The sequence below is a fragment of the Streptomyces shenzhenensis genome, assembly GCF_003688995.1.
Taxonomy (GTDB): domain Bacteria; phylum Actinomycetota; class Actinomycetes; order Streptomycetales; family Streptomycetaceae; genus Streptomyces; species Streptomyces shenzhenensis_A.
In genome coordinates this window covers 55,102-112,772 of record NZ_PENI01000026.1, presented here as the reverse complement: position 1 = coordinate 112,772, position 57,671 = coordinate 55,102, and the positions used below count along the sequence as shown (strand labels likewise).

49 protein-coding genes, 2 pseudogenes and 1 riboswitch (2 of these 52 only partly in view) are annotated in these 57,671 nt (G+C 73.5%); of the genes and pseudogenes, 25 read left to right on the top strand and 26 right to left on the bottom strand.

Annotated elements, in window-relative coordinates; genetic code table 11:
- Positions 1-93: the 5' portion of an NAD-dependent epimerase/dehydratase family protein gene (locus tag CTZ28_RS32415; protein ID WP_121893284.1), read on the bottom strand. The gene continues 717 nt to the left of window position 1, outside the view; 93 of the gene's 810 nt are visible here — the first part of the coding sequence; its start codon is at positions 91-93; its stop codon lies beyond the left edge, outside the window.
- Between the two features lie 231 nt (positions 94-324).
- Here CTZ28_RS32415 and CTZ28_RS32410 point away from each other — a divergent pair, with 231 nt between their 5' ends.
- The 12 genes from CTZ28_RS32410 to CTZ28_RS32355 all read left to right on the top strand — a co-directional run bounded on the left by CTZ28_RS32410 (position 325) and on the right by CTZ28_RS32355 (position 15,258).
- Entirely contained in the window at positions 325-1,266 is a 942-nt protein-coding gene (locus CTZ28_RS32410; protein WP_121893283.1) for a 5-dehydro-4-deoxyglucarate dehydratase, read from the top strand.
- On the top strand, positions 1,263-2,426 hold the full coding sequence (locus CTZ28_RS32405) for a hypothetical protein (RefSeq protein WP_121893282.1): 1,164 nt from the start codon (positions 1,263-1,265) through the stop codon (positions 2,424-2,426). The genes CTZ28_RS32410 and CTZ28_RS32405 overlap by 4 nt, the downstream gene beginning before the upstream one ends.
- 971 nt (positions 2,427-3,397) lie before the next feature.
- Entirely contained in the window at positions 3,398-4,105 is a 708-nt protein-coding gene (locus CTZ28_RS32400; RefSeq protein ID WP_121893281.1) for a GntR family transcriptional regulator, read from the top strand.
- Positions 4,102-5,010, top strand: coding sequence for a dihydrodipicolinate synthase family protein (locus CTZ28_RS32395; protein ID WP_121893280.1), 909 nt, complete (start codon positions 4,102-4,104; stop codon positions 5,008-5,010). Before CTZ28_RS32400 ends, CTZ28_RS32395 begins: the two co-directional genes overlap by 4 nt.
- On the top strand, positions 5,007-6,743 hold the full coding sequence (gene araD / locus CTZ28_RS32390; protein WP_121893279.1) for an L-arabinonate dehydratase: 1,737 nt from the start codon (positions 5,007-5,009) through the stop codon (positions 6,741-6,743). Before CTZ28_RS32395 ends, araD begins: the two co-directional genes overlap by 4 nt.
- Before the next feature lie 108 nt (positions 6,744-6,851).
- Complete coding sequence (locus CTZ28_RS32385) at positions 6,852-7,787, top strand: carbohydrate ABC transporter permease (RefSeq protein ID WP_121893278.1); 936 nt, start codon at positions 6,852-6,854, stop codon at positions 7,785-7,787.
- Positions 7,784-8,668, top strand: a complete 885-nt coding sequence (locus tag CTZ28_RS32380; protein ID WP_121893277.1) for a carbohydrate ABC transporter permease — start codon at positions 7,784-7,786, stop codon at positions 8,666-8,668. Before CTZ28_RS32385 ends, CTZ28_RS32380 begins: the two co-directional genes overlap by 4 nt.
- Complete coding sequence (locus CTZ28_RS32375) at positions 8,665-9,810, top strand: Gfo/Idh/MocA family protein (RefSeq protein ID WP_121893276.1); 1,146 nt, start codon at positions 8,665-8,667, stop codon at positions 9,808-9,810. The genes CTZ28_RS32380 and CTZ28_RS32375 overlap by 4 nt, the downstream gene beginning before the upstream one ends.
- Positions 9,810-10,655 (top strand): DUF6807 domain-containing protein, encoded by an 846-nt coding sequence (locus tag CTZ28_RS32370; RefSeq protein ID WP_121893275.1) that lies wholly within the window; start codon positions 9,810-9,812, stop codon positions 10,653-10,655. Before CTZ28_RS32375 ends, CTZ28_RS32370 begins: the two co-directional genes overlap by 1 nt.
- A complete protein-coding gene (locus CTZ28_RS32365) occupies positions 10,652-12,217 on the top strand; it encodes a glycoside hydrolase family 43 protein (RefSeq protein WP_121893274.1) in 1,566 nt (521 codons plus the stop codon). Before CTZ28_RS32370 ends, CTZ28_RS32365 begins: the two co-directional genes overlap by 4 nt.
- A gap of 117 nt (positions 12,218-12,334) precedes the next feature.
- Entirely contained in the window at positions 12,335-13,672 is a 1,338-nt protein-coding gene (locus CTZ28_RS32360; protein ID WP_121893273.1) for an ABC transporter substrate-binding protein, read from the top strand.
- 248 nt (positions 13,673-13,920) lie between these two features.
- Positions 13,921-15,258 (top strand): pectate lyase family protein, encoded by a 1,338-nt coding sequence (locus CTZ28_RS32355; protein WP_472926674.1) that lies wholly within the window; start codon positions 13,921-13,923, stop codon positions 15,256-15,258.
- Between the two features lie 254 nt (positions 15,259-15,512).
- On the opposite strand, the gene CTZ28_RS32350 is transcribed toward CTZ28_RS32355, so the two are convergent.
- The 5 genes and pseudogenes from CTZ28_RS32350 to CTZ28_RS32330 form a co-directional block, all read right to left on the bottom strand.
- Positions 15,513-15,935, bottom strand: a complete 423-nt coding sequence (locus CTZ28_RS32350; protein ID WP_121893272.1) for a hypothetical protein — start codon at positions 15,933-15,935, stop codon at positions 15,513-15,515.
- A 157-nt stretch (positions 15,936-16,092) separates the two neighbouring features.
- Positions 16,093-16,637, bottom strand: a pseudogene (locus CTZ28_RS50010) (hypothetical protein).
- Positions 16,638-16,717: 80 nt separating this feature from the next.
- Positions 16,718-17,131, bottom strand: a pseudogene (locus CTZ28_RS32340) (sigma factor-like helix-turn-helix DNA-binding protein); the annotation flags it as partial.
- 91 nt (positions 17,132-17,222) lie between these two features.
- Positions 17,223-18,680, bottom strand: a complete 1,458-nt coding sequence (locus CTZ28_RS32335; protein ID WP_121893271.1) for a peptidoglycan D,D-transpeptidase FtsI family protein — start codon at positions 18,678-18,680, stop codon at positions 17,223-17,225.
- Between the two features lie 138 nt (positions 18,681-18,818).
- Entirely contained in the window at positions 18,819-19,592 is a 774-nt protein-coding gene (locus CTZ28_RS32330; protein ID WP_121893270.1) for an IclR family transcriptional regulator, read from the bottom strand.
- A 121-nt stretch (positions 19,593-19,713) separates the two neighbouring features.
- Between CTZ28_RS32330 and CTZ28_RS32325 the strand changes: the two genes are divergently transcribed.
- The 4 genes from CTZ28_RS32325 (at position 19,714) to CTZ28_RS32310 (ending at position 24,468) form a co-directional block, all read left to right on the top strand.
- A complete protein-coding gene (locus tag CTZ28_RS32325) occupies positions 19,714-21,243 on the top strand; it encodes an aldehyde dehydrogenase (NADP(+)) (protein WP_121893325.1) in 1,530 nt (509 codons plus the stop codon).
- Between the two features lie 613 nt (positions 21,244-21,856).
- On the top strand, positions 21,857-22,465 hold the full coding sequence (locus CTZ28_RS32320; RefSeq protein ID WP_121893269.1) for a DUF1349 domain-containing protein: 609 nt from the start codon (positions 21,857-21,859) through the stop codon (positions 22,463-22,465).
- A gap of 136 nt (positions 22,466-22,601) precedes the next feature.
- Positions 22,602-23,318, top strand: a complete 717-nt coding sequence (locus tag CTZ28_RS32315) for a DsbA family oxidoreductase (RefSeq protein ID WP_121893268.1) — start codon at positions 22,602-22,604, stop codon at positions 23,316-23,318.
- 97 nt (positions 23,319-23,415) lie between these two features.
- Positions 23,416-24,468: an aminotransferase class V-fold PLP-dependent enzyme gene (locus CTZ28_RS32310; RefSeq protein WP_121893267.1), complete on the top strand. Its 1,053-nt coding sequence runs from the start codon at positions 23,416-23,418 to the stop codon at positions 24,466-24,468.
- 25 nt (positions 24,469-24,493) lie between these two features.
- Here the strand turns inward: CTZ28_RS32310 and thpD are convergent, their stop codons facing one another.
- From thpD to CTZ28_RS32285, 5 genes are all read right to left on the bottom strand, one after another.
- Positions 24,494-25,378 (bottom strand): ectoine hydroxylase, encoded by an 885-nt coding sequence (gene thpD, locus CTZ28_RS32305; protein ID WP_121893266.1) that lies wholly within the window; start codon positions 25,376-25,378, stop codon positions 24,494-24,496.
- A gap of 4 nt (positions 25,379-25,382) precedes the next feature.
- Complete coding sequence (locus CTZ28_RS32300) at positions 25,383-25,787, bottom strand: ectoine synthase (RefSeq protein ID WP_121893265.1); 405 nt, start codon at positions 25,785-25,787, stop codon at positions 25,383-25,385.
- Positions 25,788-25,858: 71 nt separating this feature from the next.
- The gene (gene ectB, locus CTZ28_RS32295) at positions 25,859-27,130 is read right to left on the bottom strand and encodes a diaminobutyrate--2-oxoglutarate transaminase (RefSeq protein WP_121893264.1); all 1,272 of its coding nucleotides are present in this window, start codon (positions 27,128-27,130) and stop codon (positions 25,859-25,861) included.
- Between the two features lie 12 nt (positions 27,131-27,142).
- Positions 27,143-27,661: a diaminobutyrate acetyltransferase gene (ectA, locus tag CTZ28_RS32290; RefSeq protein WP_121893263.1), complete on the bottom strand. Its 519-nt coding sequence runs from the start codon at positions 27,659-27,661 to the stop codon at positions 27,143-27,145.
- Positions 27,662-27,931: 270 nt separating this feature from the next.
- Positions 27,932-29,041 carry a pyridoxal-phosphate-dependent aminotransferase family protein gene (locus CTZ28_RS32285; protein WP_121893324.1) on the bottom strand — a complete coding sequence of 370 codons (1,110 nt, stop codon included), beginning with the start codon at positions 29,039-29,041 and terminating at the stop codon, positions 27,932-27,934.
- A 187-nt stretch (positions 29,042-29,228) separates the two neighbouring features.
- Here CTZ28_RS32285 and CTZ28_RS32280 point away from each other — a divergent pair, with 187 nt between their 5' ends.
- The 5 genes from CTZ28_RS32280 (at position 29,229) to CTZ28_RS32255 (ending at position 34,205) form a co-directional block, all read left to right on the top strand.
- Positions 29,229-30,080, top strand: a complete 852-nt coding sequence (locus CTZ28_RS32280) for an ABC transporter substrate-binding protein (RefSeq protein WP_121893262.1) — start codon at positions 29,229-29,231, stop codon at positions 30,078-30,080.
- Positions 30,077-30,913, top strand: a complete 837-nt coding sequence (locus tag CTZ28_RS32275) for an amino acid ABC transporter permease (RefSeq protein ID WP_121893261.1) — start codon at positions 30,077-30,079, stop codon at positions 30,911-30,913. The genes CTZ28_RS32280 and CTZ28_RS32275 overlap by 4 nt, the downstream gene beginning before the upstream one ends.
- A complete protein-coding gene (locus CTZ28_RS32270) occupies positions 30,910-31,701 on the top strand; it encodes an amino acid ABC transporter ATP-binding protein (RefSeq protein WP_121893260.1) in 792 nt (263 codons plus the stop codon). The genes CTZ28_RS32275 and CTZ28_RS32270 overlap by 4 nt, the downstream gene beginning before the upstream one ends.
- Before the next feature lie 287 nt (positions 31,702-31,988).
- On the top strand, positions 31,989-33,080 hold the full coding sequence (locus CTZ28_RS32260) for an amidohydrolase family protein (protein ID WP_121893258.1): 1,092 nt from the start codon (positions 31,989-31,991) through the stop codon (positions 33,078-33,080).
- A gap of 195 nt (positions 33,081-33,275) precedes the next feature.
- A complete protein-coding gene (locus CTZ28_RS32255) occupies positions 33,276-34,205 on the top strand; it encodes an SCO1860 family LAETG-anchored protein (RefSeq protein ID WP_183154694.1) in 930 nt (309 codons plus the stop codon).
- A 51-nt stretch (positions 34,206-34,256) separates the two neighbouring features.
- On the opposite strand, the gene cobC is transcribed toward CTZ28_RS32255, so the two are convergent.
- From cobC to cobM, 6 genes are read right to left on the bottom strand one after another with little or no spacing between them, the layout of a single operon-like run.
- A complete protein-coding gene (gene cobC / locus CTZ28_RS32250) occupies positions 34,257-35,351 on the bottom strand; it encodes an Rv2231c family histidinol phosphate aminotransferase CobC (protein ID WP_121893256.1) in 1,095 nt (364 codons plus the stop codon).
- Entirely contained in the window at positions 35,341-36,273 is a 933-nt protein-coding gene (locus CTZ28_RS32245) for a sirohydrochlorin chelatase (RefSeq protein ID WP_121893255.1), read from the bottom strand. The genes cobC and CTZ28_RS32245 overlap by 11 nt, the downstream gene beginning before the upstream one ends.
- Positions 36,270-36,860, bottom strand: coding sequence for a precorrin-8X methylmutase (locus tag CTZ28_RS32240; RefSeq protein ID WP_121893254.1), 591 nt, complete (start codon positions 36,858-36,860; stop codon positions 36,270-36,272). Before CTZ28_RS32240 ends, CTZ28_RS32245 begins: the two co-directional genes overlap by 4 nt.
- Entirely contained in the window at positions 36,857-38,551 is a 1,695-nt protein-coding gene (gene cobJ, locus CTZ28_RS32235) for a precorrin-3B C(17)-methyltransferase (protein ID WP_121893253.1), read from the bottom strand. The genes CTZ28_RS32240 and cobJ overlap by 4 nt, the downstream gene beginning before the upstream one ends.
- Entirely contained in the window at positions 38,548-39,780 is a 1,233-nt protein-coding gene (gene cbiE / locus CTZ28_RS32230) for a precorrin-6y C5,15-methyltransferase (decarboxylating) subunit CbiE (RefSeq protein ID WP_121893252.1), read from the bottom strand. The genes cobJ and cbiE overlap by 4 nt, the downstream gene beginning before the upstream one ends.
- A 5-nt stretch (positions 39,781-39,785) precedes the next feature.
- The gene (gene cobM, locus CTZ28_RS32225; protein WP_121893251.1) at positions 39,786-40,604 is read right to left on the bottom strand and encodes a precorrin-4 C(11)-methyltransferase; all 819 of its coding nucleotides are present in this window, start codon (positions 40,602-40,604) and stop codon (positions 39,786-39,788) included.
- 95 nt (positions 40,605-40,699) lie between these two features.
- On the opposite strand from cobM, the gene CTZ28_RS48820 reads away from it, so the two are divergent.
- Positions 40,700-41,569 carry a ZIP family metal transporter gene (locus CTZ28_RS48820; RefSeq protein WP_259471917.1) on the top strand — a complete coding sequence of 290 codons (870 nt, stop codon included), beginning with the start codon at positions 40,700-40,702 and terminating at the stop codon, positions 41,567-41,569.
- Positions 41,570-41,585: 16 nt separating this feature from the next.
- On the opposite strand, the gene cobI is transcribed toward CTZ28_RS48820, so the two are convergent.
- From cobI to CTZ28_RS32170, 9 genes are all read right to left on the bottom strand, one after another.
- On the bottom strand, positions 41,586-42,317 hold the full coding sequence (cobI, locus tag CTZ28_RS32210; protein ID WP_121893323.1) for a precorrin-2 C(20)-methyltransferase: 732 nt from the start codon (positions 42,315-42,317) through the stop codon (positions 41,586-41,588).
- A complete protein-coding gene (locus CTZ28_RS32205; protein ID WP_121893250.1) occupies positions 42,314-43,690 on the bottom strand; it encodes a cobyrinic acid a,c-diamide synthase CobB in 1,377 nt (458 codons plus the stop codon). The genes cobI and CTZ28_RS32205 overlap by 4 nt, the downstream gene beginning before the upstream one ends.
- The gene (gene cobO, locus CTZ28_RS32200; RefSeq protein ID WP_121893249.1) at positions 43,684-44,283 is read right to left on the bottom strand and encodes a cob(I)yrinic acid a,c-diamide adenosyltransferase; all 600 of its coding nucleotides are present in this window, start codon (positions 44,281-44,283) and stop codon (positions 43,684-43,686) included. Before cobO ends, CTZ28_RS32205 begins: the two co-directional genes overlap by 7 nt.
- A complete protein-coding gene (locus CTZ28_RS32195; protein WP_121893248.1) occupies positions 44,283-46,280 on the bottom strand; it encodes a putative cobaltochelatase in 1,998 nt (665 codons plus the stop codon). Before CTZ28_RS32195 ends, cobO begins: the two co-directional genes overlap by 1 nt.
- 169 nt (positions 46,281-46,449) lie before the next feature.
- Positions 46,450-50,100, bottom strand: coding sequence for a cobaltochelatase subunit CobN (gene cobN, locus CTZ28_RS32190; RefSeq protein WP_121893247.1), 3,651 nt, complete (start codon positions 50,098-50,100; stop codon positions 46,450-46,452).
- Complete coding sequence (locus tag CTZ28_RS32185) at positions 50,097-51,608, bottom strand: cobyric acid synthase (RefSeq protein WP_121893246.1); 1,512 nt, start codon at positions 51,606-51,608, stop codon at positions 50,097-50,099. The genes cobN and CTZ28_RS32185 overlap by 4 nt, the downstream gene beginning before the upstream one ends.
- Positions 51,605-52,546, bottom strand: a complete 942-nt coding sequence (locus tag CTZ28_RS32180) for a cobalamin biosynthesis protein (RefSeq protein WP_121893245.1) — start codon at positions 52,544-52,546, stop codon at positions 51,605-51,607. The genes CTZ28_RS32185 and CTZ28_RS32180 overlap by 4 nt, the downstream gene beginning before the upstream one ends.
- 101 nt (positions 52,547-52,647) lie before the next feature.
- Positions 52,648-52,786, bottom strand: a riboswitch (cobalamin riboswitch).
- 68 nt (positions 52,787-52,854) lie between these two features.
- On the bottom strand, positions 52,855-53,076 hold the full coding sequence (locus CTZ28_RS32175; RefSeq protein ID WP_121893244.1) for a hypothetical protein: 222 nt from the start codon (positions 53,074-53,076) through the stop codon (positions 52,855-52,857).
- A 42-nt stretch (positions 53,077-53,118) separates the two neighbouring features.
- Positions 53,119-54,372 (bottom strand): inorganic phosphate transporter, encoded by a 1,254-nt coding sequence (locus CTZ28_RS32170; RefSeq protein WP_121893243.1) that lies wholly within the window; start codon positions 54,370-54,372, stop codon positions 53,119-53,121.
- A gap of 171 nt (positions 54,373-54,543) precedes the next feature.
- Between CTZ28_RS32170 and CTZ28_RS32165 the strand changes: the two genes are divergently transcribed.
- The 3 genes from CTZ28_RS32165 to CTZ28_RS32155 all read left to right on the top strand — a co-directional run.
- The gene (locus CTZ28_RS32165; protein WP_121893242.1) at positions 54,544-55,233 is read left to right on the top strand and encodes a class II aldolase/adducin family protein; all 690 of its coding nucleotides are present in this window, start codon (positions 54,544-54,546) and stop codon (positions 55,231-55,233) included.
- An 89-nt stretch (positions 55,234-55,322) separates the two neighbouring features.
- Positions 55,323-56,441, top strand: coding sequence for an alpha/beta hydrolase family protein (locus CTZ28_RS32160; RefSeq protein ID WP_121893241.1), 1,119 nt, complete (start codon positions 55,323-55,325; stop codon positions 56,439-56,441).
- A gap of 137 nt (positions 56,442-56,578) precedes the next feature.
- Positions 56,579-57,671: the 5' portion of a hypothetical protein gene (locus tag CTZ28_RS32155; protein ID WP_183154693.1), read on the top strand. The gene runs 347 nt beyond the window's last position; only the first 1,093 of its 1,440 coding nucleotides appear in the window; its start codon is at positions 56,579-56,581; the stop codon falls past the right edge of the window.

The following is a 57,671-nucleotide window of genomic DNA, read 5'->3' as shown; positions in this document are numbered from 1 at the left end:
CAACTCGTAGCCGTGGTCCGGGAGCAGCTTCCGCATCAGGGTGCCGAGTCCGCCGGCGGCGCCGGTGAGCAGAACGGTGCGGGGAGCGGGCATGCTCGGTCTCCTTGGGTCACCATGAGTCAAGGGCCGCATTCGTGGCCGGCATTCACATGCGTGGACACGCTAGGGAGTGGCGGTCCGGCCCGTCAAGTGTCGCGTGGAGTGCGGAAATCCGCCCTCGTGTTGCGGGTTTGCCCGCTTGACCGGCCGCGAGCGCGGCCCGTAGCGTGGTCGGGTTCAGAAATATAGACGCTGATCATAAGCATGCACCCACAGGGAGTGCCCGTGACGTCAGCCCCTCTCGCCGCTCGACTCCGCAACCCCAGCGGGCCGCTGTTCTTCCCTGTCACCGCGTACGGCCGCGACGGCTCCGTGGATCTCGACGTCTACCGCGCGCATGTGCGCAGGGGCGTCGAGGCCGGGGCCGCCGCCGTGTTCGCCTGCTGCGGCACCGGGGAGTTCCACGCGCTCCTGCCCGAGGAGTTCGAGGCGTGCGTACGCGCCGCCGCCGAGGCGGCCGGCGGACGGGTGCCGGTGGTCGCGGGCGCCGGCTACGGCACCGCGCTCGCCGCGCGCTACGCGGGGCTCGCCCGGGACGCCGGCGCCGACGGGCTGCTCGCCCTGCCGCCGTACCTCGTCGCCGCCGGCCAGCAGGGCCTGCTGCGGCACTACCGGGAGGTCGCCGCCGCGACCGAGCTGCCCGTGATCGTCTACCAGCGCGACAACGCGGTGTTCACCCCGCCCACGGTGGTCGGACTCGCCCGCACGGACGGGATCATCGGCTTCAAGGACGGCCTCGGCGACCTCGACCTGATGCAGCGCGTCGTCAGCGCCGTACGCACCGAGGCCCCCGGCGACTTCCTGTACTTCAACGGCCTGCCGACCGCCGAGCAGACCCAACTCGCCTACCGTGCCCTCGGTATCACCCTGTACTCCTCGGCCGTCTTCTGTTTCGTGCCCGAGATCGCCCTCGCCTTCCACCGGGCCCTGCGGGACGGCGACGAGACCACCGCGCACCGGCTCCTGGACGGCTTCTACCGCCCCTTCGCCGAACTGCGCGCCCAGGGCCGCGGCTACGCCGTCGCCCTCGTCAAGGCGGGCGTGCGGCTGCGCGGCTTCGACGTCGGCGAGGTCCGGCCCCCGCTGCACGAGCCGAGCGAGGAGCACGTCGAACAGCTCGCCCGGGTCATCGAGCGCGGGTACGCACTGCTGGCGGAGGGCGCGTGAAGACCTCGGCGTTCGTCTACCCCTGGGACGTCAACGGCGACCCGGAGGCGCCCGCGCGGCTCGCCCGGCTCGGCGCGGCCCAGGTCACCCTCGCCGCCGCCTACCACTCCACGCGCGCGCTGACCCCCCGCCACCCGCGCCACCGCGTCGTCACCGCCGAACACGCCGCCGTGCTCTACCCCCTCGGCGACCGCTGGGCGGGCCGCGCCCCGCGCCCCTGCCCGGCCGGCGACTGGGCGTCCGGCGATGCCTACGGAGAGGCCGCCGCGGCGCTCGCCGCGGCCGGCCTTGAGGTGCACACCTGGGTCGTCCTCGCGCACAACTCCCGCCTGGGCGCCGAATATCCGGACACCTCGGTCGTCAACGCCTACGGTGACCGCTATCCGTGGGCGCCCTGCATCGCCCAGCCCGCCACGCGCGCGTACCTCGTCGACCTGGCGGCCGAGGCCGCCGTGCGTCCCGGCGCGCGCGGCACCGAACTGGAGTCCCTCGGCTGGTACGGCCTCGCCCATCTGCACGCCCACGACAAGATCGGCGGGGTCGGGCTCGGCGCGGCCGGGCAGTACCTGATGTCGCTGTGCTTCTGTCCCGACTGCCGCGCGGGGTACGCGGAACGGGGCCTGGACCCCGGCCGTGTCGCCGCCGCCGTGCGGACGGCGCTGGAGCCGCTGTGGCGGGGCGCGCCCGACGACGGGGGCTGGGCGGGTGTCGTAAAGCTCCTCGGCGAGCCGCTCGCCACCGCCACGCGCGCGTGGCGCGACGAGACCGCCCGCACGCTCCAGGAGGCGGCCGTCGCCGCGGTGCGCGCCGCCGCGCCCGGGGGCTTCCAGGTGCTGCTGCACGCGGACCCGGTGTCGTACCACTGCGGCGCCAACGCGGGCGTGGACCCCGCGCACATCCTGACCGTCGCGGACGGGGTCGTCGTGCCCTGCACGGGCGGCACGGGGCCGCTCGCGCCCTTCGCGGACCAGCGGCGCGCGGGCGCCGTGCTCGCGGCCAACTTCACCGTGGTGTCCGGCATGGGCGGCAGCCCCGGCACCCTGGCGGCGGACGCGGCCCGGGCCCGCGCCGCGGGCGCCACCGAACTGCGGCTGTATCACGCCGGATTGGCGTCGGACGCAGACCTGGCGGCGGTACGGGAGGCCCTCACCGGGCGCTGAGCCAGCGGCAGCCGTCAGCGGCAGCGGGCCGGGCGTCTCGGCCCGTACGGCGGCGAGCGCGGCGACCAGCACACCCGGCAGCCAGCGCTCGCCGGGCCGGTGCCTCCGGCCGGCGCCCGGTGTCGCGGCGGTGTCAGGCCGTCCCGCCGGTCCGGGTTCGGCGGCCGGTGTTCGTGGCAGTCCGGTGCGGGCCCGGGCCGGTTCCGTCTCCGCCCTGGTGAGCGCCGACGGCACCAGTGCCGCGACACTGGGCGGCGACCAGCACACCCGGCAGCCAGTGCTCACCGGGTCGGCACCCCGCGCGGCGCCTGTCGCCTTCGGGGGGACCGCCGGGGTGGGACGGTCATGCGAGGGGTGAGTGCCCGGGTCGGTGTCTCCGGTCGGCCGCCCGGTGTCGCGGCGGTGTCAGGCCGTCCCGCCGGTCCGGGTTCGGCGGCCGGTGTTCGTGGCAGTCCGGCGCGGGCCCGGGCCGGTTCCGTCTCCGCTCCGGTGAGCGCCGAGGGCACCAGTGCCGTGGCCTCGGCCGGCTCCCGGGCCGGCCGTTCGACGCCGGTCACGAAGACGTCCGCCCAGGGCGACGGCGCCCTTGGCCGCCCGCAGCCGGCGGACCGCCCGTTCGGCGTCGTCGGAATCGGCCGCCCGGCGGGCCTGGTCGAGTGCGGCGGAAATGGCAGACACCCGGCCATGCCGCACACCGCGGGCTGGGGCGCGGGGCGCGAGAGCCGGCCGATCGGCCGCCGGAGCGCCGCGGCACGGGGACGGCTTCGCGGCCCGGAGGCATGGCCTCTCAACCCCTCCGGTGGGTGGCCCTCCAGTCGTCGAAAGTTTCGGAAAGTCTTCGGTGGTGGGCTTCTTCTGTGTGAAGCATTGACGAAACATGCGGCCCCTCTTACCTTCATCGCGTCGTACTTCGTACGTCATATATGAGACGCGATATGCGAGATGACATACGCGAGATCCGAGAGGCGCGCATGACCTCTGTGCCCATGCCGATCCCGTCCCGTACGCAGTTCGTGCTGGACGCGATCAAACACCGCATCCTCACCGGGCAGTTGACACCCGGTCAGGCCCTGGTCGAGACCGAGTTGGCCGCGCAGTTCGGGGTGTCCAAGACCCCGGTGCGCGAGGCGCTCAAGACCCTGGCCGGGACCGGACTGGTCGTGATGAGCCAGTACAAGGGCGTCACGGTGCGCATGGTGGACGCGGACATGGCGCGCGAGGTCTACGACGTACGGCTGCTCCTCGAACCCGAGGCGCTGCGCCGGGCGGTGCGTCGCGGCGCCTCCCTGGACGAGGCGCGGGACGCGCTCACCCGGGCCGACCGCGCCACCGACACCGCCGAACGCTCCCTGGCCAACCGGGAGTTCCACCGCGCCCTGTATCTGCCGTGCGGCAACCCGCTGCTCGGCCGGATGCTCGACGAGGTCCGTGACCAGGCCGCCCTGGTCTCCGCGGTCGCCTGGGCCGCCGACCCCTCCTGGGAGCGGGAGGCGGGCGAGCACCGGGAGATCCTGCGGCTCGCCCTGACCGGCGACGCGGACGCCGCGGCGGACGCCCTGCGCGCCCACATCGCGTCGTTCGTGCGGCGCGCGTTCCCCGGGGCGGAGCAGGAACAGCCGGCGCAACAGCACCAGCAGGCACGGCACCAGCAGGCACGGCAGGAGGAAGGGCAGGAATGAGCGCGAGGTTCGAGGCCCAGCGGACCGCCCTGGCCGACGTGGTGGCCATCCCGGTGACCCCGTTCGCCGAGGACGGCACCGTCGAGCAGGACACCCACCGGGCCCTGCTGCGGCGGCTGCTCGACGGCGGCGTCGTCACTCTGACCCCCAACGGCAACACCGGCGAGTTCTACGCCCTCACCCCCGAAGAGCGCCGGCTGGTCACCCAGTTGACCGTCGACGAGGTCGGCGACCGGGCCGAGATCCTGGTCGGCGTCGGCCACGACGTGCCCTCTGCCGTCGCCTCCGCCCGCGAGGCCCGTGTGCTCGGCGCCTCGATGGTGATGGTCCACCAGCCCGTCCACCCCTATGTCTCGCAGCGCGGCTGGATCGACTACCACCGCGCCATCGCCGAGGCCGTCCCCGAACTGGGCGTCGTCCCCTACATCCGCAACGCCCAGCTGACCGGCGCCCGCCTCGCCGAACTCGCCGACGCCTGCCCGAACGTGATCGGCGTCAAGTACGCCGTCCCGGACGCCGCCCGCTTCGCCGCCTTCGCCCGGGACGCGGGCCTCGACCGCTTCGTGTGGGTGGCCGGACTCGCCGAGCCCTACGCACCGTCCTACTTCTCCGCGGGCGCCACCGGCTTCACCTCCGGCCTGGTGAACGTCGCCCCGGCCGTGTCGCGGCACATGATCGAGGCGCTGCGCGCGGGGGACTACCCGACCGCGATGAAGGTGTGGGAGCAGATCCGCCGGTTCGAGGAGCTGCGCGCGGCGAACGGCTCCGCCAACAACGTCACCGTCGTCAAGGAGGCCCTCGCCTCGCTCGGCCTGTGCCGCCGCGAGGTCCGCCCGCCGAGCAGGCCGCTGCCCGAGGGCGAGCGGGCCGAGGTCGCCGAGATCGCCGCCGGATGGTCGATATGACCGGCATCCCGAGAAAGGCTCCGGAGGAGCTGCGCAGCCACCAGTGGTACGGCACCGAAGGACTGCGCTCCTTCAGCCACCGCGCCCGCACCCGCCAGCTCGGCTACCTGCCCGAGGAGCACCTCGGCAAGCCGGTCATCGCGATCCTCAACACCTGGTCCGACATCAACCCCTGCCATGTCCATCTGCGCGACCGCGCGCAGGCCGTCAAGCGCGGGGTGTGGCAGGCGGGCGGCTTCCCGCTGGAGTTCCCGGTCGCCACCCTGAGCGAGACCTTCCAGAAGCCGACCCCGATGCTGTACCGCAACCTGCTGGCCATGGAGACCGAGGAGCTGCTGCGCTCCTACCCGGTCGACGGCGCGGTCCTGCTGGGCGGCTGCGACAAGTCCACGCCTGCGCTGCTCATGGGCGCCGCGAGTGTCGACCTGCCGACGGTCTTCGTGCCCGCCGGGCCGATGCTGCCCGGTCACTGGCGGGGCGAGGTGCTGGGCTCCGGCACCGACATGTGGAAGTACTGGGACGACAAGCGGGCCGGACTGATCGGCGACTGCGAGATGTCCGAGCTGGAGAGCGGTCTCGCCCGCTCGCCCGGCCACTGCATGACCATGGGCACGGCGTCCACGCTGACCGCGGCAGCCGAGGCGCTCGGGGTGACCTTGCCGGGCGCGTCCAGCATCCCGGCCGTGGACTCCGGGCACGACCGGATGGCCGCGGCGTCCGGGCTGCGCATCGTCGAACTGGTCCACCGGGACCGCCGGTTGTCCGACATCCTCACCCGTGCGGCGTTCGAGGACGCGGTCACGACCGTGCTCGGCCTCGGCGGCTCCACCAACGCCGTGATCCATCTGATCGCCATGGCGGGCCGGGCGGGCGTGCGGCTCACCCTCGACGACTTCGACCGCATCGCCCGTACGGTCCCGGTGCTGGCGAACGTCCGGCCCGGCGGACGGACGTACCTCATGGAGGACTTCCACTTCGCGGGGGGCCTGCCGGGCTTCCTCTCCCGCATCCCGGACCTGCTGCACCTGGACCGGCCGACGGTCGCGCACGACACCCTGCGCGAGCAGCTCGCCGGCGCCCGGGTGCACGACGACGACGTGATCCGGCCGCGCGACAACCCGGTCGCCGACGAGGGCGGGGTGGCCGTGCTGCGCGGCAACCTCTGCCCGGACGGCGCCGTCATCAAGCACATCGCCGCCGAGCCGCGGCTGCTCGAGCACACCGGACCCGCCGTCGTCTTCGACGACTACCGCACCATGCAGCGCACCATCAACGACCCCGAACTGGGCATCACCGCGGACAGCGTGCTGGTGCTGCGGGGCGCCGGACCCAAGGGCGGCCCGGGCATGCCCGAGTACGGGATGCTGCCGCTGCCCGACCATCTGCTCAAGCAGGGCGTGCGGGACATGGTGCGGATCTCCGACGCCCGGATGAGCGGCACGAGTTACGGCACGTGCGTGCTGCACGTGGCCCCCGAGTCGCATGTCGGCGGGCCGCTGGCGCTGGTGCGCACCGGGGACACCATCACCCTGGACGTCGCGGCCCGCACCCTCCGGCTCCATGTGTCCGACGAGGAGCTGGAGCGGCGCAGGGCGCGGTGGACACCGCCCCCCGTCCGCTACGAGCGCGGCTACGGCGCGCTCTACAACGAGCAGATCACCCAGGCCGACACCGGCTGCGACTTCGAGTTCCTGGCCCGACCGGGCCGCGTACAGGACCCCTACGCGGGCTAGGCCCGCCTCCGCTGTGCCGCGCTCGCCCGCGGCCGGACCGCCGAACACCCGGAGAGAAAGCGCTTCACCCGAACGCATATACGAGCCGTATCAGATCGGAGAACAGTCATGGCCCAAGCCGCAGCCGTGGCGAAACCGCCCGCGCCACCCCGGCGGCGCCGTGCCTCCGCGACACCGCGCAGGCTGCCGTACCTGCTGATCGCCCCCGCGGCCCTGCTCATGCTGGGCTTCATCGCCTACCCGGTGATCAGCGTCTTCTACTACAGCCTGCAGAACTACAACCCCACCAAACCGTGGCGGAACGGCTACGCGGGCTTCGACAACTTCGTCCACGCCTTCACCGAGGACCCGCAGTTCTGGCAGACGCTGACCTTCAGCGCCAAGTGGGTCGTCGTGGAGGTCGGGCTCCAACTGCTCTTCGGCCTCGCGCTCGCCCTCATCGTCAACCAGACGTTCGTGGGCCGCGGGCTCGGCCGCGCCCTCGTCTTCTCCCCGTGGGCCGTCTCCGGCGTGCTGACCTCCGCGATCTGGGTACTGCTCTACAACTCCCAGACGGGCATCACCCGTTACCTCGCCGACCTGGGCATCGGCTCGTACGGCACCAGCTGGCTCTCGGACACGTCGACCGTCTTCCCGGCCGCGGTGGTCGCCGACCTGTGGCGCGGCGTCCCCTTCTTCGCGATCCTCATCCTCGCCGACCTCCAGTCCGTCTCGAAGGACCTGTACGAGGCCGCCGAGGTCGACGGCGCGAGCCGGCTCAAACAGTTCTGGCACATCACGCTGCCGCACCTGAAGGACGCGATCGTGCTGTCCACGCTGCTGCGCATGGTGTGGGAGTTCAACAACGTCGACCTGCTCTACACCCTCACCGGCGGCGGCCCGGCCGGCGAGACCACCACCCTGCCCCTGTACATCGCCAACACCAGCGTCGACGCCCACAACTTCGGCTACGCGTCCGCCCTCACCACGGTGGCGTTCGCGATCCTGCTCTTCTGCTCGATCGTCTATCTGCGACTGAGCAAGTTCGGAGGTGAGACCAAGTGATCACCGAGATCGCTCCCGCACCCGAACGGGTGGCCGCAGAGCCCGCCCGGCCGCACCACAGGCGCCGCGCCTGGGACGAGGTCCCGCGCTGGCAGATCTACCTCCCCCTGTCCGTCTACCTCCTGTTCACCCTGATCCCCTTCTACTGGATCCTGCTCTTCGCGCTGCGCCCGGCCGGCTCCACCTCGCTGGTGCCCTGGCCGATGACCTTCGACCACTTCCAGAAGGTGTGGACCGAACGCAGCTTCGGCACCTACTTCGCCAACAGCGTGTACGTCGGCATCGCCACCCTGCTGCTGACCACCGTCGTCGCGCTGGCCGGCGGCTACGCCCTCGCCCGGTTCGACTTCCGCCTCAAGCGCGGCTTCATGCTGGCCCTGCTGTGCTCGCAGTTCGTGCCGGGCGCGCTGCTGCTGGTCCCGCTCTTCCAGATCTTCGCCGAGCTGAAGATGATCAACTCGCTCGGCAGCGTCATCATCGCCGAGACCGTCTTCCAGCTGCCCCTGTCGATGATCCTGATCAGCGGCTTCATCCGGAACGTGCCGTACTCCCTGGAGGAGGCCGCCTGGGTCGACGGCTGCGGCCGGCTGACCGCCTTCCGGATCGTCGTCCTGCCGCTGCTGCGCCCCGGGCTGATCGCCGTCGGCTCCTTCGCCTTCGTGCACGCCTGGAACCACTTCCTGTTCGCCCTGATGTTCCTGTCCGACCAGGGCAAGCAGACCATCCCGGTCGGCCTCAACACCCTGATGAGCGCGGACAGCGTCGACCTCGGCGCGCTGGCCGCGGGCGGCATCGTCGCCGCCGTCCCCGTCGTCGTCGTGTTCGCGTTCATCCAGAAGTGGCTGATCACGGGCTTCAGCGCGGGGGCGGTGAAGGGATGAGCACGGTCGTACCGGTGGTCCTGGCGGGCGCCCGCGGGCACGGCCGCCGGCACCTGGACACCATCCACGGGCTCCAGCGGCGCGGGCTGGTGCGGCTGGTGGGCATCTGCGAACTGGCCCCGCTCGCCCCGCACGAGATCCCCGACGGGCTCGGCGCCCCGCTCCAGTCGGCCGACCTCGGCGCCCTGCTCGACGCCACCGGCGCCCGGATCGCCGTCATCTGCACCCCGATCCCCACCCACACGGACCTCGCCCTCGCCGCGGCCGAGCGGGGCGTGCACCTCCTCCTCGAGAAGCCGCCCGCGCCGTCCTACGCCGAGTTCCGGCGGCTCTGCGACGGGATCGCGGCGGCGGGGGTGGCCTGCCAGATCGGCTTCCAGTCGCTGGGCTCGCTCGCGCTGCCCGCGATCCGCAAGCTGATCGCCGAGGGCGCCGTCGGGGAGGTCGCCGGAGTCGGCGCGGCCGGGGCCTGGGCGCGCGACGAGGCGTACTTCCGGCGGGTGCCCTGGGCCGGCAAGCGGCGGCTGAACGGCGTCGACGTGGTCGACGGCGTGCTCACCAACCCGCTGGCGCACGCCGTCGCCACCGCGCTGGCCGTGCTCGGCACCACCCGCGCCGACGACGTCACCGGCATCGAGACCGAACTGCTGCGCGCCAACGACATCGAGTCCGACGACACCTCCTGCGTCCGCGTCCGCACCCCCCGGGGCCCGGTCACCGTGGCCGCGACCCTGTGCGCCGAGCGGCCCGGCGAGCCGTATGTCATGGTGCACGGCGACCGCGGCCGGATCACCTTCTGGTACAAGCAGGACCGGGTGCTGCTGCAACGCGCGGACCACGGGCCCGAGGAGACCGAGTACGGCCGCACCGGTCTGCTGGAGAACCTGCTCGCGCACCTCACCACCGGGGAGGAACCACTGGTGCCGCCGGCCGCGACGGGCGCCTTCATGCGGGTCGTCGAGGCGGTCAGGCTGGCCCCCGACCCGGTCGCGCTGCCCGCCGGGACCTGGCGGTTCCTCCCCGCCGAGAACCGCCGGGCGGTGCGCGGCGTCGACGGGCTCGTCGCGGCCTGTGCCGACACCCTCGCCCTCTACTCCGAGCTGGGCGCCCCCTGGGCCGCGCCGAAAGAGGTGAGCACCTGATGACGGCCGACGACACCCTGGTGCTGCGCGTCGCGGGCCGCCCGGTCGGCCGCTATCTCACCCGGCCCGAACTCCCGGCCCGGCTCGCCCCGCGTCCCTTCCTGCATCCCGTCACCACCCTGGCCGGCACGGCGGTCACCGAGCTGAGCCCCGCCGACCACCTCCACCACCTCGGCGTCGGTGTCGCCGTTCCCGACGTCGAGGGGCACAACTTCTGGGGCGGCCGCACCTTCGTCCGCGACCGCGGCCCCACCGAGCTCGACAACCACGGCACCCAGCGCCACCTCGCCTTCCAACTGCGCGACCCCGACGGCTTCGTGGAGGAACTGCGCTGGGTGGCCGCCGGAGGTGAACTGCTGCGCGAGCGGCGCACCGTCGCCGCCACCGAACTCACCGGCACCGCCTGGGCGCTGGACTTCACCTTCTCCCTCACCAACGTCACCGCGGGCCCGCTGTCGATCGGCAGCCCCGCCACCAACGGGCGCCCCGGCGCGGCCTACGGCGGCTTCTTCTGGCGGGCCCGCAAGGAGGACCGCGCGCCGGAGGTCTTCACCGCCGACCGCGCGGGCGAGCCCGCGGTGCACGGCCGGCCCGCCGACTGGCTGGCCCTGGCGGGCGCGGGCTGGACCCTGGTGTTCGCCGGGGCCACCGCGGACACCCGGCGCGACCCGTGGTTCGTGCGCACCGCCGCGTACCCGGGGGTGGGCTCCTCGCTGGCGCACGCCGAGCGGCTGCCCGTCCCGCCCGGCGGGACCGTCGTACGCCGCGTCGTCACCGTCGTCGCCGACGGCCGCCCGGACCGGGACGAGGCCGCGGCGCTGGTGCGCAGGGCGGTGCGGCCATGAGCCTGCACGGCGCCGACCTCGGCGACGGCACCTACCGCAACCCGGTCCTCGACGCCGACTGGTCCGACCCGGACGTCGTCCGCGTCGGCGACGACTACTACCTCACCGCCTCCAGCTTCGGCCGCGCCCCGGGACTGCCGCTGCTGCACTCCCGCGACCTGGTCAACTGGACACTGGTCGGCCATGCGCTGCCCGCCCTGGAACCGGCCGGGCGGTTCGCCGTGCCGCGCCACGACTGCGGGGTCTGGGCGCCGTCGCTGCGCCACCACGACGAGCATTTCTGGATCTTCTGGGGCGACCCCGACCAGGGCATCTTCCAGGTCAACGCCCCTGAGATCCGCGGCCCGTGGACGGCGCCGCACCTCGTGAAGGAGGGCAAGGGACTGATCGACCCCTGCCCGCTGTGGGACGAGGAGAGCGGCGAGGCCTACCTCGTGCACGCCTGGGCCAGATCCCGCTCCGGCATCAAGAACCGGTTCACCGGCCACCGTATGCACCCCGACGGCACCAGCCTGCTGGACGAGGGCAAGGTGATCGTCGACGGCGACCGGATCCCCGGCTGGTTCACCCTGGAGGGCCCCAAGCTCTACCGGCACGACGGCTGGTTCTGGATCTTCGCGCCCGCCGGGGGAGTGGCGACGGGCTGGCAGGGCGCCTTCCGGTCCCGCGCGTTCTTCGGGCCGTACGAGGGCAGGTCGGTCCTGGAGCAGGGGGACACCGACGTCAACGGGCCGCACCAGGGCGGCTGGGTGCGCACCCCGTCGGGCGAGGACTGGTTCCTGCACTTCCAGCAGCGCGGCGCGTACGGCCGGGTGGTCCACCTCCAGCCGATGCGCTGGACCGATGGGGACGCCTCCGGCTCGGGCGAAGCCGAGAGCGGGGGAGGCTGGCCGGTGCTCGGGCACGAGGGCAGCCCGGTCGCGGTGCACCGCAAACCCGCGTTGCCGCCGCAGCCGGCCGTCGCGCCCGCCACCGACGACGACTTCCCCGGCGGACGGTACGGGCGGCAGTGGCAGTGGACGGCCAATCCGCAGGACGGCTGGGCCACCCAGCACTCCGGGGACGGGCTCAGGCTCGCCTGTGTCCGCTCGGCCGGCGCGCACGATCTGCGCGCGGTGCCGAACGTCCTCACCCAGCGGCTGCCCGGCTCGCCGTGCGCGGCCGAGGTCGAACTGCGCCTGGACGGCGCGGAGCCGGGCGCGCGGGCGGGGCTCGCGGTGCTCGGGGACGCATTCGCCTGGATCGGGCTCGAACGGGACGCCGACGGCACGGTCCGGCTCGTGCACCGGTTCGCCGAGTCCGTGGCGGAGCGGGAGCGGGACGCCGCCCGGCCGGTCCCGGTGCCCGCGGGACGGGTCCGGCTGCGGATCGAGGCCGGACCCGGCGCGCGCTGCCGCTTCGCCCACGACGCGGGGGCCGGGCTGCGCCGCTCGGGGCCCGTGTTCGCCGCCACGCCCTGGCGCTGGGTCGGCGCCCTGCTCGGCCTGTTCGCGCTGGCGCCCGAGGGACCGGGCCAGGCCGGGGCGGCCGTCTTCACGCACTTCCGCATCACCCCGTCCTGAGCCCCCGCGGACCAGGACACGGCACCACGGTCGTCGGTGCGCACCGGCGACCGCGAGATCGGACACACCCCCCACACCGTCACATCCCCGTTGGAACCAGAATGAAGAGAGCCGACAATGATGAAGAGCATCCGCAGAAGCAGGCGCGCCGCCACGGCCGTCGCCCTGGGCTCCGTGCTCGTGCTGACCGCCACCGCCTGCGGTGACGACGGCAGCGGCAGCGCGGGGGACAAGGGCGACGAGGGCTCGGGCAAGGGCACGATCACCTTCTGGGACAACAACGGCGGTGTGCGCACCGACATCTGGAAGCAGGTCATCGCCGACTTCGAGAAGAAGTACCCGGACATCAAGGTCGAGTACGTCGGCATTCCCGCCGCGAGCGCCCAGTCGAAGTACGACACCGCCATCCAGGGCGGCGGGCTGCCCGATGTCGGCGGCGTGGGCACGGCGATGCTCGCCGCGGTGGCGGTGCAGGGGGCGCTGGAGCCGCTCGACGACCGGGTCGCGAAGAGTTCGCTGAACGGCAGGCTGAACGACGGCCTGCTGGCGATCTCCAAGTCGGCGGGCGGCGGGGACGACCTCTACCAGGTGCCGACCTCGGCCAACAACGGCACCCTGTGGTATCGCACCGACCTGTTCGAGCAGGCCGGCCTCGACGCGCCGACCACCTGGTCGAAGTTCTACGACGCCGCGGACAAGCTCACCGACCAGGGCAAGAACCGGTTCGGCTTCACCATCCGGGGCGGCGAGGGCGCCATCGCGCCGGCCCTGGACGCGGTGTACGGGCAGACCGGCATCACCTCGTTCTGGAAGGGCGACAGGACCACCGTCAACGACCCGCGGAACGTGGCGGCCCTGGAGAAGTACGTCGCGCTGTACAAGAAGGTCACCCCGGCGGCCGACGTCAACAACGACTTCACCAAGATGGTCGCCCAGTGGGACAGCGGCACCATCGGCATGCTGAGCCACAACCTGGGCTCCTACCAGGACCATCTGAAGGCGCTTGGCGACGGGAAGTTCCGCGGGATTCCGAACCCGACGCTGGAGGACGGCACTCGCGTGCAGGTGTCCAACCCGGTCGACGGGCTGAGCCTGTTCAAGTCGAGCAAGAACAAGGCGGCGGCCTGGAAGTTCATCGAGTTCGCGCTGTCGCACGAGGAGAACTCCAAGTTCAACGAGTCCGCGGGCCAGGTCCCGGCCAACACCGACGCGGCCGGGGACGCCTGGATCCAGCGGGCCGAGCCCACGAAGCTGGCGGCGGAGGCGCTGAACGGGACCGGCACCAAGATCGTGCAGCTGCCGTACTACCTGCCCGACTGGAACACCATCTCGAAGGCCGACAACGAGCCGAACTTCCAGAAGCTGCTGCTCGGGAAGATGAGCGCGAAGGACTTCCTGGACACCCTGGCCGACCAGCTCGACAAGGCGCAGGCCGACTGGAAGCAGAACCACTGACTGCCCGACGGGCCCCGGCGGCGGGGAGCCGCCGGCCGGCGTGGGCCGGGCGCACGGCTCCCCGCGCGCCCCGCCTTCCCCACCCCCTGTCCCGAAGACACACCATCGTGTCACTCACCCGCAGACAGGTCGGGCCGGCGCACAACGACGAGACGAGCGCCGAGCCCGCAGGTCGCCGCGCGACGTCGTGCGGCTGTACGACGTGGACATCACCTGGCTCGTATCGGACTAACCGAGGAGACCCGACCGTGCGTATCTCTGCATGTCATGAACGTGCCACTCGTGCCACTCGTGCTCGTGTGGCCGTCGCCGTGAGCTGCACCGCCCTCGTGCTCGCCGTCACCGGCACCGCTGCCGCGCAGCCCGCCCACCGCGCCGACGTCACCCGCCAGGTGCTGCCCGCGAACGACGGCTGGGGCGCCCACGGCACCGGCACCACCGGCGGCGCCGCCGCCGCCCGCGCGCATGTCTACACCGTCACCACCTGGGAGGAGTTCAAGGCCGCCCTGGCCGACGGCGGCAGCGCGCCGAAGATCGTCAGAGTCAGCGGCACCATCGACGCCGACGGCCCGGACTGCGCCTCCTTCCAGGCGCCGGGCTACGACTTCGCCACCTACCTGGACACCTATTCCCCGGAGAAATGGGGCCGCGAGAGGACCCTGGACGAGGAGCCCGCCGACAGCCCCGAGGGACTGCGCCGCGCCTCCGCCGCCCGCCAGGACGCCTTCATCAAGGCGTTCGTCCCGGCCAACACGACCATCGTCGGCATCGGCAGGGACGCCGGCTTCAAGGGCGCGAGCCTGCAGATCAAGGACGTCGACAACGTCATCGTCCGCAACCTGACCTTCGAGAGCCCGCTCGACTGCTTCCCGCAGTGGGACCCGACCGACACCGCCGACGGCAACTGGAACTCCGAGTACGACAGCGCGGTGATCTACGGCTCGACCCAGGTGTGGATCGACCACAACACCTTCACCGACGGCGACCACCCCGACAGCACCCACCCGTACCACTACGGACGGATCTACGAACAGCACGACGGTGAACTGGACATCGTCAAGGGTGCCGACTACGTCACGGCCTCCTGGAACGTCTTCAGGGACCACGACAAGACGATCCTGATCGGCAACAGCGACAGCGCCGCGACCGCCGCGGTCGACCGGGGCCACCTCAAGGTCACCTTCCACCACAACCTGTTCGCGAACCTGGTCGAGCGCGCGCCCCGGGTCCGCTTCGGACAGGTCGACTCCTACAACAACCACTTCGTCGCCGAGCCCGGCTACGGCTACAGCTTCGGCATCGGCATGGAGTCCCAACTCGTCGCCGAGCACAACGCGTTCACCCTCGCGGACGGCGTCACGGCGGGGTCGATCCTGAAGAAGTGGAAGGAGGCGCCGCTCACCGCCGACGACAACTACGTCAACGGCGTACGGACCGATCTGATCGCCGTCCACAACGCCGAGGTACCCGGCGAGACCCTCCAGTCCGGCGCCGGCTGGACGCCCACCCTGCGGACCAGGGTCGACCCGGCCCGGGCCGTGCCCGGCATCGTCGACCACCGCGCGGGCGCCGGCCGGCTCGGCTGACCCGCCCCGCGCGCACGGGCCGGGGCCCCGCCGCCCCGGCCCGCCCCCACCACCGGCGGGGCCGCGGCGAGGCCCCCGCCCGTTCGGCCGGCACGGCTCCCCCCGGCGCCACGGTCACCGTCCCTGCGGACCGGCCGCAGTTCACCGACGCCGAGGCCGCGTCGCACACCCCGGCCGGCGACCTCGGCGACTGGCGGCCGCCGACCGCGTCCACGGGCTCCGAACCGGCACGCCCGCGGACGGCGCGGTGGCGCTCAGGAGCCCGGGCCGAGCCGGATTCCGCCGTGCACATCACGGCTCTGGACGAGCGAGGTGACCGTTCCGCTGTTGTTGTTGCTGTTGCTGTTGTCGTGCAGGGCTCCGGCGGGTGTGCCGAGTTCGCGGACGAGGCCGAGGAGTTCGGGCCGCTCGGCGACGGCGGCCAGCAGGAAGGCGGTCCAGCGGGCGGTGAGCCGGGCCCGCGCCGCACCGTCGTCCGGGTCCTGGCCGTCGTCCGGGTCCCGGCCCGCCGGCTGCCGGTGCGCGTCGTCGAGCCGCCGCTCGATCTCGTCCGCCGGCTCGCCGGTCCGCCCGCTCCACCGGGCCGCGAGCCAGCCGCGCACCCGCTCCCACCCGTCGGTCATGATGGCGGCGACCAGCGCCTGGGCCCCCGGTGTCACGATCGGCGTCAGATCCATCGCGGTGTCCCCCTCCGTCCGCTCCCGGCTCGGCGGTCACCGTCGGCGACGGCTCCCGCCTCTGCATTGTGTCCGCCGCCCGGTGCCGTCAACCGCCCGGGCGTCCCCCGCTCCGTCCCGTCGGGTCCGCCTGGTCATCGCGCGGTGAAGTCGCCTGTCACGGTGGCGCGTTGCCCGTCGTGCCGGTGATCGTGTAGCGGTCGTCCCCGGCGTCCCGGCCGCCGCGGTCGTGGTCGTACTGCCCGGCGAAGATCCAGTCCCCCGCCGGGACCGTACGCCCCGCTCTGAGCGTCCAGGTGAAGACGAGGAAGCCGCCCCGCTCCCGGGCGGTCAGCGTGAAGTCGTCCTCGGGCAGCGTGCGCCAGGCCCCGGTGGAGGTCACACCGCCGGTCCGGGCGACCGCAAGCCGCACGCTCAGGGAGGTCAGCGGCCGCGCCGTGCTCAGGGTCACCTCGCTCTGCGCCCAGAACGCGTTGCTGTGCGGGTCGACCGCGCCGCCGGGGCGGGCGAGGCCGCGACGGTCCGCCGCGGGGGCGGGTCCTACCGTACGCCGGACGCCACCCCGTAGCCGCAGACCGCGAGCACCCCGGCGACCGCCGCGGTGGCGCCGGCCACCCGGACCCAACCGCCCCTCGGCGTCGGTGCGTTCCCTGGTCCGGGCCGGTCACCGGCGGCCCTGCCCCGCTCGGTCCGGGCCAGCATGCGCGCCCGGTCCGGGCGGTGCGCCCCGGCCGCCGCGCGCAGCCGGGCGCGCACCTCCTCCGGCACCCCCTCGGGCACCTCCCGCCGCCGGGTACCCGCAGGGCCGCGGCCGTCCCCGCGCGGGGCGGCGCCCCCACCGCCGCGGGCACCGTCCGGGGCAGGTCCCGGGAGCCGAGCCGCCGCTGGAGCTCGGCCATGCCCTTCGACGTCTGGCTCTTCACCGTACCCACGGAGATCCCCAGGGCGAGCGCGGTCTCCCGCTCCGACAGGTCGAAGGCGTGCCGCAGCACCACGCACGCCCGTTTCCTGAACGGCAGTCCGCGCAGCGCCTCCTGCACATCGACGACGCCCGCCACATCGGGGTTCTCGGTGCGCTCCTCGCGGTGGTCCCAGCGGTGCCACAGCGCGAGCAGCGCGTCCGCGGCCAGATCGTCGGCGGCATCCGGCTCGCCGGTCAACAGGTGCCCACGCGGCGTGAAGTAGCCGCCGGGCAGGGCAGCGCCCTGAAGGGGCGCGGGGAACTGCGCGGCCGGCCCCCACCGGCCGGCACCGAACCACGACCGGACCTCGGCAGCACAACAGCGGTCACCTTTTCAGCGCCGCCCGCATCATCGCCTGCGCAACCGGCGCAGCCAACCCGTTGCCGCTGACCTCCGAGCGCGCCGCGTCCGACTGCTCGACCATCACCGCGACGGCGACCTCCTTGCCCGACGTGTCGGACGTGCCGTAGGAGGTGAACCAGGCGTACGGCGTCTTGCTGTTGTTCTCGCCGTGCTGCGCGGTGCCGGTCTTGCCGCCGACGGTGACACCCGGAATCCGCGCGTTGGTGCCCGTGCCCTGCTCGACCACCGTCTGCATCGCAGACCGGAGCTGTTCGGCGGTAGTGGAGCTGACGATCCTGGTGCGGCCGGCGCTGTCGTCGTAGTTCTGCAGCACATCGCCGCCGCTGTCGGTGATCTGCGACACCATATGGGGCGAGACCAGCTCACCGCCGTTGGCTATGGCGGCCGACACCATGGCCAGCTGCAGCGGGGTCGCGGTCACGTCGAACTGGCCGATGCCCGACAGGGCGGTCTGCGCGTCGTCCATGCCGGACGGGTAGACGCTGGTGTAGGCCCGCACCGGCACGTCCCGCTTGTCGTCGTCGAAGCCGAACTTGTCGGCCATCGCCTTCACCTTGTCCTGGCCGAGGTCGACGGCCATCTTCGCGAAGACATTGTTGCAGGAGTACCGCAGGGCGGTGCGGATCGAGGCGTTCTCGCAGGGCGCGGAGGTGTTCTCGTTGGCGAGGTCCCGCGTGGTGCCGGGCAGCCGGTACGGGTCCGGGCTCTCGGTCCGCTCGTCCACGTTCGGGTACAGCCCGTCCTCCAGCGCCGCCGCCGCGACGACCAGCTTGAACGTCGAGCCCGGCGGCAGCGGCTGGCGCAGCCCGCGGTTGGTCAGCGGCTTGTCGGGGTCGGCGTTGAGCCGCTTCCAGGCGGACCCGGCGGTGTTGGCGTCGGTGAGCGTGGCCGGGTCGTACGACGGGGTCGACACGACCGCGAGGATCCGGCCGGTCTTCGGGTCGATCGCGACGGCGCCGCCCTTCTTGTCGCCGAGCGCGTCGTACGCCGCCTTCTGCACGTCCGGGTCGATCGTCGTGATCACATCGCCCGGGGCGGCCCGTTCGCCGGTGACCGTGTCCATGACGGTCTTGAGCCGGGTGTCCGTGCCGTTGAGCAGGTCCTGGTAGATGCCCTCCAGCTGGGTGGGCGCATAGCTCTGCGAGGCGTAGCCGGTCACCGCGGCGTACAGCGCGCCGTCCTTGTAGGTGCGCTTGTACGCGAGATCACCCCCCGACGTGCGCGCCGAGCCGGTGACCGCGTTCCCGGCCACGACGATGTTCCCGAGCGGTGCCGCGTACGTCTGGATCGCGTTGCGCCGGTTGTCCTTGTCGTCCGCGAGGGCCTTGCCGTCGTAGAACTGCACCCAGGTCGCCCGCATGAGCAGGGCGAGCACGAGCAGCAGCGCGAAGACGGACGCCCGCCTGATCGTCTTGTTCATCCCGCACACAAGGACGAGGAGACGGCGGGAAACGTTCCTGTTGACCCCGTTTTCTCATCGTGTGCTCAGAGAACCGTGTCCCGTGAGCCCGGTGTTCGGCAGGCCGCGATCGCGACGGACCGCAGCCGCCGGCGTCCGTCACAGCCTGCGCGTGGCCAGCGTCAGCCGGTCGCGGGCGTCGAACAGGGCGTCCTTGACCATCTGTTCGTGGGCGGGCGTCAGCCGGGCCACCGGCACCGAGCAGCTGATCGCGTCGCGGGCGGGGGTGCGGTAGGGGATGGCGACGCCGAAGCAGCGCAGCCCGAGCGTGTTCTCCTCCCGGTCGACGGCGAAGCCCTGCTCCCGGACCTGGTGCAGCTCCTCGATGAGCTTCTCCCGGTCGGTGATGGTGTGCTCGGTCAGGGCGGGCAGGGTCTCCGGGAGCAGCTTGCGCACCTGCTCGTCGGTGTGGGTGGCGAGCAGCGCCTTGCCGAGGGACGTGGAGTGCGCGGGCAGCCGGCGGCCGACGCGGGTGAACGGGCGCAGATAGTGCTGCGACTGGCGGGTGGCCAGATAGACGATGTTGGTGCCGTCCAGACGGGCCAGGTGGATGGTCTCCGTCGTGTCGTCCGACAGGCGGTCCAGCGTGGGGCGGGCCGCGGCCACCACCTCGTCGCCGTCGAGGTACGACGTCCCCACGAGCAGCGCCCGCACCCCGATGCCGTAACGCGTGCCGGTCGCGTCCGTCTCCACCCAGCCCAGCTCCACGAGCGTGCGCAGCAGCATGTACAGGCTGGACTTGGGGTACCCGACGGCCTCCTGGACGGCCGCGAGGGAGTGCATACCGGGCCGGCCGGCGAAGTACTCGAGCAATTCGACGGTCCGCACCGCGGACTTGACCTGCGCCCCGCCACCTGTCTCGCCTGCCGACATCGCCCTTGACCCCTTCGTTGGACGGGAAATAGTCTCCAACAGCATATTCATCACCTGAGACGGCGTTCAGCATATCGAACGAACCTGGTGAATGACCCTGATACTTGTGGAGGGACCCGCGGTGGCAGCAGCACCAGTCTGGAGTGTCGACCCGCGTACCGGGAAGCAGCGTGAGCAGGTCGCGGTGGAGGCCACGGCCGAGGAGGTCGACGCCGCCGTCCGAGCCGCCCACGCCGCGCGCGCCGCACTGGCCGACCGCGCGGTCCGCTCGGCCTTCCTGCGCTCGGCCGCGGCGGGCCTGGACGCGGCCCGGGACCGGCTGATCGAGGCCGCCGACGCGGAGACCGCGCTCGGCCCGGTCCGGCTGACCGGCGAGCTCGCCCGCACCAGCTACCAGCTGCGGGCCTTCGCGGACATCGTCGACGAGGGCGCGTTCCTCGACGTCATCATCAACCACCCCGACGCCACCGCCACCCCGCCCGTCCCGGACCTGCGCCGCATCAAGGTCCCGCTCGGCGTCGTCGCCGTCTACTCGGCGTCCAACTTCCCCTTCGCCTTCTCCGTCGCCGGCGGCGACACCGCGAGCGCGCTGGCCGCGGGCAACCCGGTGGTCGTCAAGTCCCACCCCGACCACCCGGCCCTGTCCGAACTGGTCGCCGACACGCTGCGGCGGGCCGCCGCCGAGCACGGCATCCCCGCGGGCGTCGTCGGCCTGGTGCACGGCTTCGGGGCGGGCATCGAACTGATCAAGCACCCGCTGGTCGCGGCGGCCGGGTTCACCGGTTCCGTGCGCGGTGGCCGTGCCCTGTTCGACGCGGCGGCCGCCCGGCCGGTCCCGATCCCCTTCCACGGCGAGCTGGGCTCCCTGAACCCGGTCGTCGTCACCGAGGCCGCCGCCGCCGAGCGCGCCGAGGCGATCGGCACCGGCCTCGCCGGGTCGATGACCCTCGGCGTCGGCCAGTTCTGTGTGAAGCCGGGCCTGGTGCTCGCGCCCTCCGGCGCGGCGGGCGACCAGTTGGTGAAGTCCCTGACCGACGCCGTGAGCGACACCGAGGCCGGGGTCCTGCTGGACCACCGCATGCGGGACAACTTCATCGCCGGGGTCGCCGAACGCACCGGACTCGACGGCGTGGACTCGCCGGTCACCCCGGGCGCGGGCGGCGAGCACACGGTGAGCCCGGGCTTCCTCACGGTGCCGGCCGCCAAGCTGGCCGAGGAGGGCGCGTACGACCTCCTCCTGGAGGAGTGCTTCGGACCGGTGACCGTCGTGGCCCGCTACGAGGACGAGGCGGAGGTCCGCGCCGTGCTGTCCCGTCTGCCCGGCAACCTCACCGCGACCGTGCAGCTGTCCGCCGAGGAGGCGGCGGGCGCCGGCCGCGGCGCCGAGATCCTGGCCGAGCTGACCCCGCTGGCCGGGCGCGTCCTGGTCAACGGCTGGCCGACGGGGGTCGCGGTGGCGCCCGCGCAGCACCACGGTGGCCCGTACCCGGCGACGACGTCCACTTCGACCTCCGTGGGCGGCACGGCGATCGAGCGCTGGCTGCGGCCGGTCGTCTACCAGAGCACCCCCGAGGCCCTGCTCCCGCCGGAACTGCGGGACGACAACCCGCTGGCACTGCCCCGCCGGTTCAACGGGTCCCTGGAACGTTAGCCCCACCGGGGTCACGGGGAGCGCCCCGGCCCCCGCCACGGTCTCCCGGGCGACCGGGGCGCGGCCCCGCCTGCCCGGCATGGGGGGTCCGCACCCGGGGATGGCCTGGCCCACGGGGGCGCGGGGTGTCGGGTGGCCGGGGGAGCGTCCCGGGCTCCGGTGTGGTTTTCCGCGTTCCTCGGGTGGCCGGGGTATCGCCCCGCCGGGCCGGCGGTCTCACCGCGACCATGGGGGTCCGTACCCGGCCCACAGGGGCCGCGGGGTGTCCGGTGGCCGGGGGTGTCCCGTCTGTCCGGCGATCTTTCTGCGGCCGTGCAGGTGTCCGCCGGGGAGGCGGCTGGTGGCGAGATCATGGCCGAGCCAGCCCCGCCGGCGGGGCGGGAACGGCTGGCCGTCGGGGGTGTGAGGTGGCGCCCGCGCCGCACCATGGGGGTCCGTTACCCGGGGATGGCCTGGCCCGCAGGGGCGCGGGGTGTCCTGTGGCCGGGGGGAGCGTCCCGGTCCCCGGTGTGGTTTTCCGCGTTCCTCGGGTTGCCGGGGAGCGGGCGGGTTCGGTGTGTGGTTTTCTGTGGCCCTCGGGTGGGTGTCGGCGGGGGGCTGCGAGAATCGGGTGATGGACGTGGAACTTTCCGAACTGCCTTTCCCGCTCCGTACCTACGGACCCGACGGTCACTGGTCCTACGAGGACGGCGTGCTCACCGGGTGGGCGGGCCCCCGGCAGGACCGCTTCGTGCCGCCGACCGGGGAGGCCCTGGACCCGGCCTCCGACGCGCCCCGGCTGCTCGGGGCGCCGGAGGGGGACTTCCAGCTGATCGCCCGGGTCACCGTGGGGTTCCGGGCCGCCTTCGACGCCGGTGTGCTCTACGTCCACGTCGGCGACCGGGCCTGGGCCAAGCTCTGCCTCGAGTACTCCCCGGACCTGCCCACCATCTGCACCGTGGTCACCCGCGGCCACTCCGACGATGCCAACTCCTTCACCGTGGACGGCAGTTCCGTCTGGCTGCGGATCAGCCGCACCGGCCGCGCCTTCGCCTTCCACGCCTCCCGCGACGGCGAGCGCTGGACCTTCGTACGGCTGTTCACGCTGGGCGGCGAGAAGGAGACGGACGCGGCCCTGGTCGGCTTCCTGACCCAGTCGCCGATGGGGGAGGGCTGCGTCGTGACGTACGACCACATCCGGTTCAGGCCCGCCTGGCCGAGCGATCTCAGAGACGGCAGCTGACCGCGCGGACCCGCACCCGGTGCGGCGGACCGCCCGCCGCGGGGCGACCGGCCGGGGAATGAACCAGGCTGCTTGAACGTTCACCCGAATCGCGGGGACCGCCTCCGCACCGCCGGACCTGGAGAGAGCCGAGACCATGCGCGTCGAGATCTGGAGCGACATCGCCTGCCCCTGGTGCTACGTGGGCAAGGCCCGCTTCGAGAAGGCGCTCGCGGCCTTCCCGCACCGCGACGGCGTCGAGGTGGTGCACCGCTCCTTCGAGCTGGACCCGGGCCGCGCCAAGGGCGACGTCCAGCCCGTGCTGACGATGCTCACCCGGAAGTACGGCATGAGCGAGGCACAGGCCCAGGCCGGCGAGGACAACCTTGCCGCGCAGGCCACCGCCGAGGGACTGGACTACCGCACCCGCGGCCGCGACCACGGCAACACCTTCGACATGCACCGCCTGCTGCACTTCGCCAAGGAACACGGCCGCCAGGACGAACTGATCCAGATCCTGTACCGGGCCAACTTCGCCGAGGAGCGCTCCGTCTTCACCGAGGGCGAGGACCGGCTGGTGCAGCTGGCTGCCGAGGCCGGACTCGACGCCGACGCCGCCCGCGCGGTGCTCGCGGACCCCGCCGCCTACGCCGACGAGGTCCGGGCCGACGAGCGCGAGGCCGCCCAGCTCGGCGCGAACGGCGTGCCCTTCTTCGTCCTCGACCGCAAGTACGGCGTCTCCGGTGCCCAGCCCGCCGAGGTCTTCAGCCAGGCGCTCACCCAGGCGTGGGGCGAGCGCTCCCCGCTGAAGCTGATCGACCAGGGCGCCGCGGACGCCTGCGGCCCGGACGGATGCGCGGTGCCGCAGAACTGAGAAACCGCAGGCCGGGGCCGACGTATAAGCGCCGCTGAGGGGAACCCTGTAACCATCCGCAATGGACGGTGACCGCACGGGGCCGCACAGTGGACCCATGGAGACCTTCGAGAGCCTCGTCCGCGCCGAGTTCGCCCCGAAGAACACCTTTCTGAACACCGCGAGCAGCGGCCTGCTCCCGGCCCGGTCCGTCGCCGCGCTGCACGAGGCGGTGGCGCTCCGGGCCGCGGGCAGCCCGCTGGACCCGCTGTTCCAGGACGTCGAGCTGGCCCGGGCGTCCTTCGCCCGGCTGGCCGGCGTCCCGGCCACCCGGGTGGCGGCGGGCCCCTCCGTCGCCGCGCACACCGGCCTTGTCGCCGCCGCACTGCCCGCCGGCGCCGAAGTCCTCACCGCCGAGGCCGACTTCAGCTCCGTGGTGAACCCGTTCCACATGCGCGGCGACCTCAAGGTACGGGCCGTACCGCTGGACCGGCTCGCCGAGTCCGTCCGGCCGGGCACCGCACTGGTCGCGGTCAGCGCCGCGCAGTCCGCGGACGGCCGGATCGCCGACCTGCCCGCGCTGCGCGCCGCGGCGGCGGCCCACGGTGCCCGCACCTATGTCGACTTCTCGCAGGCGGCAGGCTGGCTGCCGATGGACGCCGACGCGTCCGACTTCACCGTCTCCACCACCTTCAAGTGGCTGCTCGGCCCGCACGGCGCGGCCTTCCTCGTCGTACCGGAGGACTTCGGCGCGCTGACACCGGTGCTGGCCGGCTGGGTCGCGGGGGAGGAACCCTGGGCGAGCTGCTACGGGCCCGTCGAGGAACTCGCCCACTCCGCCCGGCGGTTCGACGTGAGCCCGGCCCTGTTCAGCTACGCCGGGCTGCGCCCCTCGCTCGCGCTGATCGAGGAGATCGGCGTGGCCGCCGTGCACGCCCACGACACGGCACTCGCCGTCCGCTTCCGCGCCGGACTCGCCCGGCTCGGCCATGAAGCCCGGCCCGCGCCCGGCTCGGCGATCGTCTCCGTGCCGGGGCTCGGCCACCGCAGGCCCGAGCTGGCCCGCGCGGGCATCGAGGTGTCCGACCGCGCGGGCCAGCTGCGGGCCTCCTTCCATCTGTACAACACGCCCGCGGACGTCGACCGCCTGCTGGACGTGCTGGCCGGCTGACCCCGCGCCGGGGGCCGCGGGCCGCTCAGCGGACCGGCGTGAAGTCCCTCGCGCCGATGAACTCCGGCCGCCGCACCGGCGCCGCGAAGGGTTCGACCGCCGTGTTCTCCACGCTGTTGAACACGATGAAGACGTTGCTGCGCGGGAACGGGGTGATGTTGTCGCCCGAGCCGTGCATGCAGTTGCAGTCGAACCAGGTCGCGGAGCCCGCCGGGCCCGTGAACAGCCGGATGCCGTGCTCGCCCGCCAGGGCGGTCAGCGCCGCGTCGGACGGCGTGCCCGCGTCCTGCATCTGCAGCGACTTCTTGTAGTTGTCCGCGGGCGTGGCCCCCGCGCACCCGAGGAACGTGCGGTGCGAGCCCGGCATGATCATGAGCCCGCCGTTGGTGTCATGGTTCTCGGTCAACGCGATCGACACGGACACCGTCCGCATGCGCGGCAGCCCGTCCTCCGCGTGCCAGGTCTCGAAGTCCGAGTGCCAGTAGAAGCCGCTGGCCCCGAAGCCCGGCTTGACGTTGATCCGGGACTGGTGGACGTACACGTCCGAGCCGAGGATCTGCCGGGCCCGGCCGACCACCCGCTCGTCGCGGACGAGCTCCGCGAACACCTCGCTGATCCGGTGGACCTCGAAGACGGAGCGGATCTCCTTCGACTTCGGCTCCACGATCGAGCGCTCGTCGGCGCGGACCGCCGGGTCGGCGATCAGCCGGTCCAGCTCCTGCCGGTAGCGGACGACCTCGGCGTCGTCGATCAGCTGCCCGACGGTGAGGAAGCCGTCGCGCTCGAACGCCCGCAGATCGGCGGCCGGGACGGGTCCCGGCGCGTCGGGGGAGCCCCAGACGACCGGGTCCTGGCGGGGTACGGACACCTCGGTGGCGCCGCGGCTGGGGTAGAGGTCGGTGACCGTCATGTGCTCAGACCTCCTCGGGCTCGGTGAGCAGGGGGTAGACGCCGTTCTCGTCGTGGTCCTCCCGTCCGGTGACGGGCGGGTTGAACACGCAGATGCAGCGGAAGTCCTCCTGGACCCGGAGCGTGTGCCGCTCGTGGCCGTCGAGGAGGTACAGGGTGCCGGGGGTGATCGAGTACGTCTTCCCGGTCTCGTGGTCGGTGAGCTCGGCCGCGCCCTCGACGCAGACGACGGCCTCGATGTGGTTGGCGTACCACATCGACGTCTCGGTGCCGGCGTACAGGACGGTCTCGTGGAGGGAGAAGCCGACCCGCTCCTTGGCGAGCACGATCCGCTTGCTCTCCCAGGTGCCGGACGCCGCCTTCACATGACGGTCGGTGCCTTCGATCTCCTTGAACGAACGGACGATCACGGTGGTGCACAGCCTCCTCGGTGGAAGTGTCGTGGTGACGGCGCCGGGCGGCGCCGCTGGTGCCGGACGGGTCAGACGGTCTCCCGTACGGCGCGGGCGAGGATGCTCAGCCCCTCGTCCAGCTCGTCCGGGGTGACGGTGAGCGCGGGCAGCAGCTTGACGACCTCGCTCTCCGGGCCGGACGTCTCGATGAGCAGCCCGAGTTCGAAGGCGCGCCGGGCCACCCGTTCCGCGCGCCCCTTGTCGTGGAACTCCAGGCCCCACACGAGCCCCCGCCCCCGGTACTCCTTCACCTCGGCGGGGTTCTCCTCGGCGACCGCGATCAGCTCCCGCTCGATCCGCTCGCCCCGGGCCCGGGTCTGCTTCTCCATGACGGAGCCGTCGGCCCAGTACGTCTCCAGGGCCGCGGTGGCGGTGACGAACGCGGGGTTGTTGCCGCGGAACGTGCCGTTGTGCTCGCCCGGCTCCCAGATGTCCAGCTCGGGCTTGAACAGGCACAGCGACATGGGCAGTCCGTAGCCGCTGATGGACTTCGACACGGTGACGATGTCGGGCACGATGCCGGCCTCCTCGAAGGAGAAGAAGGCGCCGGTGCGGCCGCAGCCCATCTGGACGTCGTCGACGATCAGCAGCATGTCGCGGCGCGCGCACAACTCGGCCAGCCCGCGCAGCCATTCGGGCCGGGCGACATTGATGCCGCCCTCGCCCTGCACGGTCTCGACGATCACCGCGGCGGGCTGGTTGAGCCCGGAGCCCTGGTCGCCGAGCAGCCGCTCGAACCAGAGGAAGTCGGGGACCCGCCCGTCCAGGTAGTGGTCGAAGGGCATCGGCGTGCCGTGCACCAGCGGGATCCCGGCCCCGGCCCGTTTGAACGCGTTGCCGGTGACGGCCAGCGAGCCGAGGGACATGCCGTGGAAGGCGTTGGTGAACGACACGATCGCCTCGCGGCCCTTCACCTTCCGCGCCAGCTTCAGCGCGGACTCGACCGCGTTGGTACCGGTCGGGCCCGGGAACATCACCTTGTACGGCAGGTCGCGCGGGCGCAGCACCAGGTCCTGGAAGGTCTGCAGGAAGGTCCGTTTGGCCGTGGTGGACATGTCCAGGCCGTGGGTGACCCCGTCCCGCATCAGATAGTCGATCAACGCCCGTTTGAGTACGGGGTTGTTGTGGCCGTAGTTGAGTGAGCCCGCACCGGCGAAGAAGTCGAGGTACCGGTGCCCGTCCTCGTCGTACATCAGGCTGCCCCGGGCACGGTCGAAGACGGTGGGCCAGCCGCGGCAGTAGCTGCGCACCTCGGACTCCAGGGTCTCGAAGACGCTCAGGTCGGGCTGCGTGATGGTCACGGTGATCGCTCCTCAGTGCGACGAGTGGGGGGTCAACGGGCCGATCCGGTACAGGACTTCCGGCTGGTGGGGGCCGTCGGGGAACAGCCCGGAGTCGAACAGCACCTCGCGGGTGACAGGGGCGCCGTGCCGGGCGGCGTACGAGGTGAACAGGCGCTCGGAGGCGGTGTTGCCGGGGGTGATGGTCGTCTCGACGGAGGCGATGCCGTGCCCGGCGCCGAGCCGCGCGGTCAGCCCGTCGAGCAGTGCGGCCGCCACGCCGTGGCCGCGGTACGCCGCGTTCACCGCGACCTGCCAGACGAGCAGGGTCCGCGGGCGCTCGGGCCGTACGTACCCGGTGACGAAACCGACGGGTGCGCCGTCCGCTCCGCGGGCCACCGCCGAGGTGCCGGCGAAGTCGCGGCACCACAGCAGATAGCTGTACGAGGAGTTCAGATCGAGGGTTCCGGAGTCCTTGGCAATACGCCAGAGAGCGGCCCCGTCCGTCACCTCCGGGCGGTCGATGAGCAGGTCTGCTTGTGCGGCAGTCATGCGCATTGAATTTAGCGAGCCGAATTCAGAAATGCACGGTTGCGGGCGGGCGTCGATGCGTAAGGGGGCTTGATATGTGGCGTTTTGTCCTGCATGAATAGTGACAAATCGCCCCCCGATGTGGAGTGCGTCACACGGGCGAAACCTGCGCGAAAAACTTCTTGTTTAGCCTCGGAGAAAGCGGGCAGAAGAACTCGGGAAAGCTATCCGAAAATAGGGACCCGAATTGTCAATGATTTCAGCCTCCGGCCATGCGGCCGATAGGGAGGATTATCGGCCCGCAGAGTCGGCGGAGCCGGCGGCGCGGTGGGCGGCCGCCAGGTCGACGGTCAGTCCCTGCGCGGAGAGGGCCGCGCCCAGTGCCGCCAGGGAGCCGCGCACCGCCTCGACCGTCGCGTCCGCACCGTAGTGGTTGACCCGGATCATCTCCTTGGCCAGCGCGCCGCCCCCCGCGGCCAGCGGCAGCGCGGGGTCGCTCGCCAGCGCCCGGTCCACCAGCTCCGACGCGACCACGCCCGGCGGCACCCGCAGCGTCGTGGCCACCGGCGCCGCGTCCGCGGCCTCGTGCACATACGGCTCCAGACCCCCGCCCAGCGCCAGCGCCCCCGCCCGCGCGGCCAGTGCGGCGCTCCGGTGCCGGGCCGTCACCGCGTCGAGACCCACGCTCTCGATCCGCTCCACGCACGCCTCCAGCGCCAGCATCTCCAACTGCGCCGGCGCGTGCGGCAGCGCGGTACGGCCCGTGTCGATCCAGCGCTCCTTCCAGTCGAGCAGGGAGAGGTAGGAGCGGCGCGGGGCGCGAGGGTTCGCCGCCATCCGGGTCCAGGCCCGCTCGCTCACCGACACCGCCGACACCCCCGCCGGGCCGCCCATCGCCTTCTGCGCGCCGATCACGCACAGGTCCACGCCCCAGGCGTCCGGCAGCACCGGCTCGGCGCCGACGGAGGCCACCGCGTCCAGGTAGAACAGCGCGCCGTGCGCCCGCACCACCTCGCCGATCTCCGCGACCGGGTTGGTGTTCCCGGTCGCCGCCTCCGCGTGCACCAGGGAGACGAAGTCGATCTCCGGGTGTGCGGCGAGGGCCGCCCGGATCCCGTCCGCGGTGACCGCCGTGTGGAACGGCACCGCCAGGTCGACCACCGTCGCACCGCAGTCCCGCAGCCAGTTCCCGAAGGTCTGCCCGTACGGTCCCGTGATCACGTTCAGCGCAGTGGTGCCGGGACCGGCCGTTCCGCGGATCGCGCCCTCCAGCGGCAGCAGCGCCTCGCCCTGCATGATCACGACGTCCTGCCGGGTGCCGAGCAGCCGGGCCACCCGGTCCTCGACGGCGGCGAACCGCGCGGCGGTCAGCGGGGGCAGATCGAGGAAGGGGTGGGTCACGGCGGTGCTCTCTTCGCTCACGAGGGGTCGGTTCCGACGAGCGTAACCGGCCACCTCCCGCTCCCGGCGGCCGGTGACTTCTCAGGTCAAAAGCCCCGTACCCATGGGATTGCTTGGGGAGACCCCAAGATATTCTTATAATCGGACGTTGATTTTCAGAAGCCGCACTCCCCCCACAGGAGGTCCCGTGATCACGCTCCCCGGGCGCCGGACCCGTGTCCTGGCCGCCACCGTCGCCGCGGCCGCGCTGGCCCTCGTGGCCGGCTGCTCGTCGGACGACAGCTCCGGCGGCGCCGCCAAGACCGCCGCCGGCGGGGTCGAACTGGTCAAGGCCGGGCAGCTCACCACCTGCACCCACCTGCCCTACCCGCCGTTCCAGTCCGAGATCGACGGCACGGTGCAGGGCTTCGACGTCGCCCTGATCGACCTGGTCGCCAAGAACCTGGGCGTGCGCCAGCAGATCCTCGACACGCCCTTCGAGAACTTCAAGACCGGGGCCTTCCTCAACTCCGGACAGTGCGACCTGGGCGCCGCCGGCATGACCATCACCGCCGAGCGCAAGAAGAACGTCGACTTCTCGGACCCGTACTTCGACGCCACCCAGGCCGTCCTCGTCGACAAGAAGAGCGGCATCACCTCCTTCGCCGCCGTCAAGGCCAAGGGCGGCAAGCTCGGCGCCCAGGCGCAGACCACCGGCGAGGACTACGCGAAGAGCAAGGGCTACGACCCGGTCTCCTTCGAGTCCTCCGACGCCGTGCTCAACGGCCTGCGCACCGGCCAGGTCCAGGCCGTCGTCATCGACTACCCGGTCGTCCAGGGCTGGCTGAAGGACAAGGCAAACGCCGACGCGTTCCAGGTGGTGGACAACCTCGACACCGGTGAGCAGTACGGCTTCACGGTGAAGAAGGGCAACGCCGAGCTGCTCGCCGCCGTCGACAAGGCCATCGGGGACGCCAGGGCGGACGGCACGTACAAGAAGCTGTACGAGCAGTGGATCGGCCCCTACGACGCCTCCGCCGCGTCGCCCGCCGCCTCATGACCGGTCCGGAGCACACCGACGTCACACCCCGCAGAAAGGGACTGACCCGCCGCCAAAGACGCGGGCTGGCACGGGGAACCCAGTACGCCGTCTTCGCCGCCGCGGTGACCGCCCTGGCGGTCGCCGCGGACTGGGGCCGGCTGCGGAACCAGTTCGCGCAGGCGGACATCGCCCGGCAGATGTTCCCCGACGTCATCACGCTGGCGCTGAAGAACACCGTGCTCTACACCCTGTCCGGCTTCGTCTTCGGACTGGTGCTCGGCATGGTGATCGCCCTCATGCGGCTGTCGTCCGTGGGCCCCTACCGCTGGCTCGCGAGCGTCTACATCGAGATCTTCCGCGGCCTGCCCGCCCTGCTGATCTTCATCTTCGTCGGTGTCGCCGTGCCGCTCGCCTTCCCCGGCACCGAGATCCCCGGCGGGACGTACGGCAAGGTCGCGCTCGCGCTCGGCCTGGTCTCGGCCGCCTACATGGCGGAGACCATCCGCGCCGGCATCCAGGCCGTGCCCAAGGGGCAGCTGGAGGCGGCCCGTTCGCTGGGGTTCTCGCCCGCGAGGGCCATGGTCTCGGTCATCGTCCCGCAGGCGTTCCGCATCATCCTGCCGCCGCTCACCAACGAACTGGTGCTGCTGTTCAAGGACTCCTCGCTGGTGCTGTTCCTCGGCGTCACCCTCCAGGAGCGCGAACTGTCCAAGCTCGGCCGGGACCTGGCCAGCCAGACGGCCAACTCGACGCCGATCCTGGTGGCCGGCCTGTGCTATCTGCTGGTCACCGTCCCGCTCAGCCTCGTCGTCCGCCGTATGGAGTCCAAGGCCCAGGAGGCCGTCAGGTGAGCCGCCCCGAGATCCGCGTCCGCGCACTGCACAAGTCCTTCGGCGCCGACGAGGTGCTGCGCGGGATCGACCTGGAGGTCGGCCGGGGCGAGGTCGTCTGCGTCATCGGCCCCTCCGGCTCCGGCAAGTCGACCCTGCTCCGGTGCGTCAACCTGCTGGAGGAGCCGACCCGGGGCCAGGTGTTCGTCGGCGACGCCGAACTCACCGACCCCGACGTGGACATCGACGCCGTACGCCGCCGTATCGGCATGGTCTTCCAGCAGTTCAACCTGTTCCCGCATCTGACCGTGGCCGAGAACCTCACCCTGCCGCAGCGCCGTGTGCTGCGCCGGGACAAGGCGGAGGCCGCCCGGGTCGCCGCCCGCAACCTGGCGCGGGTCGGTCTGTCCGAGAAGGCGGACGCCTACCCCGCCGCCCTCTCCGGCGGTCAGCAGCAGCGCGTCGCCATCGCCCGCGCGCTCGCCATGGGCCCCGAGGTCATGCTGTTCGACGAGCCGACCTCGGCGCTCGACCCGGAACTCGTCGGGGACGTCCTCGCCGTGATGCGCATGCTCGCCGACGAGGGCATGACCATGATGGTCGTCACCCACGAGATGACCTTCGCCCGCGAGGTCGCCGACCGGGTCGTCTTCATGGACGGCGGGGTGATCGTCGAGGACGGCACCCCCGACCAGGTCATCGGCGCCCCGCGCCACGCACGCACCCGTCACTTCCTCTCCCGCCTCCTCGACCCGGCGACGGCGGCCGTCCGGAAAGAGCCCCCCGACCGGGTGGGCCACGGGGACTGAGCAGGTCCGGTGAAGTCCGCTGCGGTTCGACAGCGCCCTGAAGGGGCGCGGGGCTGTATTGATATGCGGCTCCGCCGCGATGGGGGTCCCCCCTGTTCGAGCGAAGCCGAGAACTTGGGGGAGCGACCAGCCACGACGGTGCCGCAGCCGACCGACGGCACATCGCGGCAGGTTCAGCGCAGCGCTCAGGCCCTGTCGTCGAACTCCAGGACGCCGCAGGGCCCGTCCTCCGGGCGGACGACGGGGGCCTGACGACAGGGCCCCAGCGGCTCACTAAGGTGCCGTACATGAGCGATCACGCGGTGCTGCACGTGAAGGGGCGGATCCTCGTCGGTCCGGACGAGGTCCGCGACGAGCTGTGGGTGGTCGGCGGGCGGATCTGCTACGACCGTCCGGCCGGCGCCCGCGATCTGACGACCGTGACCGGCTGGGCGCTGCCCGGACTGGTCGACGCCCACTGCCATGTGGGCCTCGGCACGCAGGGCCCGGTCGACGCGGACGCCGCCGAGAAGCAGGCGCTGACCGACCGGGAGGCGGGCACCCTGCTGGTCCGCGACGCGGGCTCGCCCTCGGACACCCGCTGGATCGACGACCGCGAGGACCTCCCGAGGATCATCCGGGCCGGCCGGCACATCGCGCGCACCCGCCGCTACATCCGCGACTTCGCCCATGAGATCGAGCCGGACGAACTCGTCGCCCACGTCACCCAGGAGGCGCGGCGCGGCGACGGCTGGGTCAAGCTGGTCGGCGACTGGATCGACCGCGACCTCGGCGACCTGGCCGCCTGCTGGCCGCGCGAGGCCGTGGCGGCGGCGATCGCCGAGGCCCACCGGCTCGGCGCCCGGGTCACCGCGCACTGCTTCGCGGAGAGCTCCCTGCGCGACCTGGTCGAGGCGGGCATCGACTGCATCGAGCACGCCACGGGGCTGACCGAGGAGCTGATCCCGCTGTTCGCCGAGCGCGGCGTGGCGATCGTCCCGACCCTCGTCAACATCGCGACGTTCCCGCAGCTCGCCGCGGGCGGCGACACCAAGTACCCGCGCTGGTCGGCGCACATGAGACGGCTGTACGAGCGGCGCTACGACACGGTGCGCGGCGCCCACGACGCCGGCATCCCGGTGTACGTCGGCACGGACGCGGGCGGTTCGCTGGCGCACGGCCTGGTCGCGGCCGAGGTCGCCGAACTGGTCGCCGCGGGGATCCCGCCGGTCGACGCGCTGTCGGCGACCAGCTGGGGCGCCCGCGCCTGGCTCGGCCGGCCCGGACTGGCCGAGGGCGCGCCCGCCGACCTGGTCGTGTACGAGGCGGATCCGCGGGCGGACGTACGGGTGCTGGCGGCCCCGCGGCGGGTGGTGCTGCGGGGGCAGATCATGGGGTAGCTGTGGGGTGGTTGCGGGGTAATTGTGGGGCAATCGTGGGGCAGGGGAACGCGGGGGAACTCCTGTGCCGTGGGATTCGAAAGCCCCTGCGGAAAGTCCACGAACGAGTGAAGTAACTCAGGATTGCTGTTTGTTCACCCACAGTGCGTAATCCTGGCCGGGTCCCAAGCAGATTCCAGTGGGGGTCCCACCGCCTTGAACAGCAACGATTTCCGTATGTCCGCACGCCGTCTGGCCGCCGTCGCGACGGCCACGGTCCTCGCCGCGGGCCCGGCAGCGCTGGCCGGCGCGAGCGCCGCGCACGCGACCACCGACCAGGGTCGCGCCAGCGCCGTCGTCCTGCGCACCGGACTTGATGTTTCCCTGCTCAACAAGACCGTGAACCTTCCGCTCGCGGTCTCCCTCAACGAGGTGCAGGCGCCGCAGAGCGCCGACAAGACGGCGCTGTCCGCCCGGCTCGACGGCGTGGACGGCGGCAAGCCGTTCACCGTGCTCGGCGCGGACGTGGCCGCCGCCAAGGCCACCGTGGCCGACGGCCGAGCCGAGGGCTCCGTCGACCTCGCCCACGTCAAGCTGCACGTCCCAGGGCTGCCCCTGCTGTCCCTCGTCGAGATCGACGCGGTCACCTCCAAGGCGACCTGCGAGGCCGGCAAGCAGCCCACCGCCTCCGCCAACGTGCTGGGCGCGGTGACGGCGCTCGGCAAGCGGATCACGCTCAGCGCGGGCGGCCCGACCGTCGTCCAGGTACCCGCGGTCGGCGAGGTGCGCCTCGACCTGTCGAAGCGCGAGACCACCTCCCGTACGGCGGCCGCCACCGCCCTCGAACTGAAGGTCTCCGTCAACCCGTTGAAGCTGAACGTGGCCGAGGTCGAGGGGACCGTCACCCTCGCCAAGGCGACCTGCGAGTCACCCGCCGCACCCGCCAAGCCCAGCGAGCCGGCCAAGCCCGCCGACCCGGCGGACCCGGCCAAGCCCGCGGCGGACGTGAAGCCCCAGGGCGCCCCGGCGCAGGCCGACCTCGCGGAGACCGGCGGGAACTCGGCGACGCCGTACATCGCGGGCGGCGCGCTCGCGCTCGTCCTCGCGGGCGGCGGCGCGGTGGCCCTGGCACGCCGCCGGAACTGACCGTCCGACGCGCCTGAGCGCCGGCCCCTCCCGTGGGGGATGGGGGAGGGGTCAGTCCGGGTGCCGTCCGGTCGGGGGGCCGGACGGACCGGGCAGCGCTGAGACCAGGGCGCGCAGCAGCCCGTCCGTGGTGGCCCGGTCGCGCACCGCCATCCGGACCCAGTCCGCGCCGAGCCCCGGGAAGGTGTCCCCGCGGCGCACGGCGTAACCGAGGTCGCGCAGCCGCCGCCGCACCCCGGCGGCGTCCGCCATGCGGACCAGGACGAACGGGCCTTCGGCCGGTTCCGCCACCCGCACCCCGCGCGCGGCGAACGCGGACAGGCCCGCCACCAGGTGGGCCCGGTCGGCCGCGATGAGATCCGCCGCGCGCGCCGCCTCCGCCAGCGCCCGCGGTGTCACACACGCCTGCGCCGCCGCCAGCGCCGGTGTGGACACCGGCCACAGCGGCTGGGTCCGCGCCAGCTCCGCGACGGTCTCCCGGGCGGCCAGGAGGTAGCCGATGCGCAGCCCGGCCAGGCCCCAGGTCTTCGTCAGGCTGCGCAGCACGACGAGTCCGGGCACGTCCGTCCGGCCGGCCAGCGCCTCGCGCTCGCCCGGCACCGCGTCCATGAACGCCTCGTCCACCACCAGCGTCCGCCCGGGACGGGCGAGCCGGGCGATCGTCGCGGCCGGGTGCAGCACCGAGGTGGGGTTCGTCGGATTGCCGATCACCACCAGATCGGCCTCCTCCGGGACGGCCGCCGGATCCAGCCGGAAGCCGTCCTCGGCACGCAGCAGCACCCGGTCCACCGTGTGCCCCGCGTCCCGCAGCGCCGCCTCCGGCTCCGTGAACTGCGGGTGCACCACCACCGGCCGGCGCACCTTCAGGGCCCGGGCGAGCAGCACGAACGCCTCGGCCGCACCGGAGGTCAGCAGCACCCGGTCCGCCCCGACCCCGTGCCGCGCCGCCACCGCCGCCCGCGCGGCCCGCCCGTCCGGGTAGGCCGCGAGACCGGTCAGCGACGCGGCGATCCGCTCCCGCAGCCAGTCCGGCGGGGTGCCGGCGCGGACGTTGACCGCGAGGTCGACCAGCGCCGAGCCGTCGTCCCGGACCTCGGCGTCGCCGTGGTGGCGCAGATCGGGTCCGGCACCGTCCTCAGTGGGCATGGGCGTGGCCGCCGTGGTGGTGCCCGTGCTGGGATCCGTGGTGGTGTCCGTCGTCGTCCGGGTGGAAGTGCGGCTGCTGCGGCAGGCCCACCTTGTCCTCGAAGCCCGGCAGCGCGATCCGGTACACGCACGAGTCGCAGTTCATCCGCAGATCGCCCCGGACGGCCTCCGTGTACCGCTCCATCACCAGGTCGAGCAGCTCCGGCTCGGGCCCGATGACATCCGCGCAGCGCACGTCCAGGTCCGGGTGCGCGGCGGCCCAGCCCTCGGTCTGCTGCCGCACCCGCTCCGGGAGGATGCCGGTGAACAGGAAGTAGGGCAGGACCACGATCCGGCGGGCCCCAAGACGGGCGCACCGGTCAAGGCCGAACGGCACGTCCGGCGCCGCCAGCGACACGAACGCCGGCTCCACGCCCGCGTACCCGCGTCCCTCCCACAGCAGCCGCGCCGCCTTGTGCACCTCGGCGTTGGCGTCCGGGTCGGTGGAGCCCCGGCCGACCAGCAGCACGGTCACATCGGCCCGGTCGGCGGGCGTGCGGGTGGCACCCCCGAGCGCCTCGTCGAGCCGCCGCTCCAGCACGCCGAGCAGCGCCGGATGCGGGCCCAGCGGGCGGCCGTAGGCGTACGAGATGCCGGGGTGCCGCTCCTTCTCGCGGGCCAGTGCCGCCGGAATGTCGCCCTTGGCGTGTCCCGCGGACACCAGCATCAGCGGCACGGCGGCGAACCGGTGCACGCCCCGCCGCACCAGCTCGGTCACGGCCTCGCCCAGCGGCGGCGCGGACAGCTCGATGAAACCGCCCGCCACGGGCAGTTCGGGGTGGCGGCGCCCCAACTCCCGTACGAAGGACCGGAACGCCTCGGCTCCGGCCTGGTCCCGGGTGCCGTGGCCGGCGATGAGCAGAGCGGGCGGCGGGGTGGTCACTGATTCTCCTCGGTCGGTGAAGTCGGGTGGTACAGAAGGGCGTTGAGGGCAGCGGCGGCCACCGCGGAGCCGCCCTTCTCGGAGACGTTGCTGACGGCGGGCAGCCCGCTCGCACGCAACGCGGCCTTGGACTCGGCCGCGCCGACGAAGCCTACGGGCAGGCCGATGACGAGCGCGGGGGAGGCGTCCAGCGTCAGCAGCTCCTCCAGGGCGGTCGGCGCGCAGCCGATCACCCAGAGCGCCCCGGGGCCGACGTCCTCGTACGCGAGCCGGACCGCATGCGCCGAACGGGTCAGGCCGGGCCCGGAGCCGGCGTCCCGCAGCCGGCAGACGGTCTCGCGGCGGGTGATGCCGGCCGCGACCATCTCCACGTCCACGACGACCGGCGCCCCGGCGTGCAGCGCGGCATGCGCCCGCACCAGGTCGTCCTCGGCCATGACGAGGTCGTTCGCGTACTCCAGGTCGGCGGCGGAGTGGATGACCCGCTCCACCACCGCCCGGGTCAGCGGCGCGAAGCCCGAGGTGTCCAGGCGGGCCCGCAGCCGCCGGAAGGACTCCTGCTCGATCGGGTGGATCACACGGTTCACCGGGTCTCCTCCTGCCGGGTGTCCTGCCAGCGGTAGCCGCGCGGGGTCACCATGCGTCCCGCGATCTCACGGGTCGCCGTGTTGCCCACCGTCACGACCGTCATCATGTCCACCCACGCCGGGTCGAGCGCACCCAGGGTGGTCAGCCGGCTCGACTCGTCGGCCCGCGACGCGTTGCGCACGACACCGACCGGCGTGCCCGGCTCGCGGTGCTCGGCGAGGATCGCCAGCGCCTTGGGCAGCTGCCAGTCGCGGCCCCGGGAACGCGGGTTGTAGAACGTCACCACGAGGTCCGCCGCGGCCGCGGCCCGTACCCGCCGCTCGATCACCTCCCACGGCGTGTGCAGGTCGGACAGGCTGATCGACACATGGTCGTGGCCCAGCGGCGCGCCCAGGACCGCCCCGGCGGCCAGCGCCGCGGTCACGCCCGGCACACCGACCACGTCGATGTCGTCGGACGCCTCGGCGAGCGCGGGCGATGCCATGGCGTACACGCCCGCGTCCCCGCTCCCGATCAGCGCGACCGCGTGGCCCGCCCGGGCCTCGGCGACCGCCGTCCGGGCCCGCTCCTCCTCGGCGCCAAGACCCGACTCCAGGATCCGGGTGCCCGGCCGCAGCAGGTCACGGATCTGGTCGACGTACTGGTCGAGACCGACGAGCACGGAGGCGCGCCGCAGTTCGGCCGCGGCGCGTGGCGTGAGCAGATCGCGGGCGCCGGGTCCGAGACCGACGACCGCGAGCCGCCCGCGCGCGGGCCGCCGGGCGACGGCGCAGGTCACCATGGCGGGCCGGGCGGCCGACTTCCGCTTGGGTACGAGGAGTTCGCCGCTGCGCAGCAGGGCGGCGGCCTCCGCGACGGACGGGGTGCCGACGGCGGCGAGCGGCGCGGCGGACGGGTTCGGCACGTCGACCCGCGCCAGCTCCTCGGCGGAGCAGGTCACCAGGGGCACGCCGAGCCGTGCGGCGGCGGCCACGATGCCCGGCTCCCCGGACTTGGCGTCCACGGTGGCGAGTTCGGCCACGGACGCGGCCGAGAGCCCGGCGTCCCGCAGCGCGTCCGCGATCAGCTCCAGCACCTCCTCGACCGGGGCGCCGCGGGAGGCGCCGACGCCGACCACCAGCGTCGGCGGGCGCACCACCACCTCGCGCGGGCCGGGTGCCACGTCCCGGTCGGTCACCCGGATCGTGTACGCCCCCTCGGCGGCGACCGGCAGCGGCGGCAGCGGCCAGCTCACCTCGGCGGCCAGGGCGACCGGCTCGCCGTCCAGCAGCGCTCGTGAGACGGCCGCGACGGCGCCCTCGACGGGGAGGCCGAGGGTGTCCAGGCCGGGCAGGTCCACCGCGTCCGTCGCCGTCGTCACCACCGGCGTCGCCCCCAGCAACTCGCCCACCTCCGCGGCGAGCTCGTTCGCCCCGCCGCCGTGCCCGCCGGCCAGCGACACGGCGAACCGGCCGCCCTCGTCCACGCACACCACACCCGGGTCGGCCGTCTTGTCGCCGAGCAGCGGAGCGATCAGCCGCACCACGGCCCCCGTCGCCAGGAAGCACACCAGCTGCTCGCACTCCGCGAACGCGGCCCGTACGGCGTCCTTGACCGGGCCGCCGTACACCCGGGTGCGGTCCGGCCAGGCCGCGGCCAGCCGGTCGCGGGCCGCCGCCCCCGCCGCGGTGGCGGAAATCAGGCCGATCACTGGGCAACTCCTTCGACACTCGCGCGGGGCCGCTCGCCCCACAGCAGGAACACGGGATTGGTCGCGGCCAGCCGGGTCACATCACCCGGCAGCGGCGCGAGCCGCGACGACTGCAACAGCACGCCGTCGCAGGAGAACCCGGCCGCGGTGAGCGCCGCGCGCGCCACCGGCACCCGGTCCAGGGCGGCCATGGCGACCACGACCGCCCGCCGGGCCCGGCGGGCGCACTCCGTGAGGACGGCGGGCAGCTCCCGACCGCCGCCGCCGACGAACACGGTATCGGGGTCGGGGAGTCGGGCGAGCACCGCGGGCGCCGTCCCGTGCACCGCCCGTACGTCGACGCCGTGCGCCCGCGCGTTGGCGCGGATCCGTTCGATGCCGTCCGCGGTCCGCTCCACGGCGACGGCGGCGGCGCCGAGCCGTGCGCACTCCACGGCCACCGAACCGGAGCCCGCGCCGACGTCCCACACCAGGTCGCCCGGGCGCGGCCCGAGCCGGGCCAGGGCCAGCGCCCGCACCTCGAACTTGGTGATCATCGAGTCGCGGTGGGTGAACTCGGTCTCGTCCAGGGCCCATCGGTTCGGCCGGGCGCCCGGTCCGGCCACCGCCCGCAGCTCGCCGGGCGCCCGGGACTCGTCCAGGCAGAGGACCACGCTCACCGCCGTGCCCCAGTCCCGGGCGGCGGCCTCGGCGGGCGTCACCCGCTCCACCCGCTCACCGGCGGGATCGCCGAGCGCGCTCGCCACGACGAGGACCCGGCCCGCGCCGAGCGCGGACCCCAGTTCGGCGGGCCCGGCGCCCGGCCCGGTCAGCACGGCCACCTTGGGATGCGCCCGGCAGACGTTGACGGCGGTGCGCAGCGCACGCCCGTGCGCGCTGACCACGACCGCGTCGTCCCAGGACAGCCCGACGCGCGCGAACGCCGTCGCGACCGACGAGACACCGGGCCGTACGTCGAGCAGCCCGGACCCGAACCGCTCGGCCAGCGCCCGCACGATCCCGAAGAACCCGGGGTCCCCGGAGGCCAGCACCACGACCGGCCGGGCCTCGGCGACGTACGCCGCGATGGTGTCGAGGGCGGGTCCGAGCGGTCCGAGCACCAGCTGTTCGGCCCCGTCCGGCAGCCGTACGGCCGCCAGGTGCCGCCGCCCGCCCACGACCAGCGCGGCACCGGCCAGGGCGTCCTGCCGGACCGGCGCCCCCGTACCCGTGCCGACGACGGTGATCAACGGCGTCATGTGCTCGCGCCCCGCTCGCGCAGCGCCCTGCGGGCCTCGGGGTCGGCCTTGCGGAAGCCGTGGAAGTGACCGGGGTGGTAGAGGTGCGAGCGGGTGCCCCGCGCGTCCAGGGCCGGGCCGACCAGGAAGAGCGTGTGCTTCCACAGCCGGTGCTCCTTGACCGTCTCCTCCAGCGTGCCGATCGTGCAGCGCACCACCAGCTCCTCGGGCCAGGTCGCCTGGTACGCGACCACCACCGGCGTGCCGGTCGGATAGCCGCCCTCCAGCAGCTCCCGCACCAACTGCCCGCCGCGCGCGGCGGACAGGAAGATCGCCATGGTCGTGCCGTGCCGGGCGAACTCGCGCACCTCCTCCCCGGGCGGCATCGGCGTCTTGCCCCCGCCGAGCCGGGTGAGCACGACGGACTGCGCCACCTCGGGGACGGTCAGCTCGCGCCGCGCGATCGCGGCGACCGCGGAGAACGCGGAGACGCCGGGCACGACCTCCGTCTCGATCCCGATCTCCGCGCACCGGTCGAGCTGTTCCTGGGTGCCGCCCCACAGGGCCGGGTCGCCGGAGTGGACGCGCGCGACCCGCAGCCCCTCGGCGTGGGCCTGCCGGTAGACGGCGACGACGTCCTCCAGTGCCATGGTCGCCGAGTCCAGGATCCGCGCGCCCTCGCGGGCGTGGTCGAGGACCTCGGCCTGGACCAGGCTGGCCGCCCAGATCACCACGTCGGCCTCGGCGATGGCGCGCGCGGCCCGGAACGTCAGCAGGTCGGCGGCGCCGGGGCCGGCACCGACGAAGGTCACCTTGCCGCTGGGGGCATCGGCCATGGGAACGGGTCCTCTCGTACGAAATGTCAGGGTTGGTGCGGTGGGTGCGCGGGCCGGATGTGCGCGGGCGGTGGCTGATCGGATAGCAAGGGCCCATGGCTGTCTTCGTCGCGCTCGGCGCGTTCCTGATGACGCTGGCCGGCGGCTGGACGGCACAGCGGGTGACCGACCGCCGCCACCTGGTCCTGGGCCTGGCCGGCGGCCTGATGCTGGGCGTGGTGGGTCTCGACCTGCTGCCTGAGGCGCTGGCGGCGGCCGGACGGGAGGTGTTCGGCGTGCCGGCCGCGCTGCTGCTGTTCGTGGCCGGCTTCCTCCTGGCCCATCTGGTGGAACGCCTTCTGGCGGTCCGCCGCGCGGCCCACGGCGCCACGGAACACGCGGGCACCGAGCCGCCCGCGGTGGACCGGGCGGACGTCCCCGTGCGGCCCGCCGGGTCGCCGGGCTCCGCCGCGCCGGGCCTCGTTCCCGCGGGGGCGGCCGCAGCGCTGCCGGACACCGGCGCGCCGCCGCGGCCCCACGATCACCGCTCGCCCGAGGTCGGGCTCACCGCGGCCGGCGCGATGGTCGGCCACAGCGCCATGGACGGCGTGGCCATCGGCGCCGCCTTCCAGGTCGACGGCGGCATGGGCGTGGCGGTCGCGCTCGCGGTGATCGCCCACGACTTCGCGGACGGCTTCAACACGTTCACCCTCACCAGCCTGTACGGCAACGCGCGCCGCAAGGCGCTCGCGATGCTGTTCGCCGACGCGTGCGCCCCGCTGGCCGGCGCCCTGTCGACGGTGTTCTTCACCATCCCCGAGCATGTGCTCGGCGGCTATCTCGGACTCTTCGGCGGCGTGCTCCTGTACCTCGCCGCGGCCGAGATCCTCCCGGAGGCGCACCATCAGCACCCTGCCCGCTCGACCGTGCTGTGCACCGTTGCCGGGGCCGCGTTCATCTGGCTGGTGGTGGGCATCGCCGGCTGAGCCGCCCCGGCGGCGGTCACAGCTTGCCGCCCCGCGGGCCGTCGCGCCGGGCCGGCGCGATGAGTGTGGAGAGATACGGCAGCGGCGCCCCGTCGAGGTCGGCGGCGGGCCGGATCGACTCCTCCGGCAGGCCCAGCGCCGAACCCCACACGGCGTCCTGGAGCCGCCCGGTCTCCCGCAGCGCCTCGGCCACCTCGCCGGCCCGCCGCCCGAACTTGTACGCGACGACCGTGCCGGGCCCGGCCAGCGCGTCCTTGAGCACGGCCGCCCCGGCGGTCACCGGCACCAGCGTGAGCGGCTCGGTCCCCTCGGTCAGCACGGCGCCGGACCGGGCCGCGAGATCCTGCATGGCGGTGATCCCGGGTACGGTCTCCACGACGGTCCCCGGCACCAGCTCCACGATCGTCTGGGCGAGATAGGTGAAGGTCGAGTACACGTTCGGGTCGCCGATGGTCGCGAAGACCACGGACCCCGCATCCCGCAGCAACTGCGCGACCCGCTCCCCGGCCGCGTCCCAGGCGGCCTCCCGCCGGGCCCGGTCCGTGCGCTCGTTGAGCGCGAACACCACCCGGACGACCTTCTCCGCGGGCACGTAGTGCAGCACGGTCGCCTCCGCGCGCCCGCGCTCCCCGGTGTCCATCACCGGGACGACCACGACATCGGCGGCGCGCAGCGTGTGCACACCCTTCACGGTCACCAGCTCCGGATCGCCGGGGCCGACCCCGACCCCGATCAGCCTGCTGCTCATGACGTCCGGCACCTCTCCACGAACCGACGGGCCACGCCGGGCCGCGCGGCCCAGTGCGTGTGCAGATAACTCGCGTGCACCCCCTGGTGCACAAAACCCTCGACGCGCGGCTTCGGGCCCCGCACGCCCCACGCCGGGGCCGCCCCCGCGCCCGGCGCGACGACGGTCCGGTGGAACTCGTGCCCCCGCATCCGCGTCCCCGCCTCGGCCAGCACACTGTCGCTGACGGCGACCGCGTCCCGGTAGCCGAGGGTGAGCCGTTCGGTCATCCGCGCGCCGGCGTCCAGCACCCCGCACATCGGCCGGCCGTCCAACTCCCGGCACAAATAGAGCAGTCCGGCGCATTCGGCGGCGACGGGGGCGCCGCGCCACGCGAGTTCGGCGATGGCGTCGCGCAGCGGCGCGTTGGCGGACAGCTCGGCGCCGTACACCTCGGGAAAACCGCCTCCGATGACCAACCCGGCCGTCCCCTCGGGCAGTTGCTCGTCCCGGAGCGGGTCGAAGGTCACCACCTCGGCACCGGCGGCGCAGAGCAGCTCGGTGTGCTCGGCGTAGGAGAAGGTGAAGGCGGGGCCACCGGCGACGGCGACCGTCGGCACCGGCCCGTCGGCCGGCGGCAGCGGGTGGAGCGCGGGCGAGGCGGGTGTCCAGGGGGCGGAGCCCTCCGGCAGGGGACCGGCGGCACGGGCGAGTGCTTCCAGCGCGCCCAGGTCACACCCCTGGGACACCAGCGCCGCCATCGCCCGCACGGCGTCGACCGCCGCGGACCCCCGTTCCGCGACCGGCACCAGCCCCAGATGCCTGGACGGCGTCGACACGGCCGTGGCCCGCCGCAGCACCCCCAGCACCGGCACCCCGACCGACTCCAACGCCTCCCGCAGCAGCTCCTCGTGCCGGTCGGACGCCACCTTGTTCAGGATCACGCCGCCGATCCGCACCTCCGGATCCCAGGACGCGAACCCGTGCACCAGCGCCGCCACCGACCGCGACTGCGCGGACGCGTCCACCACCAGCACGACCGGCGCCCGCAGCAGCTTCGCCACCTGCGCCGTGGACCCCAGCTCGCCCTCCCCGGCGGCACCGTCGTACAGCCCCATCACGCCCTCGACGACGGCGATGTCGCAGCCGCGCGCCGCGTGCGCGAACAGCGGGCCGATCAGCTCGGGCCCGCACAGATACGCGTCGAGGTTGCGGCCCGCCCGCCCGGCGGCGAGCGTGTGATACCCGGGATCGATGTAGTCCGGCCCGACCTTGTGCGGGGACACGGCGCGCCCCCGCGCGGCCAGCGCCGCCATCAGCCCGGTGGCGACCGTGGTCTTGCCGCTGCCCGACGCGGGCGCGGCGACGACCAGACGGGGTACGGACGTCACCACTCGATGCCCCGCTGGCCCTTCTGGCCCACGTCCATGGGGTGCTTGACCTTCGACATGTCGGTGACGAGGTCGGCGGCGTCCACCAGCTTGCCGGGCGCGTTCCGCCCGGTGATCACTACATGCTGGGAGCCCGGCCGGTCGCGCAGCACCGCGACCACCTCGTCCGTGTCCACCCAGCCCCAGTGCATCGGGTACGCGAACTCGTCGAGCACGTACAGCCGGTACGTCTGCGCCGCCAGGTCCCGCTTGACCTGCTCCCAGCCCTCCCGGGCCTTCTCCTCGTTGTCCAGCTGCGCGTCCCGCTGGACCCAGGACCAGCCCTCGCCCATCTTGTGCCAGGCGACGGACCCGCCCTCGCCGGAGTCGCCGAGCACGCGCAGCGCCCGCTCCTCACCGACCTTCCACTTGGCCGACTTGACGAACTGGAACACCCCGATCGGCCAGCCCTGGTTCCAGGCGCGCAGCGCAAGACCGAAGGCGGCCGTGGACTTGCCCTTGCCGACGCCCGTGTGCACCACGAGCAGCGGACGGTTGCGCCGCTGACGCGTCGTCAGACCGTCGTCCGGCACCACACTCGGCTGTCCCTGCGGCATCAGCCGGCCCTCCTCGACGTCCCCTGCACATCCCTGACCAGACCGGCGATCGAGTCCGCCCGCAGCTCGTCCAGCGTGACGGCCGTACCGCCCAGCTCGTCCGCGAGCCGCCCGGCGAGCCCGAGCCGCACCGGCCCGGACTCGCAGTCCACGACCACGGACGCGACCTGCCCGGCCGCGAACAGCCGCGCCGCGCGCCCGGCGAGGGCGACCGGCTCGGGGCCGCCGGTGGCGCGCCCGTCGGTCACGACCACGAGCAGCGCCCGGCGCGCCGGATCCCGCAGCCGCTCCACCCGCAGCACCTCGTGCGCCCTGAGCAGCCCCGCCGCGAGCGGCGTCCGCCCGCCGGTCGGCAACGACTCGAGCCGGGCCGCCGCCGCGTCCACCGACGAGGTCGGCGGCAGCGCGACGTCCGCCGCGGTGCCCCGGAACGTCACCAGCCCCACCTTGTCCCGCCGTTGGTAGGCGTCGAGCAGCAGCGACAGCACCGCGCCCTTCACGGCGCCCATCCGCTGCCGCGCCGCCATCGATCCGGAGGCGTCCACCACGAACAGCACGAGATTGGACTCGTGCCCCTCGCGCACCGCTTGCCTGAGATCGTCACGACGCAGGAGCAGCCCGGGTCCGGTGCGGCCACGCGCCCGCTGGTGCGGGGCGGCGGCCCGCACGGTGGCGGCCAGATGCAGCGCGGTCAGCGCGCCCTGGGGCCGGCGGGCCCCGGTGGTGCGCCCGTGCTCGGTGCGCGCCCGCGACCGCCGCCCGGCGGCGCCCTCGCCGATCCCCGGCACGCTCAGCACCTTGGTCCGGAACGGCTCGGCGGCCCGTGCGGCCGGCTGCTCCCGCCCGCCCGAGGTCTGCGGTTCCCCGCCCTCACCGGCCTCGGGCCGTGCGGTGCCGTCCCCGCCGTCCTGGCCGCTGTCGGGCGCCGGCTGTCCGCCACCGCCGCCGGGCCCATCGGGATCGGGATCGTCGTCGCCCTCGTCCTGCCCGGAGAACTCCTCCAGCGTGTCGTCCAGTCTGTCCTCGTCCAGGCCCGGCGCGTCGAACGGATTGCGCCGCCGCCGGTGCGGCAGCGCGAGCAGCGCCGCCTGCCGCACGTCCTCGGCGAGCACGTCGGTCCGCCCGGCCCAGGCCGCCAGCGCAGTCGCGGTGCGCGCCATCACGATGTCGGCGCGCATGCCGTCCACCTCGAAGGCCGCGCAGGTCGCCGCGATCTGCCGCAGCGCTCCGTCGCCCAGCCGCACCGACGGCAGCAACTCCCGCGCCGCCACGATCCGTTGCCGTACGGCGGCCTCTTCGCCGGCCCAGCGCGCGGCGAAACCGGCGGGGTCGTCGTCGTAGGCGAGCCTGCGCCGCACGACCTCCACCCGCTGCTCCGGCTCCCGCGAGGCGGCCACCTCGACGGTCAGCCCGAACCGGTCCAGCAACTGCGGGCGCAGTTCGCCCTCTTCGGGGTTCATGGTGCCGACCAGCAGGAAACGCGCGGCATGCCGTACGGAGACACCCTCCCGCTCGACGTAGGAGGCCCCCATCGCCGCCGCGTCCAGCAGCAGGTCGACCAGGTGGTCGTGGAGGAGGTTGACCTCGTCCACGTAGAGGATGCCGCGGTGCGCCTGCGCCAGGAGGCCCGGCTCGAAGCTCTTCACGCCTTCGGCCAGCGCACGTTCGATGTCCAGCGCGCCGACGAGCCGGTCCTCGGAGGCGCCGACAGGCAGTTCGACCATGCGCGCGGGGCGGACGGCGCCGGTGCCCGCCTCGTGCGGCCCGTCCGGGCACGCCGGGTCAGGCGAGGCCGGGTCGCAGGAGAAACGGCAGCCCGGTACGACGGCCACCTCGGGCAGCAGCGCCGACAGCGCCCGCACGGCGGTGCTCTTCGCGGTGCCCTTCTCGCCGCGAACGAGGACTCCGCCGACCGCGGGGCTCACCGCGTTGAGCAGGAGTGCCAGGCGGAGGTCGTCCTGCCCGACGATGGCAGTGAATGGGTACGGCGCGCTCATGCGGTGAACACTCCTTCAGGTGACGCGTCACAGAACGAATCACGCTCTGGCTGTAGGCATGCCATGGTCGAGTCTTGGTCCCCGCCGACGCGGGGGTGGTCCCGCGGCAGAGCTGCACCAAGACCTACACGTCGAGTGCTCCCCGCCGACGCGGGGATTCGCAGGGAGATCACGCGTCTCCCTCCAGATCTCCCTCAAGTTCGAGGTAGGTCGCCCGGAGCCGGTCCAGGGTCTCTTGGTCCGGCTCCGCCCACAGCCCGCGGTCCGCGGCCTCCAGGAGGCGCTCCGTGATCCCGCGCAGCGCCCACGGGTTGGACTTCTTCATGAAGTCCCGGTTCTCGGCGTCGAAGACGTACTCCGCGCTGAGCTTCTCGTACATCCAGTCGTCGACCACGCCCGCCGTCGCGTCGTAGCCGAAGAGGTAGTCCACGGTGGCCGCCATCTCGAAGGCACCCTTGTAGCCGTGCCGCCGCATCGCCGCCATCCAGCGCGGGTTGACCACGCGCGCCCGGAAGACCCGGTGCGTCTCCTCGCCGAGGGTGCGTGTCCTGACCTGGTCGGGCACGGCCGAGTCGCCGACGTACGCCTCCGGGTTCGCCCCCGTCAGATGCCGCACCATGGCGACCATGCCGCCGTGGTACTGGAAGTAGTCGTCCGCGTCGGCGATGTCATGCTCTCTCGTGTCGACGTTCTTCGCCGCCACGGCGATCCGCCGGAACGCCGTCTCCATGTCGCCGCGCGCCGCCCGCCCGTCGAGCCCGCGCCCGTACGCGTAGCCGCCCCACACCGCGTACACCTCGGCGAGGTCCGCGTCGGAGCGCCAGTTGCGGGCGTCGATCAGCGGCAGCAGACCGGCCCCGTACGCGCCCGGCTTGGAGCCGAAGATCCGGGCCGTCGCGCGCCGCCGGTCGCCGTGCTCCACGGTGTCCTCGTCGGCGTGCGCGCGCACGAAGTTCCGGTCGGCCGGCTCGTCCAGCTCGGCCACCGCCCGTACCGCGTCATCGATCAGCCCGACCACATGCGGGAACGCGTCCCGGAAGAAGCCGGAGATACGGACCGTGACATCGATGCGGGGCCGGCCGAGTTCGGCGAGCGGCACGATCTCGAAGCCGGTAACCCGGCGCGAGGCGTCGTCCCAGACCGGGCGGCAGCCGAGCAGTGCCAGGATCTCCGCGATGTCGTCGCCCTGGGTGCGCATCGCGGAGGTGCCCCAGACCGTCAGGCCGACGGAGCTGGGGTACGCGCCGGTGTCCTGGAGATAGCGCTGCACCAGCGAGTCCGCGAGCGACTGGCCGACCTCCCAGCTCAGCCGGGACGGAATGGCCTTGGGGTCGACCGAGTAGAAGTTCCGGCCGGTCGGCAGGACGTTGACCAGCCCGCGGGTGGGGGAGCCCGACGGGCCCGCCGGCACATAACCGCCGTCCAGCGCGTGCAGGATGTGCCCGATCTCGTCGGTCGTCCGGGCCAGCCGCGGTACGACCTCGGTGCACGCGAACTCCAGCACGGCCAGCGCGTCCGGCAGGTCGCCGCCCAGTACCTCGCGGACCAGCGGCGCGCTCTCGGCCGTCGCCCAGCCGCGGGCCTCCATCCCTGCCACGATCCGCCGGCACAGCTGCTCCAGCAGGTCGATCGCGTCGGCGGCGGTCCGGGACGGGCCCGCCACCAGGTCCGTCAGCTCGGCCGGCACCTTCACCGGCGCGCCCGGCGCGGCCAGCAACTCCTTCTCGTCGAGCCCGAAACGAGCCGCGAGCGCGGCCCTGAGCCCCGGCAGCGCGTTGGCCTGCCCGCCCCACACCTGGGAGGCGCGCAGCACCGCGAGGACCAGGTTGACGCGGGGCTCGCCGACCGGGCCGCCGCCGAGCACATGCAGGCCGTCGCGGATCTGCACGTCCTTGATCTCGCACAGATAGCCGTCGATGTGCATGACGAACTCGTCGAACTCATCGTCGTCCGGCTGCTCGTCCACATGCAGATCGTGCTGGAGTTCCGCTGCCCGCACGAGCGTCCAGATCTGGCTGCGCACCGCCGGTGCCTTCGCCGGGTCCAGATCGGAGACGAGCGCGTACTCGTCCAGCAGCTGCTCCAGCTTGGCCAGGTCGCCGTAGGTGTCGGCGCGGGCCATCGGCGGCACCAGGTGGTCGACGACGGTGGCGTGGCCGCGCCGCTTGGCCTGGGTGCCCTCGCCGGGGTCGTTGACGATGAACGGGTAGACGAGGGGCAGGTCGCCGAGGACGGCGTCCGGGGCGCAGCCGGCGCTCAGGCCGAGGCCCTTGCCGGGCAGCCACTCCAGCGTGCCGTGCTTGCCCATGTGCACGATCGCGTCGGCGCCGAAGCTGTTCTCCAGCCAGCGGTAGGCGGCCAGATAGTGGTGGGACGGCGGCATGTCGGGGTCGTGGTAGATCGAGATGGGGTTCTCGCCGAAGCCGCGCGGCGGCTGGATCATCACGACGACGTTCCCGAACTGCAAGGACGCGAGCACGATCTCGTCCCCGTCGACGTACAGGCTGCCGGGCGGCTCGCCCCACGCCTCCAGCATGGCGCCGCGCAGCTCCGGGTCGAGCCCGTCGAACCACGCCCGGTAGTCGGCCAGCGGCACCCGCGCGGGCGCGGCGGCCAGCTGCTCCTCCGTCAGCCACTCCACGTCGTGCCCGCCGGCCTCGATCAGCCGGTGGATCAACTCGTCGCCGCCCGCGGGGTATTCGGTGAGCGAGTAGCCGGCGTCGCGCAGCGCGTCCAGCACCCGCACCGCCGAAGCGGGCGTGTCCAGGCCGACCGCGTTGCCGACCCGGGAGTGCTTGGTCGGGTAGGCGGTGAAGACGAGCGCCAGCTTCTTGTCGGCGTTCGCCAGGTGCCTCAACCGCGCGTACCGTACGGCGATCCCGGCGACCCGCCCGGCCCGCTCGGGGTCGGCGACGTACACGGGCACGTCGTCCGGTCCCTGCTCCTTGAAGGAGAACGGCACGGTGATCAGCCGCCCGTCGAACTCCGGGATGGCCACCTGCATCGCCGCGTCCATGGGGGACAGGGCGGCATCGGACGCGGCCCAGGCGCTGTGCGAGGAGGTCAGGCAGAGCCCTTGCAGCACGGGGATGTCGAGATCGGCGAGCGCCCCGACGTCCCAGGCCTCCTCGTCGCCGCCCGCCGACGCCTGCGAGGCGTGGCTGCCGCCCGCGGCGAGCACGGTCGCCACGAGCGCGTCGGCCCGGCCGAGGATCCGGTACAGCCCGGCGTCCGCGCCGCGCAGCGAACCGCAGTACACGGGCAGGGCGTTGGCGCCGCGCGCCTCGATCGCGTCGCACAGGGTGTCCACGAAGGCGGTGTTGCCGCTGAGTTCGTGGGCCCGGTAGAAGAGCACGCCGACGGTCGGGCGGTCCGCGACGTGGGCGCGCTCGCCGTGGACGCCGTACTCCGGCATCTGCCGCGGTCCGTCGAAGCCCTCGCCGGTCAGCAGCACGGTGTCGGACAGGAACCGGGCGAGCTCGGTGAGGTTGGCGGGGCCGCCCTCCACCAGGTAGCGCAGCGCCTCCGCGACGACCCCCGCCGGCACGGACGACTCGGCCATCAACTCGGCGTCCGGGACGGCCTCGCCGCCGAGCAGCACGGTCGGCACGCCGGACGCCCGCAGCGCGGCCAGCCCGTCCTCCCAGGCCCGCTTGCCGCCCAGCAGCCGCACGACGGCGAGGTCGGCGCGGCGCAGCAGCCCCGGGAGTTCCTCTGCGACATCGATCCTGGTCGGGTTGCCGATCAGATAGGACGCGCCGGAGGCACGCGCCGCCAGCAGATCCGTGTCGGCGGTCGACAACAACAACACTGTGCTCATGCGGGCGCTCCCGGTGGGATGAAGGGCAGTCCTGTTGGCGCGCCCGACTCGATGAGCCGCCACAGCGCGTCCGTGTCCGCGTGCTGTTCGATCAGGTCGCCGAGCCGGTCGAGCTGCCGCTCGCGCAGCGCGGCGAAGGACGTGTCGCCTGCCGGTACGAAGCGGCGGTCCGCGGCGGCCGCCACCTCGCGCAGGAAGGCCCGCCGGAAGCCGTCCGACTCCAGCGCGCCGTGCCAGTGCGTGCCCCAGGTCCGGCCGGCCCGGCAGCCGTCCAGGAAGGGCTCGCCGCCCGTGACGTCGGCGACGCCGTGGTGGATCTCGTAGCCCTCGACCTGCTCGCCGAGGGCCTCGCCGGTGGGCCGGGCGAGAGTCTTCTCGCGGGCGAACCGCACCCGCACCGGGAGCAGACCGAGCCCCGGCACCTGCCCGGCGCGCGACTCGACCTCGTCCTCGATGTGCTCGCCGAGGATCTGGAAACCGCCGCAGATGCCGAGGACGGGCCGCCCCTCGGCGGCCCTCCGGACGATCGCCTCGGCCAGCCCGCGCTCCCGCAGCCACTCCAGGGCCCGGACCGTGCCCCGGGTCCCGGGGACGACGACGAGGTCGGCGTCGGCCAGCTCCTCCGGCCGGTCCACGAACCGCACCACGACGCCGGGCTCGGCGGCCAGCGCGTCCACGTCGGTGAAGTTGGACATGAGGGGGATCGCGCAGACGGCGACCCGCAGGACGTCCTCGCCGACGGGCGGGGAGACGGCCGACTCGCGCACGGTCCCCCGCAGGGACACCCTGAGTCCGTCCTCCTCGTCGATCCCGAGTCCGTGCCGGAAGGGGAGCACCCCGTACGTCCGCCGCCCGGTGAGGCCGTGCAGCATGTCGAGGCCCGGCTCCAGCAGGGAGACGTCCCCCCGGAACTTGTTCACGAGGAAGCCGGCGACCAGTTCCTGGTCCTCGCGCGACAGCAGGGCGGCCGTGCCGAAGAACGAGGCGAACACGCCCCCGCGGTCGATGTCGCCCACGATGAGCACGGGCAGGCGCGCGCCCCGCGCGATCCCCATGTTGACGATGTCGGTACGCCGCAGATTGATCTCGGCCGGACTGCCGGCGCCCTCACAGATCACTGCGTCATACGTGCCCCGCAACGTGGCGAGGCAGTCGAGGACGGTGCCGAGGAGCCGCTGCTGCCGCCCGCCGTGGTAGCCGCGCGCGCTCAGTTCGCCGACGGGCTTGCCCAGCAGGACGACCTGACTGCTCTGCTCGCTCCCGGGCTTGAGCAGCACGGGGTTCATCAGCGCGGTCGGCTCGATCCGGCACGCCTGGGCCTGCATGGCCTGGGCCCGCCCGATCTCGGCGCCCTCCTGGGTGACGAACGAGTTCAGGGACATGTTCTGCGCCTTGAACGGCGCGACCTTGACCCCCTGCCGCACCAGCCACCGGCAGATCCCGGCGGTGACGACGCTCTTTCCGGCGTCGGACGTGGTGCCGGCGACGAGCAGACCACCACCGGTCATGACCTGTGTCCCTTCGTGGCGAGGCGCGCGGCGGCCACGACGCCGAGCGCGAGCAGGCCGACCCGGCGGGAGAGCCGTACGGCGCGGTCGATGTCCGGGGTGGTGACGGCACGGCCGCCGCCGTTGAGCACGGGCCGGTGCTCGACGCGCCCCCCGTACGAGAGGGTCCCGCCGAGCCGGACGCCCAGCGCCCCGGCGAAAGAGGCCTCGACGGGACCGGCGTTGGGGCTCGGATGGCGGTGGGCGTCGGCCCGCCACGCCCGTACGGCGCCCCGCGCATCGGGTCCGCAGGCGGCGGCGAGCGCGGCGGTGAGCCGCGCCCCCGGCCAGCCGGCGACGTCGTCGAGCCGCGCCGCGGCCCAGCCGAACCGGCGGTGGCGCGGCGAGCGGTGCCCGACCATCGCGTCGAGGGTGTTCACGGCCCGGAACCCGACGAGGCCGGGCACTCCGCCCAACGCCCCCCACACCAGGGCCCCGACGACCGCGTCGGAGGTGTTCTCGGCCACGGACTCCACGACCGCGCGGGCGATCCCGGCGGCGTCCAGGGCCTGCGGGTCCCGCCCGCACAGGTGCGGCAGCCGGGCCCTGGCCGCCGCGATGTCCCCCGTGTCGAGGGCTCGTTCGACGGCCCGGGCCTCCCGGGCGAGCGACGTGCCGCCCAGTACCGCCCAGGTGACGGCCCCGGTGAGCGCCACGGAGGCGGCGGGTGAGGCGCGTACGGCCCGCTGGGCCACGGCCCCCAGGGTTGCGGCGCCGCCGACGCACACGGCGGTGTGCAGGGCTCCCCACCCGCGGTGGTCCCGCCACAGTGTCCGCTCCGCCGCGCCGGCCGCACGCCCGAACGCGGCGACCGGATGCCCGCGGCGCGGATCGCCGACGAGCAGGTCACCGAGGAGGCCGAGGGCGGCGCCGTACGCGAAGACGCGATCGGCACGCACCGGCTCAGCCGGCCGTGGGGTCGGGAAGCGACCTGGTGCTGTGCCTCGATCCGCAGCCGAGCATGGCGATATGTCCTCACTCAGGGTGTCCACGCCCTGGTTCGACGAGACCGGCGGTGAGAGTTCCTGGCTCCCGGGGGTTCTTCCCCGGTGACAGTGGCGGGACCGCGCCGGATTCGCACCGGCTTCCTCTCGTGCCGCCGTACATGGCTCCGGCAGTCCACCACGGCCCCGGAAGGGCCGTCAACTTGCCGTTGACCTGCGAGGGGAGAGTGTGCCGAGGCTCATATCGGCACCCGCAGACCGGCCTAGGCGGTGATCAGAAGGATGCCGTAGGCCACCGCGGCGACGCACGCCGCGAAGCACGCGTACGCGGCGGTCAGCGCGAGGCCGGCGGAGCCGCCCTCGGCCGCGGCCCGTTCGCGGCGCGACAGGCCGGCCACGCCGAGGGTGAAGAGGGCCACCAGCGCCACGGTGACCGCGAGACTGACGCCGAAGACGGAGCCGAGGGCCGCCCAGTCGATCTTCATGGTGATGCTTCCTTGGGTACCGAGGGGGAGGGGAACGGAGGATCAGACGGCGGCAGGCGGTGCGGCCTGGTCGGGGGCGGCCGGGGCCGCGGACACCGGCGGGGACGGGATGGTGGCCGTCAGGTCAGCGGCCGGGGTGCCCGCCGCCGGAGGTGCCACGGCGGCGATCGCGGCGGTCACCACACCGGCCGGCTCGGCGGTGTCGTTGACGTTGCTGTGGTCGACGACCTCGCGCCGGGAGATCCGCCAGATCGTGGCGGCGGCGGCGACCAGGAAGACCGCCACGCACGCGGTGCCCCAGTCGCCCAGGTCCGTGACGGTCTCCGCGAGCGCGCCGACCAGCGCGGCGGCCGGCAGCGTCAGCGCCCAGGCGACGACCATCCGGGTCGCCGTGGACCAGCGGACCACGCCGCCCTTGCGGCCCAGGCCCGCGCCCATCACGGAACCGGAGACGACATGCGTGGTGGAGAGGGAGAAGCCGAGGTGCGAGGAGGCCAGGATGGCGGTCGCCGCGCTGGTCTGGGCGGCGAAGCCCTGCTGCGGCTGAAGGTCGGTCAGGCCTTTGCCCATCGTGCGGATGATCCGCCAGCCGCCCAGGTAGGTGCCGAGCGCGATGGCGAGACCCGCGGAGAGTATGACCCAGGTGGGAGGGTTGGAGCCGGGGGCCAGGGCGCCGCCGGCGATCAGCGCCAGGGTGATGATGCCCATCGTCTTCTGGGCGTCGTTCGTGCCGTGGGCCAGGGAGACCAGGCCCGCGGAGGCGATCTGGCCGGCCCGGTAGCCCTTCTCGGCGGCCCTGCCGTCCGCCTTCGCGCCGAGCCGGTACGACAGGCGGGTGGCGAGCAGCGCCGCCACGCCCGCGACGACCGGGGCGGCCAGCGCCGGGATGAGCACCTTGGTGACGAGCGCGTCGCCGTGGACGGCGCCCGCGCCCGCGGAGGCGACGGTGGCGCCGATCAGACCGCCCATCAGGGCGTGCGAGGAACTGGAGGGCAGGCCCACCAGCCAGGTCAGCAGGTTCCAGAGGATCGCGCCCACCAGGGCGGCGAAGATGACCTCGGGACGGATGCCGGTCTCGTCGACGAGACCCTTGGAGATCGTGTTGGCGACCTCCACGGAGAGGAAGGCGCCCACCAGGTTGAGGGCGGCGGACATGGCCACCGCGACCTTGGGCTTGAGCGCACCGGTCGAGATGGTCGTGGCCATCGCGTTGGCGGTGTCGTGGAAACCGTTCGTGAAATCGAACGCGAGTGCGGTGATCACCACAATCGCGAGGATCAGCGAGAAGCTTTCCATTTACCCAGGCAATCGTTCGAAGTCATTGGCCGGTTGAACGTAGGCAACCTGGGTGAACGGGAGATGAACTGAGGGGGGATTCATGGTGTCACCGAGGAAGGTGGGGGTGCGGCCCCCCGGAGACTGCCGCACACCGTTGAAGAGATCCTGGTCACCCGGCAGGATCACGGCATGACGGAACAGCGGCGGGAGCGGCGGACGGCACCGCGGGACGCGGGCCAGGAGGCGGCGCGGGCCTGGGAGGAACTGGTCGGCACGGCCCGCCGCACCGTGTCCGACGGACTGGTCGTCGGCACCTCCGGGAACGTCTCGGTACGGGTCGGCGACACCGTGCTGGTCACACCCTCGGGCGTGCCGTACGACCGGCTCACACCGGACGACATGACCGGCGTGGACCTCGACGGCCGGCAGGTGCTCGGCACGCTGGTGCCCACCAGCGAACTGCCCATGCACCTCGCCGTCTACCGCGCCACGGACGCGCGCGCCGTCGTCCACACCCACGCCGTGCACGCCACGGCCGTCTCGACGCTCGTCTCCGAACTCCCCTCGATCCACTACATGTCGGCGGCGCTCGGCGGCCCCGTCCGGGTCGCGCCGTACGCCGCCTACGGCACCGAGGAACTCGCCCGGAACATGCTCCACGCCCTCGCCGGCCGCTCCGGCTGCCTGCTGCGCAACCACGGCACCCTCACCTACGGCAGCACCCTCGACCAGGCCTACGACCGCACCGCCCAACTGGAGTGGATGTGCCGTCTGTGGCTCACGGCGTCCTCGGTACCGGGCCACACCCCCACCCTTCTGACCCCGGAGCAGCTGACGGAGGTGGCGGACCGCCTGCGCGGCTACGGCCAGCGCCCCTGACGCACCCGCCCGGTCCGCCGCTCCGCGCCCGTCCGGGTCTCCGTACGCTCCGGCTGGCCGACCGCGCGGTCCGCCGGGAGACTGGTGACGTGCGCACTGTCACAGCGACGGCCGCCGCCGTCACCGCGGCCCTGGCAGCCGGCGCGGCCAGCGTGGCCGCCGGGCGGCTGGCCAGCGACGCCGCGCTCAAGGCACCGGCCGGCCGGCCGCTGCCCACCGAACCCCGGCTCACCGTGCACGGCACGGCCGCGGGACAGATCACCCTCACCCGCGATCTGGCCTCCCTGCGCCCAGGCGTCTACGGCCTCGCGGGCGACGGCTCGCACGCCGTCGTCGGACCCGTCCTGGAGTCCGTCCGGAGCACCGCCGACACCGTCGTACGCCGCCTGCAAGGCGTCACCCACGGCACGCTCAGCACCGGCGACAAAGTCTGGCTCACCCCGAACGTGCACGTCGGCAACCCGGCCTCCGCCCTCGACCTCGACCACACCGACGTCGACGTGCCCGGCGAACTCGGCCCGCTGCCCGCCTGGTTCGTGCCCGGCCGGCGGGACATCTGGGTGATCGCCGTGCACGGCCTGGGCACCACCCGCGAACAGGCCCTGAACATCATGGAGTTCCTGCACCGCAGACGTCTGCCGGTGCTCGCCCTCGCCTACCGCGGCGACCTCGGCGCACCCCGCCGACCCGACGGCCTCAACCACTTCGGCGAGACCGAGTGGCGCGACCTGGACGCGGCGATCCGGCACGCCGTCCGGCACGGCGCCGACCGCGTGGTCCTGCTCGGCTGGTCCACCGGCGCCACCATGGCCCTGCGCGCCGCCGCCCGCTCACCCGAACGGGACCGCGTCGCCGGTCTCGTCCTCGACTCACCGGTGCTCGACTGGCCGGCCACACTGCGCGCCCTGGCCTCGGCCCGCCACGCGCCGGACGCCGTGCTGCCGCTCGCCGTGCGCGCCGCGCAGGGCCGCACCGGTCTGCACCCCGACGGCCTCGCCGACCCCGCCCGGCTCGATGTGCCCACCCTGATCATCCACGGCCCGGGCGACACCGTGGCCCCCTGGGTGCACTCCCGGCGCCTCGCCGCCCGCCGCCCGGACCGGATCGCCCTGCACACCGTCCCGGACGCCCCGCACGCGGCCATGTGGAACGCCGACCCCGAGGCGTACGAGGAACAGTTGCGCCGATTCCTGACGCCGCTCATGTAATCCATTCCGTTTACCGTCGTACCGGTGGCCTGAACATGGCCCATCCGCCCCAGCCGGAGACCGTGCGTTGGCCACCCCCGTCGCCCGCCGTGACATTCCGTTTGGGTTTTCGGACCGTCAACCGGAAGACTGCCCCCGTGACGTCCCGTATCCCGCGCGACTCCAGGCTTCGACTCGTCCGACCGCGACCCCTGGCCGCCGCCCCCAGAGCTGTGAACCAGCGGCGCCCACGCCGCCCCGCACCCCGGCCGCCGGAAGGCACACCCGCCCCGGCGGAACTGGCCAGAATGGCACGCTCCGGCCTTGCGGGCGCGGCCCGCGTAGCCCACTGGGCCGACGCCGCCCTCGGCCCCGGCCGCACCGGTGCCACCGAGGACGGCAAGGCAACCCTCTCCGACGCGACCGCCGAACGGGCGGCCGACGATCTGAACCTGACCGCGGCCCAGGTCCGGGCCGACTGGGACACCGCCCGCCTCGCCGGCCTCGTCGAGGTGCACGGCGACAGCGCCCGCCCCGGCTGGCGGCTGCGCGCCTGGGACCGGGACGACAGCGCCGTACTGCGCGGCTGGGTCGCCCTCTTCGACGCCTGGTCGCTGGCCCACCCGGAACCCGCCGAGCACGAGCACGCGGTCGTCGCGGACGTGGTCTCCGCCATGCCCCAGGTGCTCTCCTTTCTCCAGCTGTCCGCCGGCCCGGTCCCGGTCGAGCAGCTCCTCGACCTGCTCCAGCAGCGGGTCACCGAGCTGCGTACCGAACGCTGCGAAGTCCCCTACGAGCCCGGTCCCGGCGACGCCCCCGGCGCCGCGCTCCCGACGGCCGGCGCCCCCGCCGCCCAGGCGCCCGCGCCCGCCGAGGACACCCACCTCGCCCCGATCCTCGACTGGGCCCTGCACGCCCTCGGCTCCGTCGGCGCCCTCACCCACGGCGCCGGCCAGGTCACCCTCACCCCGCTCGGCAGCTGGGCGGTGTGGGTCAAGCTGGAGCAGATCTGCGTGGCCGCGCAGAGCCCCGCCGGGAACATCGAACAGTCCGCCGAGGACATGCTCCGCGGCTGCGCCCAACTGCGCCCCAACGCCGCCCGCGCCGAGTACCGCGCCTGGCTCGCCGCCCGCCCCGTCGGCAGCGCCGTCACCGAACTGATCGAGGCCGCCCGCGGCGACGACGCGCTGCTGCGTGGCCTCGCCTTCGAGGCGCTCCGGGTCGTCGGCGCCCCCGCCGAACCCGACGTGC

What these genes read in the sequence shown, in the direction of transcription:
- CTZ28_RS32400 (WP_121893281.1), top strand. Translation starts at nt 3,398, where the DNA reads ATGACCTCTGTGCCCATGCCGATCCCGTCCCGTACGCAGTTCGTGCTG.
- CTZ28_RS32395 (WP_121893280.1), top strand. Translation starts at nt 4,102, where the DNA reads ATGAGCGCGAGGTTCGAGGCCCAGCGGACCGCCCTGGCCGACGTGGTG.
- araD (WP_121893279.1), top strand. Translation starts at nt 5,007, where the DNA reads ATGACCGGCATCCCGAGAAAGGCTCCGGAGGAGCTGCGCAGCCACCAG.
- CTZ28_RS32385 (WP_121893278.1), top strand. Translation starts at nt 6,852, where the DNA reads ATGGCCCAAGCCGCAGCCGTGGCGAAACCGCCCGCGCCACCCCGGCGG.
- CTZ28_RS32375 (WP_121893276.1), top strand. Translation starts at nt 8,665, where the DNA reads ATGAGCACGGTCGTACCGGTGGTCCTGGCGGGCGCCCGCGGGCACGGC.
- CTZ28_RS32370 (WP_121893275.1), top strand. Translation starts at nt 9,810, where the DNA reads ATGACGGCCGACGACACCCTGGTGCTGCGCGTCGCGGGCCGCCCGGTC.
- CTZ28_RS32365 (WP_121893274.1), top strand. Translation starts at nt 10,652, where the DNA reads ATGAGCCTGCACGGCGCCGACCTCGGCGACGGCACCTACCGCAACCCG.
- CTZ28_RS32360 (WP_121893273.1), top strand. Translation starts at nt 12,335, where the DNA reads ATGATGAAGAGCATCCGCAGAAGCAGGCGCGCCGCCACGGCCGTCGCC.
- CTZ28_RS32350 (WP_121893272.1), bottom strand. Translation starts at nt 15,935, where the DNA reads ATGGATCTGACGCCGATCGTGACACCGGGGGCCCAGGCGCTGGTCGCC.
- CTZ28_RS32335 (WP_121893271.1), bottom strand. Translation starts at nt 18,680, where the DNA reads ATGAACAAGACGATCAGGCGGGCGTCCGTCTTCGCGCTGCTGCTCGTG.
- CTZ28_RS32330 (WP_121893270.1), bottom strand. Translation starts at nt 19,592, where the DNA reads ATGTCGGCAGGCGAGACAGGTGGCGGGGCGCAGGTCAAGTCCGCGGTG.
- CTZ28_RS32320 (WP_121893269.1), top strand. Translation starts at nt 21,857, where the DNA reads ATGGACGTGGAACTTTCCGAACTGCCTTTCCCGCTCCGTACCTACGGA.
- CTZ28_RS32315 (WP_121893268.1), top strand. Translation starts at nt 22,602, where the DNA reads ATGCGCGTCGAGATCTGGAGCGACATCGCCTGCCCCTGGTGCTACGTG.
- CTZ28_RS32310 (WP_121893267.1), top strand. Translation starts at nt 23,416, where the DNA reads ATGGAGACCTTCGAGAGCCTCGTCCGCGCCGAGTTCGCCCCGAAGAAC.
- thpD (WP_121893266.1), bottom strand. Translation starts at nt 25,378, where the DNA reads ATGACGGTCACCGACCTCTACCCCAGCCGCGGCGCCACCGAGGTGTCC.
- ectA (WP_121893263.1), bottom strand. Translation starts at nt 27,661, where the DNA reads ATGACTGCCGCACAAGCAGACCTGCTCATCGACCGCCCGGAGGTGACG.
- CTZ28_RS32275 (WP_121893261.1), top strand. Translation starts at nt 30,077, where the DNA reads ATGACCGGTCCGGAGCACACCGACGTCACACCCCGCAGAAAGGGACTG.
- CTZ28_RS32260 (WP_121893258.1), top strand. Translation starts at nt 31,989, where the DNA reads ATGAGCGATCACGCGGTGCTGCACGTGAAGGGGCGGATCCTCGTCGGT.
- cobC (WP_121893256.1), bottom strand. Translation starts at nt 35,351, where the DNA reads ATGCCCACTGAGGACGGTGCCGGACCCGATCTGCGCCACCACGGCGAC.
- cobM (WP_121893251.1), bottom strand. Translation starts at nt 40,604, where the DNA reads ATGGCCGATGCCCCCAGCGGCAAGGTGACCTTCGTCGGTGCCGGCCCC.
- CTZ28_RS48820 (WP_259471917.1), top strand. Translation starts at nt 40,700, where the DNA reads ATGGCTGTCTTCGTCGCGCTCGGCGCGTTCCTGATGACGCTGGCCGGC.
- cobI (WP_121893323.1), bottom strand. Translation starts at nt 42,317, where the DNA reads ATGAGCAGCAGGCTGATCGGGGTCGGGGTCGGCCCCGGCGATCCGGAG.
- cobO (WP_121893249.1), bottom strand. Translation starts at nt 44,283, where the DNA reads ATGCCGCAGGGACAGCCGAGTGTGGTGCCGGACGACGGTCTGACGACG.
- CTZ28_RS32195 (WP_121893248.1), bottom strand. Translation starts at nt 46,280, where the DNA reads ATGAGCGCGCCGTACCCATTCACTGCCATCGTCGGGCAGGACGACCTC.
- cobN (WP_121893247.1), bottom strand. Translation starts at nt 50,100, where the DNA reads ATGAGCACAGTGTTGTTGTTGTCGACCGCCGACACGGATCTGCTGGCG.
- CTZ28_RS32185 (WP_121893246.1), bottom strand. Translation starts at nt 51,608, where the DNA reads ATGACCGGTGGTGGTCTGCTCGTCGCCGGCACCACGTCCGACGCCGGA.
- CTZ28_RS32175 (WP_121893244.1), bottom strand. Translation starts at nt 53,076, where the DNA reads ATGAAGATCGACTGGGCGGCCCTCGGCTCCGTCTTCGGCGTCAGTCTC.
- CTZ28_RS32170 (WP_121893243.1), bottom strand. Translation starts at nt 54,372, where the DNA reads ATGGAAAGCTTCTCGCTGATCCTCGCGATTGTGGTGATCACCGCACTC.
- CTZ28_RS32165 (WP_121893242.1), top strand. Translation starts at nt 54,544, where the DNA reads ATGACGGAACAGCGGCGGGAGCGGCGGACGGCACCGCGGGACGCGGGC.